A 57,671-nucleotide genomic window follows, 5' to 3' on the forward strand; every position below is an offset into this window, starting at 1 on the left:
AGTAGATTTAGCCCGTAGCTGGCAGCCCTTGGCCGCTGAGGCTCATTCCTCTATACGCGCTTTCTTAACTGAGCTGTGCGATCGCCTAGAGCAGAGTCAGATCAGTGCTGAACAGCTATGTGAGCGATTGAGTCTAGCAATCACCGAGATTGCTCAAGAGCAGAGCATCTCCTACGGGATGGCAGTCTATACCGACCAAGGCCCTACTCGAAAGCGCAACGAGGATGCCTGTTTTCCAGAAAGTGGTTCCTATCTAACGCTGACAAGCGAAAAGACAGAAGCCGCACCGCAACTGCTGATCGTCTGTGATGGTATCGGCGGTCACCAGGGCGGAGATGTCGCCTCTAAGCTAGCGATCGCAACTATTAGAACTCAGCTAGCGCCGCTGCTGTCACCCGATAGCAGCAGTCTTAGCTCAGTTGAGACTTCGCTGGCGATCGAACAGGCAATCTGCGCGGCGAATGACGAAATTTCGGTACAAAATGATCAGGCGCAGCGGCAAGCTCGCGATCGTATGGGCACGACTTTGGTGCTGGCGCTAGTAAGCGGCGCAGACGTCTATATCGCTCATCTAGGCGATAGCCGGGCCTATCGTATCAGCCAGAACAACTGTCAGCAGGTGACATTAGACGACGATGTGGCCTCTAGACAAGTGCGTTTGGGGGGCAGTCTGTACAGAGAAATGCTGACTCAGCCAGGGGCCGGATCGCTAGTGCAGGCGCTTGGGATGGGGCCATCACAGATGCTAAGGCCAACGGTACAGCGGTTTGTAATCGATCAGGACTGCGTCTTCTTGCTGTGTTCGGATGGATTGAGTGATAGCGATCGCGTAGAGCAATTTTGGATCAACGTGCTAAAGCCCCTAGTCAATGGAGAGCGTAAAGCAGACGTAGTGGGACAGCAGTTGATTGCACTGGCTAACAAGTACAACGGCCATGACAATGTAACCGTAGGGCTACTGGCCGCACGAACTCTAAACACCTCTGAGCGAATGATTCCGAGGACGTTAGCAGGTTCACTATCTATGGCGGTGACCGAACCGAGCGAGGCAACCATTCTGCCTCACGCTCAGACTAGTCAAGCTCAAACTAGTCAAGCTCAAACTAGCCTGGATCAATCTAGTCAGCCTAAAACCCGACAGCTAAAGACTCGGTCTGTCTCTGCTAAACCCACTGCGAAGGCTTCTACTGCAAAGGATGCTTCTACGCCCGCACGCACGGCTGATCAAAATAACTTACAAAAGATAGGACTGGTCGTTTTGCTGCTGGCTATTTTTGGCGTGCTGGCCTATACGATACTGCCTGGGCTAAGAGAAAACTCACAGCCTGCTAGCTCTAGTGAATCGAGTGTGGATACTGAGGGCGCTAATGCTGACCGCGCTACGCTGCCTGTACCAAATTCTCCGGTTGCTACCGTTAACTTTGCGGTAGGCGATTATCTCCGCATTCGTCAGCTAGACGGGGTAGGTATTCGCAGTACGCCAGTCGGCGAAGATGCTAATGAAGCTAGCCTACCTGATTCGTCACGGCTATTGTTATATCCATCGCCAGTGATTGCAGATGACGGAGCTGCCGAGAATACCATCCCTGGAACGATTCCAACCGGTGGGATTGCTCGGGTTTTGAACAAGCAAACGATTGAAAACCAGACGGCCTGGGTGCAGCTAGAGCTGTGTTCAATTCCATCCGGGGCCAATCTTTCTGAAGTCCCCGCTGAAACAGATGTGCCTAACCCGGCGAATAGTCCATCTGCTAACTCACTAAATGAGCCAGAATCAACCGATGTCGATCGGCCTCTATTCGTACCACCAGGAAGTAGGGGCTGGACGTTAGAATCGCGGCTACCTGGCTTCGCGGAGCCCATTACCGATTTGCAATCCACGCAGATAGGAAGTTGTGACTAATGGCAAGGCAGGAGGCTTTGGGCCTGTGGGTCGCGGTGGACAGTTTGAAATTGCAGGGCGATCGCTTTGCCATTTGGGTATTGCGATCGCCTCACCCTAGCGGCCATGTTCACTATGACTGTGACTGGAGTCCGCAGCTAGCCGATGCCTGGCAGAGCTGGCAGTCGGTCTTTTCGGTGCGGGGACTGCCGCAGGTGCCGCATATTCCTTCGGCCTATATACCTCGATTCTTAAGCGAGGGCGATCTGTCGAACGCGGCTTTGTCGAACGCGGATCTCGCTACCCCAGTGACAAACCAGCCTGCAAGCTACAGCAGCCGCTACATGCAGCATTTGGGCATGAATCTTTGGCAGTGGCTGTTTGCGGGTCCGGTTAAAAGTAGCTTGGAACGAGCGCAAGGAATTGCGATTGGTCAAGATCTACCTTTGCGACTACGGTTGGAAATTCGCGATCCTGAGCTGATCTCGCTGCCTTGGGAGATCATGCAGCGACAGGCAGGCAGCCGGGCCCTCTCACTAAAGCGCAAAATTCTCTTTAGCCGCACCTCTAGCGATGTTGATTCGCTAGAGGTAAGACCTCTAGATCGAGCGCTGAGGATTTTGCTGGTGTTAGGGAAAGACAGCCCTAACGAAACTGAAGACGCCTCGGCATCAGCACAGCTCAAGTTGGAGCAAGAGGCAGCGCTGCTAAAGAAAATCTTAGAGAAGAACAGCTATCTAAACCTGCGACCAGCAGCTAAGCGGCGGGTGGATATGTTAGTGCAGCCCAGCGCCGCCGAGCTGTCGAATGCGCTAGAAACAGGCGGCTACAATGTTTTCTTCTATTCAGGGCACGGCATGCCAGGGCCAGACGGTGGGTTGCTGTTTTTATCGGATACGACATTGAGCGGCACTGAGCTATCGCAGGTGTTGCTCAGGGCGAAGGTACGGCTAGCCGTGTTCAATACTTGCTGGGGGGCGCAGCCAGAAGAGAGCCGCTCAAGGTCGCTGCCTCGCAGTAGTTTGGCTGAAGTGCTGCTGCATCATGGCCTGCCGGCTGTAGTCGCCATGCGCGATTCGATTGCAGATGAAGAGGCCGTTAGCTTTATTCAGGCGTTTGCTCAGGCGTTAGCAGAGCGCAAGGCAGTCGATGAAGCCGTTGCGATCGCCCGTCAACACTTGCTTACCCTCTATCATTTCAACCAACCTGCCTGGACACTGCCCGTTCTTTATATGCATCCTGATTTTGACGGCGAGCTATTGCTCTCTGAAGAAACCACCCAAATCAATCAGCACACCGCCTTTCGTCCGCCCGTTCGACAGGCCCTACTCCGAGACACCGACGACCCTCAAAAAGTCTGGCCAATCTACAGCGACGTTATGCGGATCGGTCGAAAGCCGGATCTAAACGACCTAGTGATTTCTGATCCGTGGGTATCTAGCCGCCATGCTGAAATCTTTCACCGTCGGCAGCAGGCAGAGAACGGTTTAGCGATGGCTTATTTTCTTCGAGACAATTCTCGCTACGGCACGTTCTATCGGCACGACGGTAGCTGGCAAGAAGTTCACCGCCGAGAAGTTGCTCTGCGCCCCGGTACTCAAATTCGATTTGGCAGTCAGTCTGACGGTCAGCTTCTAGAATTTGTCATCGAGTCTTAGCATGATTGCAAAGTAACTACAAGGTCTTGGCGCTGACTAAACTAAATCTTCAAAGCGACGCCAGCGGATTTTGGCAAAAACTGAGGCAACTATGCGGAACGACCAAGCGCGTCGCTGTATCCTTCCTTTGTCACACACAACCATCTCAACCATCAGGTAAGCGCGAACTATGACCCACGCATCTTCATCTTCTGGCGATACGGACAAGCCAAAACTATCTGCTATTGAGGCCGAACTGTTACAAACTGTCTTAGACCCGGTACAGAGTTCGCCCTGGATAAATACAGAGACAGCCGCCGAGTATGAAGAAAGACTCTTGGCTGCTGGTGCGTTTTTGGAAATTTCTGAGGCCGAAGCGGCGCAAGGGTGGGAAACCCTATCAACTCAGCTCGACGGCGTGTGGATCAACTCAGAAGACGGTTTACTAGTTCAGCTACAGCAGAAATTTGCGGAACGGGTGCCTGCTGATATGCTGGCGGTCATTGCAGAAAAGGCGCAGCAGATGGCCAATAGCGGTAAGCCGATGATGAAGCAGATGATCGGCTGTGTGCAAGAGTGTCTGAATGATGTGGCCGAAGCAGATTTGCGAGTGATAGCTAGGCCGATGGCCTTGGCAATGCGCGGCAGTAGCGCTGATGAATTCGTAGAGGCAACTGTTCAGTCTGTCCGTCAGACCAAATGGAACGATCTATCGGCAATCGAACAGGCTAAGTTAGGCTTGGCAGCGGCTAGGTATGCGATCGCTCAAGTGAATACGCTCAAGTGAATGTGCCCAAGTGAATGCATAACAAATAAAACTCTTACAATGAGTCTATCCTTACGTCTGCCCTTACGTCTGCACCTAGAATGGCGACTTCACTGGCAGTCGAGCCAACTCTATCCAGCTTTCAGACATTGCATGAGCGCCTAGCACTTAGTCGAGCCAAAGATGCGTCCTTCTTCCTAGAATGGTAAACACTGATTGCACTCCCAGATGATGGCAGACGCGACGGTGACAAAGCTAATAAAAAACCAGATAGTGAAAAAGCCTTCCTTGACCATCTACAACAGCGATATCACAACTACTACAGCGCCGACTTGCTTACTGAGGGGACGGTACTTCTATCGATTGTGGCTCCGCTGTTAGAGTATCTAGGGTTTCACGAGCCTCCTTTCTTTGTTCGCTCCGAAGTTCCAATCAGTCTAGAAGTTGCAGAACGCGATGAGATCTATCGAGGACGGATGGATGTGTTGGTTGTGCGAGATTATCGTGGATACTTACTGTAGAAGCTAAACGCTCAAGGTTTGCAGCCGATATTGCGCTACCTCAGTGCCTAGCGTATATGAGCGCCGCACCGCAGCAGCCAAGCTTTGGCATGGTGACTAACGGCAGCGACTTCATATTCTACAAATTAGAAAACAAAATCTATGATTTTTCCGAGCCATTTTCCTTACTGGCTCGTTCGCTTGAGCGACTGGATCAAGAATGGAAAAGGAAGACCGAATAGAACCGCATCTCTAAATTCTATGAGTGGCTTTTGAGGGTCTGGGCTGATGATGCCTGTATAGGTGAGTGTGCCAAAGATGATAGCCAATCCCAAGGTATAGGCGCTGATAGTCCTGATTAAGCTTCGCCAGCTTTTCGGACTATCTTCGAACCACATTTGGATGGCGACGGTTTGAATTCCGATTATGGTGCCTGCGATCGCGCCAACGACTTCGCCAAGAACCAGCGTATTTTCGAGCACGATAGATAGATCCGTTAGAAGCCTTTGTTACTTCGAGTCAATATTATCTCCAAGGACATTGCTTCTTATCCGAACGGGTTAGTAACTGTATGACAGTTGCCTGTCATACAGTTACTACCACAACAATGGCCAAATGTGTAATGCCCCTTGTTGTGTCGTGGTGATAAGATAGCTGTCATCAGCAGCAAATCCTGGTTTGGGACGAAGATGAACGGTCTTTGAAATTGACCCTATGTGCTTCGATACTACCTCTCCTTCCTCGTCATAAAGGTAACTTATATCTTTTGTCGCATCGGTCGTAAGCAATAGCCGCCGCTTGCCCTTTGAAACAATTGAAAGCTTGCCACTTAGTGTCGCAAGTTTGTTCTTAGAATCAAGCTCATAGAGAAACGACTTTTTCTGCTGGTTTGAATACGTGACTAGTCGCCAGTTCGTTCCAACCAGCTTTGGAGAAGTGCCTTCAAATGTCGCTATCGCTCTACCTGTAGCATCGTGTACGATCGTTTGCTCATCGGTGTATGTGATGATTTGTCCGTCTTCAGTAAATTCCAAGAATTTGCCTTCTAGCTTGGCTATTTGCTGTGGTGACAACCTCTGTCTTTCGGTTTCAAGGCTATCAGGGTCAACCTTATTCCCTGAAAAGTTATAGAGATTAGTGATGGCGGATGGCTGCTCAGTAGTTGAGATATATTGTTTCCCTTCTATCTCAACTACGCTTGCAAAAGTTCCCTTGAGAGAGGCCACTTTCTCTCCTGATATCGTGTATAAGTGAATTTCATCATCGTTTACAACAGGAGACGTAGACACTCTAAAAGCCAGAAGCTGCGCTTCTCTCTTATTGTTCTTGAAGACGTTGATAAGCGTCCCCTCAGTTTGGAAAATTTCGTCGCCATACAGGTCGTACAGGTAGGAGCGATCGCTGGATTCAGTGACAATCGGCATATCATATGGTGGATTGAGCGTTGAAAAAACCGAAACGTCACTACCCTTTAGAAAAACAGTATTTTCTCCTGAGAAATCATACATCTGAATCTGTCGGTTAGAAGATAGATTCAGACTTTTGGTAAAAACTCTGCGAGTATAAACGTGGTTGTCAAATTTCTCGTAAGTGTCTGCAAAGCTACCGTCAAAAGTAACCACCTGATTGCCATCTATATCGTATGCGACTGATTCTGGCTCCGGCTGACTCAAGAGGAAAGACGTGAAAATCGTTTCGCCTTCTACATCAAATCCTCGAACAGATGCCTCGACAGGAAACTGAATTATCGTGTTTCCAGAGAAGTCGTAAAGAACCTCGACATCCTCACAATCACCTCCTAAAGAATCGCGAGTAATCAATCTGCCCGTCTGGGCACTAAATTCGTATCCTGTTCCTTTAATAAAGGCAATTTCCTCGCCAGATGAATCGTGGAATACAACAAGCGGCAGATCGGCTTGTAGCCTTGCTTCCCTACAAGTCTCTTCAAGCCTATTTTGAGCTGCTATTGCTAAGTGTCTTCTAGCGTATGTTCCCGTGCTGACGCTCACTAGTAGAGCGATCGCACCAATCAACCATCTCTTCTTAGCCCTTGATTTTTCGCTGCTCGCAGTCATCGTTTTACCGCTGTTGCCCTGACTATAGATGCTAAACAGATATTGAGTAGGTGCTGCCTAACGAACATTATGAAGTTGCTCAGTCAGTAGAGGGTGCGCTGACCTAATTCAAAGGTCGGCTTGGGAATTACCCAGTGTCGAGTGCGGTTAATCCACTGATAGTCGAGGGTTTCGACGGTGGTTTGCGGTGGGTTCCAAATGTCTGCGGGCGGACGACCGAAGTACTGCTTGTAAAGCGTCAGGGTTTGGTCACACTGCCGATAATATTTCATGCCTTCTTCTTCACCACCAAGTCCTGGGGTGTGATGAATTTGGCGCTTGAGCAGTTTCTCGCAAAAATCGATCCAGTAGGACTGGGTATAAAGAATATGCTGATGCCAAACGCGATCGATTACGGTGGCGGGTGACAGACGCTGCTCTGAGACCATCACTAGAAAGATGAATTTCTTGTACTCGCGAATGGCCCTAAGCGTGAAAACGCCTGACCACCCATATTGCCAGGCGAGCTTAGTCGAGAAAGGACAGAGCACACCGGGCTGGTCGAGTGTGAACTGGACAATCTGGTCGTACAGTATTTTTTGATCGGGAGTCATATTGTTGTAGTTGGCTGATGGCGCTTGCAGGCTAGATGAAGGCAAGCTGAATGAAGGCAGATGGTGTCTTGGGTTAAAAAGTTAGCTGAGCAGAAAGTCAGCAGCCGCAGCCACCGCAAGTATTGTCGGCAACGGTAACGATCGGCATGGGATAGATGGTTTGTAGCTCTAAGCCTATGAAATCGCTGAGTTCTTGGCCGAGCCACCAATATTCGGCTGTAGAGAGCTGGCTAAGGCCGATAGGATATGAGAGTTCACCAGCATGTACAGATAGTTCAGGCAGGACACCACCGCCGCTCTGTCTAATAGTCTGATCTCCTTGGGTATAGCTGTTGAACTTATAGCCAGGGTTGTAAGCGAGTAGGTCAATGTCTGTGAAGTGAGAAGCCCACTTTTGCCACTTCACTGCTGTCTGGTTTTGCCGACGGGTGCCTATACGGATACCTCGCTTTCGATCTATCTCGACTACAACCTGCCATTTCCAGCAGTCCGGTAGACCTTTGAACAGCTGAATGATAAACGATTCGATGCGTCTCTTCAATATCCTATCTAGTAGAATGATAATAAAGAGTAAGGCTGGCATCTGGAAGAATATTACGAATAGCCAGATGAGAATGATGATGATTCTTGCCAGATCGGATTGGTTGCATTCAGAGTCTTTTATAGAGATTTGGATGCGATCACGTCCCCTCTCAACAACTATTTCTGTGTCTTCCGGCTTCAGATGATGATAGCGACTCTGGCTATGTTCTTTTGCTTGAAGTGCAATCAGAGCCTGCTGAGCAGAATCAAATCGTCGATTGAGATCGGGATGAGTCATCTTTTCTAGCCATTGAGCCAACGCTGGCTGAAGAGAGCGCGGCAGCTGAATTTTGCCGTTGATATGAGCGATATCAGCAGGGTGAATGCCTGTGACTAGATGGATTAAAGTCATCCCTAGGCTGTATAGATCAGACGCAGACGTGGCCCGTCCGGCGAATTGTTCTAACGGAATATAGCCATAGCTGCCGACGATGGTAATAGTGCCGCTTTCTTTGGTGAGGTCTGTGTGAATCGAGCCAAAATCGATTAGATAGATACTACCAAAGCCGCTATCAGCTTCGCTTCTGGGTGAACCCACTAAAATATTGCTGGGCTTGATGTCGCGGTGGATGACTGGTGGCGTTTGCGTATGGAGATAGCTCAAAGTGGTGAGCAGTTGCTTAGCAATATCTAATACTTCGGCTTCTGAGAATCGTTTACTCGACTGAAGTAATGTCTCTAAAGAGTCGGCTTCGAGATAGGTTTGCACTAGCACGAAGCTACGAACGCCTTCAATATCTGTTTCAAAGGCATCTTTATATCTTGGTAGTGTCGGATGATCTAGCGTTTGTAGAATGTTACTTTCTCGCTCAAAGAGCTTGAGTTCTACCCACTGATCGGCGGTGTGAACAGCTTGATCTATCCGAATAATTTTGACAACAACAGGTTCTTGTGTGCTGGTATCTTTTGCTAGAAAAGTTTGCCTACCGGCCCTTCGTCTTTCTTCTGTACTTAGCTCTTTTTGTAGACTGTATCGTTCTATTTTTTGAATGGCAGCTTTCATAATTTCTCTATTCACTCTGAATCTCTATTAGAGTTTTGGCTCTGTTTTGTTCTTCCTCTTATTCATCTGGTCTTTCTCCGTTTAGTCTGACCACTATGTCCGGGTATACTTTACTCGGGCCGGTAGGGTTGATTCTTTGCAAAGACAGCCCCAGAAAACTGTTGAGTTCTCTGCCAATCCATAGCTGTTCTGCCTCAGAAAGAGATTTACCTTCAATGGAATATTCCTGCTTCTTTGCGTGAATTGATAGTTTAGGCGGTAGACGAATGCTACTAGACGAGACAGTAAGCTTTTTCTTGTCGTAGTAGTGAGTGAAAGTATAGCCAGGGTTATAGGTTAAAAGCTTGATGCTGTTAAATGGAGACGCTATGCGTGTTGGTTTAATATCAGACAGTTGACTGTGACGATGCCCTCTTGCCGTTCCTGCACAGACGCCTGATGTGCGGCTGATAAATATCACGTTATATTCATTTGCACCTTGCCAATATCTTTGAAAAGCGTCTAACAGGACACTTCCGTTCAAGACGGAGAGAATGATAATCGCTACAGGCGGTCCTGTGAAAGGCATTACCATTGCAAACAAGAAAGGTGTAAAGAGAAGACAACCTAGTAAGTCAAGGTATGGGTTTCGAGACGATGACTCAGAGACGATCTTGAGTTCGTCCTTTTGACGATAGATATGTAGTTGAGACGAGTCAGGTCGCAGATAGGGAAAATAGCAGCCGGACAGGTCGTCTTTGGAATTGAGAGCCAAAAGGGCGATCGCAGCCGATTCAAAGCGCTGATCCGCGTAGGGCGCACTCATCTGCGACAGCCAACGAGTAAACCAATCGCTCAATCCTGAAATTTCACATAGGCGCTCAATCTGGACGCGGCCATCGAATTGAGGTAATTCTGAGGGGTGCATGCCAGTCAATAGATAAAGCAGCGTCATCCCTAGACTATAGAGATCGGAAGCAGGCGTAGTTTGTCCTAAAAATTGTTCTAGCGGCATGTAGCCATAGCTGCCGACGATGGTGACTGTACCGCTGCCTTTACTCGCGGTAATCTGCACAGCGCCAAAATCAACTAGGTAGACGTTTCTTTCCATGACACCTGCGATCCTGACAGTTGCTCTAGGAGAAGGATCGCTAATTAGAATATTGCTGGGCTTAATATCGCGATGAATGACGGGCGGAAGCTGCTGGTGTAGATAGATCAGCGTTGTCAGCAGCTTTTGGGCGATCGCAATAACTTCTGCTTCAGAAAATAGTTTGCCAGCTTCGACTACTTTCTGAAGCGACGGGGCCGGAATGTAGGTCTGCACTAGCACAAAGCTATGCACACCGTCGACTTCAGCTTCAAAGCTGTCTTTGTATTGAGGAATAGAGGAATGTTCTAGCTGCTGAAGGATCTGAGCTTCTCTTTGGAATAGCTTGAGCCCATCCCAGTCGAAGGCATGGCTGAACTGAAGAATTTTGACGATGACAGGCGTATTGGTATAGAGATCTCTCGCTAGAAACGTCCGTCTGCCTGCTTTGTGGCTGAGCGCCTGCTGAAGGAGGTATTGACGGATCGTTCGGCTGGTCAGTTCCCTCATGTCAAACTTCCTTACTTGTAAATGTATTGTCTAATTAAAGACTGCGTAAATACTATGTGGTTGCCTAAGATTTGTCAATATGTTGTCGATTTACTGCGTATGTAAAGTGTGAGGAAGCGATCACGATAGGATGGGTAGGTTGATTTTGATAGCCCTATGGCAAAGCCTTCTTTACAAGCTTCAAAGGAAGGACAGCGGCTGGCGGCGCAGTCTTTAAAGCTGTCAGGAATTACTAAGACAGACCTAAGCCATGCAGCTGGCTGCAGTCGACAGCCGGTAATCAATTTTTTTAAGGGCGTTGCGATCGAACAGGGACTATTTTTGCGGCTGTGCGATCGCCTCGGTTTGGACTGGCAGATGATCGCAGGATTAACTCAAGCCTCAGATGTCATAGTAACGCCTAAGTCAGAGAAGTCAGAAGGAGAGAAGGTAGAAGGACTCAGTGGCTCAGAAGAGGCAGAAGATATTGATGAACTGGTGCGATCGCTTCGTCAAACCGCAACCGAGAGCCTCTATGAACGCTGCGGCACCATGCGCGTGCTCGATATGTCTCAACCCGTGGGGCTAGGCGATCTTTACACCAACGTCAACATTCTCGAACAAGTCAGCAGCCATCAGCGCCGACCGCTGCAAGATTTGCTTGCCCAAGCTGAAGCCGGAGACTTTGACCGCCTAGGATTCGGTCAGGTTTCGCAGCCGCGCGTCCCTGTGATGGAAGCAGTCGCTCAGCACAAAAAGCTAATTGTGCTAGGAAAGCCCGGTGCCGGTAAAACTACCTTTCTAAAGCATTTAGCCATTCAATGTATCGATGGCCAGTTTGAGCCGGATCGCCTGCCTCTATTTATCAATCTAAAACAGTTTGCTGAGAATCCAAATCGGCTAGGACTGCTCTCTTTTTTAAGCCATCGGCATTTAAAGAGTCGAATAACGGCTTTGAGTGAAACGGAAATTGAAAAACATCTGTTGCAGCTAAAACAGGTACTGATTGCGGGCCGAGCATTGTTGCTGTTGGATGGTTTAGATGAGGTGAGCCAAGAGGCGCACAATTGGGTACTGCGTGAAATTCGCGTTGTCTCTGAAGAGTTCCATGACAATCATTTTCTGATGACCTGCCGGGTCGCTGCCTGGGAGTATACCTTTGAGCAGTTTACAGAAGTGGAGATTGCCGACTTTGACGCCGATCAGGTAAAAGCGTTTGCCCATCGGTGGTTTGCGAACAAGCCAATGCTGCCGCAGACGTTTTTGCAAGGTTTGGCCAAGCGGCCCAGGCTAGCAGAGTTAGCAGTAACGCCTTTGTTGTTGACGCTGCTGTGTTTGGCATTTGAAGTATCGAGTTCGCTGCCTAGCAGCCGCAGCGAACTGTATCAAGAAGGGATTGAAACACTGCTCAAAAAATGGGACTCCTCGCGAGGAGTCCATCGCGACCAGGTGTATAAAAAACTATCGCTTAGGCGGAAGAAAGATCTGCTCAGTCAGATCGCCCTAACTACATTTCAGCAGGCACAGTACTTTTTCCGTCAGCGTGATTTGGAATATCTGATCACCCACTACATTCGCAACTTACCTGAGGCGAGCGACGATTTAGAGGTGCTACAGGTAGACAGTACAACAGTGCTGCATTCTATTGAGGCGCAGCACGGTTTGCTGGTGGAGCGAGCCAAACGCTGCTACTCATTTTCTCATCTAACGTTTCACGAATATTTTGTCGCCCGAGAGCTGACGCTCAATAGCGACAACCTTAAAGAGACAATGGCGCGGCTAGCCGATCAGCAGGCGCTACAGCCTCGCTGGAGAGAAGTCTTTTTACTGACTAGTGAGCTGCTAAGAAATGCGGATCTGCTGCTGTCGCCGCTAGCAGCAAAAGCGTCTTCTCTTTTGGTCGAATCGTCTAGGCTGCAAACGTTTTTAGCAGATGTCGCGCAGCAGGCTCAGCAGCCATATTTTGCAGGGTTTAAGCCAGCGGCGGTTCGCGCTTTTTTGTTTGATATTGATTTCGATATTGATGAAAACCGGGCGGTGGCGATTCGGCTAGATCGGCGAGCAAATTTGCTAGTCTGTGCAAGCTTTTTGACTCGAATGCTAGAAGGTGTTGGGTTAGAAGATGCGATCGCCCGCGTTAGGCAATACGACCAGCAGGTTAGCGATCCGCTCAAACAAATTGCCGGGTGCAAGTCTGCGAATGAGGCCATGATGATCGCCATTGAGATCGTGCTCGATTCTAAAAAGTTGAACCCTAAAGAAGATAAAAAACTAAAAGATATCATCGAGCGCTTTCACATTGAACGATTCCAACCAGAGACGGCTGACGCTGAAGCAATCAAAGATGTCGCTGACGCCGCTCGCCATGTGGCCAAAGATCGCCGTCATATTCGTCAAAAATGGTCCTTCAGCGATGGTGAGAAGCAGTTGCTCAAACAGTATTATCGGACCGCAAAACTGCTGGTCGATTGTCTCTACAGCGACGGCTGTATGTTAGAACCAGACCGCCGACAAGCGATCGAGAAAGGGTTGTTTAGTCCGACGGTGGCAAGCGATGTCAATTAATATCTATCCCCTCAACGCCACTTCAAAGGCGCTGATTAATCGAGCTACCGATCAAGCTACCAGTCAGACTACCGATCAGGGGAGGCAGCTCATTCAAACCAGATTCTGGAAAGATGAAACGTTGGCGCTACCCGCGAAGGGGACGCATTTCGGCTTTGTTTGGCAAGGTGAAGCTCAGCTAGAGCGCAACGGGCAAACAGCGCCTTTCCCACTATCAGCGGGAATGTATTTTTCTGCGGCAGAAGCCGTCACTGTTGGCGGTCAAAATGGTGCGGGAATCGTAGTTACCCAACTAGTACACACGGGGCGTTTTTTGATCGGTGGGCCGATAGAATCAAAAGGCTGCTTCCCCTACATTGATGGCGGCACAACGAGCCTTTTGATTGCACCGACAAGAGTCGGCGATCCTTGTTTGCACGCGCTGTATATGCCGCCGAACGTGAATCAGACAATGCATAGTCACCCGAGCGATCGCATTGGCATCATCATCAAAGGCGGCGGTCAATGCTGCGATCAAAAGACCTGCTACAACCTAATACCCGGCACTTTGTTTCACATTTCATCTGATCATCAGCACCGATTTGTGACCTATGCCCAGGGTTTAGATTTGGTGGTATTTCATCCAGATAGTGATTTGGGATTTCGCGATCGCAATCACCCCATGCTCAGCCGCACCTTAGTCAACAATATCAGGGCCACAGATCTGCCTAAGATTCAAACGCCTTCGAAATAGGTCGTCATAACGAAGATTTTGAGGGTGCTGTTGTGGTGACATGTTTAGAACGGCTTTAGTTAGAGTGCTTCAGGTGGATGCCAGCCCGCTTCGATCCAATACCGACGCACCTCAATTGCGTCTGAGTCGCTGTCTAAACAGAGCGCAGCAACAGTAGCTCTTCCTATAGGAGTGATACCGACTACTCTAGTTCCATCATCTGACCATCGAAAATGTTCACACCAAAGCTGAGTTCTTGGATTGAATAGTGGCGCGGTTTTTTCTGTTTCTGGATCCACTGCTTTGATTTTTCTGGATTTGTGTCCGTTGCACAAGGGGCAAGCTAGCCAAAGATTGGATTCGTCGTTAGTGCCGCCCTCCGCAAGTGGAACAATATGCTCAATCTCAAGGCGCGCCATAACAAGCCTTTGTGGACTTAAGCAGTAACCACAGCGATTTTGTGCTGATACTCGAATACGCTGAGAAAGGTCTACAGAAATATATCTGCTCATGCAGCATTTAGAGGAGGAATAAGACCACGCTCAACAGCTAATTTGAGAGCCTTAGCTTTACGAAGCAAACCGCGACGGTAGAGCTTCATTAGGAATTGCAGCTCTTTATTATCTGCTGGGGTGAGTTCATCTTCGCGCTGTTTATCGAGCAAGCTATTAAGGGTTGCCTGCTGCTGCTCATCGAGCTGCATGTTGCAGAGGGCAAGAACTTGGCTATCGGGCAGAGTTTCTACAGGGTGCTCTATGAAACTGTGAGTGAGCCACTCTAAAAGAATATCTTCGGGACGCTGCTGGCTTTGGCTAGCAAGCTGCTGAGCCTGTCGAACAATGCTATCTGGGATATCAAGACTGATAGATTGAACCATAAGAACACTAGTCAAACGCCTGTTGTTTGATTCTAGCGAAAGCTGCGGATTTACTGTAAGCCTGTCTAAGCAGTTATTTCTAGACTGCACCTGGTTGGCTAAGTTTCGAGTGCTCGTTATATAGGTGATCGCGTCTCAACAGTCACGGGCTTAGGCATTGTATCTATTGCTTAGCCAGTTCCAGACCCGGTTATATGCACGGTTGTAGAAGGGTTCGCCTAAGCCTAAGCAGAGTGTAATGAAAAAGAGGTATTGATTGATCTTCTGCAAAGGTGTTTTTGTGTCATAGAGTATGAGGATAAAGGCACCAGCACCGTAAACGATTGCCCAGATGAGGCTACGAAAAAGAGATCGAGCCACGAGTTCACGCTGGCTGACTAGTGTTTCTTTGTTCCACCATTTGAGCATGATTTCTACGGCGCTATTAAGCAATCCACCGAATAGACCGGCGGCTATTCCAAAAAGCACTGTCTTATCGGTTGCGGTGAAATATTCCATCGGTGAACCAGTAGAGTTTATTCTTGGCTGCTGTCTTCAGGGGTGGTTTGGCGCTGCGCTAGAGCGACTCTGATCTGGCTGCTGATGGGCGTGACGATACTGAGGAAGATGGCGGTTTTGAAGAAGAAGGGGACAATGCCTTCGGGGGCAATGTTGAGCGATCGCACCGGCTCCCAGTTGGTAATCAAAGCGCCGCCGATGCTAAATAGCACCGCTAAACTCAGCGTACTAAAGGCGAATTTGCGAAGAGTAATGCCCCAGCCTAACCATTCTTTGTTGACTAGATAGTCTAAACCGACCTCTTGAAGCGTGATCAAAAAGCCACTGACAAATCCGAGGGCGGTAACTATTAAAAGGGACTGGGTAATTGGCATTTTTAGCTGCTTAGAATGCTTGAGAGAACTCAAAAAGAAAGTGCTTGAAAGAAGGAAGCAATTTTTTTCAAAGGATCGTAACCTTTACCAACTGAATTTTATCAGCGTCTGAGCCCCAACCTAATCCATCTAATTGCTCACTTGATTGGCCCATTGGTTTCTCAATAACAGACATAGCCTAAAGATTCTTGTCGAAATCATTTTGGCAGTATAAACCAGCACAAACTTAAGTCAAGCCATCTTCTACGTTGTATACAAATCATCCGCTTGCAACGTCAGCAGAACTAGATAGGCTTATGGATTATTCGTTTGATTTCTCGGTCATCTGGGACAACTTCGGTGTCTTGTTAGCAGGCGCGTGGCTAACGCTAAGACTATCGCTACTGGCCGTGGCGTTTGGTTTAGTCATTGGTATTGTCGGCTCTCTATTTAGGACTTCTGGGAACCGCTTGCTCAATGGTATCGCCCTGGCCTATGTAGAGATTATTCGCAATACGCCTTACCTGATTCAGCTCTTTTTTATCTTCTTTGGCTTGCCAGCATTAGGGCTGAAGCTCTCAGCAGAACAAGCGGCGATTGTTTCTCTGGCAATTAACTTTGGTGCCTACTCGACTGAGATTGTCAGAGCAGGCGTAGAGAGCATTCCAAAAGGGCAGGTCGAAGCCGGTCTGGCCATCGGCTTCAACAAGCTAGACGTGTTTCGTCATATCGTGATTCCGCCAGCTCTAGCTAATATTTACTCCTCATTAGTGGGGCAGGTGATTCTGGCCGTTTTGTTTACCAGCGTGGTTTCACAAATTGCGGCTGAAGATCTCACCTATGCTGGCAACTATCTAGATGCTAGAACATTTCGCAGTTTTGAGATTTACTTCACCTTGGCGATTCTCTATCTCGCGATTGTTTGGATTGTCAAAGCACTGGCCTATGTCATAGAATCTCGCTTTTTTGAGTTTGCTAAGTACAGGCAATAGGCAGTGTAGGCAGGAAGCAGACTGGCTTGAAAATCTAGCTTTCTCGTAGAAACTAACTCTCTAACCAATCCGCTAAAAGTCAACTATCCCAAGCCAACTATTAGGAACGGTAGCCATGGACGAGTTTACGCTATCTCGTATTTTTATCAACCTTGTCATAGCCACCAGATGGACAATTATTTTATCTCTGATCGCCTTTGTGGGGGGTGGACTAGTCGGCGCTTTGATCGCACTGATGCGGATCTCTTCTAACAAGCTGCTAAGTCGGATTAGCTGGCTGTACATTGAATTTTTTCAAGGAACCCCTTTACTGCTACAGCTGTTTTTAGCATTCTTCGGTTTCTCGGTGGTTACTGGCATCAACCTGTCGCCTTTAGTCGCTGCGGCCATAGCGCTCACCGCTTATACCAGTGCCTTTCTAGGCGACATCTGGCGCGGCTCTATCCAGGCTGTACCCAGAGGTCAGTGGCAAGCAGCCTCGGCGATTGGCTTTGGCTATTTCGACCAGTTGAAACTAATCATTTTGCCGCAGGCGGTGCGGTTGGCGATCGCACCCACAGTCGGTTTTCTAGTACAGGTAATCAAAGGCACCTCGCTCGCCTCTATCATCGGCTTTACCGAACTCTCTCGGGCGGCCTCTTTGATCAATAATGTCACCTTGCAGTCGCTGCTGATCTTTGGCCTAGCCGGACTGATTTACTTTGCCCTTTGCTATCCGCTTTCGACCTGGAGCCAGCGGCTAGAGAAAAAGCTGGCCTACAAGTAAACGCCTAAGCATCTCAGCAATTCAGCAACGGAAGAAAAAGCAGTTAGAGAAAACCTCGGAGGTAGAACAGATGGTATTAGAGCTGCTAAGCGCAATGTTTTCAAAGTGGCAGAGGTTTGTTGCCTTCTGTCTTTTTAGCTTTTTGCTGGCTCTCGGCATTGCCGCCTGCGGTGGCGAACCCACTTCAGTCGGGTCACAAGCTCAGATTACGCCTGAGGATATTGCTCAGCTTCCGGTCGAAGCGACCCTAGAACAAATTCGAGAATCCGGCCAGGTTAAAGTGGCGGTGCCTTCGGATTTTCCGCCCTTCGGCTTTGTCAACACCTCTATGGAGCCAATCGGCTACGACATTGATATGGCCAAAGAGATTGCCAAGGGATTAAACGCCGAGCTAGAGATTATCCCTGTCGTGGGTGGCTATCGGATTCCATTTCTTCAAACCGATCGGGTGGACATGATTATCTCTAGCCTCGGAAAAAATGACGAGCGTGATTTGATCATTGATTTCTCTGAGCCCTACGCTCCATTCTTTTCAGCGATCTACGGTGGGCCTAGCGCAGAGATTGCAGTGATTGAAGATCTCTCGAACCGCTCTATCGGAGTAGCCCAAGGATCGTTAGAAGATTTGGAAATCTCTAGTCTGACCGAGAATATCAGCAACGTCGATATCAAGCGATATGCCAACAACAGCCTGACGGCGTCGGCGCTGGTGTCTGGTCAGGTGGATGCGATCGCCACTGGAAACATCGTAGCCGCCAAACTCATTCGCGATAATCCTGCCAGTGAGATTACTAGCAAGTTCATCCTAAAAGATTCTCCTTGCTACGTCGGCGTCAGAGAAGGCGATACCGAATTTGTTGACAAAATCAATGAGATCATTGCGCTAACAAAGCAATCTGGGCGACTCAACGAAATGTCACAAGCGTGGTTTGGCGAGCCGCTACCTGAGGCGATCGCCCAAACCACTTGAGCCCAGACGCCATACAAAACCATACAAGGCCGAAAGAGATATCGGTTTAACAAATAAATCAACAAACCAAACTGACAGCGTCGTTGCTATTCCCCACAGCCATCTATCCTCACAGGAGCCCTTCAAATGACAAGCTTACAACCCGATCTAAACGGTGCTAGCACCGCAACCTTAGAAAAGTCACCGATCATCGTTGCCAAAAACGTCGAAAAAACGTACGACAATGGATTCAATGTCTTAAAGGGCGTGAGCCTAACGGTAAACAAAGGAGAAGTGGTCGTGCTGATGGGGCCGTCTGGCTCTGGTAAATCCACCTTTATTCGAACATTCAATGGCCTAGAGCCCTATCAGAAAGGCAGCATTGAGATCGATGGCACTCCTATTTCTCATGGCAAGAAAGGAATCGAGCTAGTTCGCCGCGAAGTCGGTATGGTCTTTCAACAGTTCAACCTATTTCCGCATCTCACCATTCTTAAAAACATTACTATCGGCCCGATCAAGCTGCGCGGCCTGTCCAAGGCCGAGGCTGAACAGGTGGCGATGGAATTACTCGAAAGAGTCGGCATCGCTCACCAGGCCGAAAAATATCCAGGTCAGCTTTCTGGTGGTCAGCAGCAGCGAGTAGCGATCGCCAGAGCCCTAGCCATGAAACCCAAAGTCATGCTGTTTGACGAGCCCACCTCCGCCCTTGATCCAGAGATGGTGCGCGAGGTGCTAGATGTGATGCGATCGCTCGCAGAATCTGGCATGACCATGGTGTGCGTCACTCACGAAGTCGGATTTGCCCGCGAAGTTGCCGATCGCATTATCTTCTTGACAGAAGGCAGCCTAATTGCTGATACGACCCCCGATCAGTTCTTCAACAATCCCAAAGAAGAACGGCTAAAGACTTTTCTTTCTCAGATCCTGCACTAGGATCTTGCCCTATCAAATTGCTGATCTTCGAATTGTTATGCGCTAGCGTTGGATACACCTACAGGCTAGCTGGCAATTTGCTCTCATATGGCAGTTTCACTGATAGAGAAGATGTGGGACAAAGTGGTGAACGCTTCAGTCACTATTCTATCGAAAACAAGTTGCTACAAAGCTGATTCATCTAGGGAAAGACATAGTAGTCGGATATCGTTGCGCTGATATATCGTGATTGCCTCTATACGCGCCGATTTTACGAAAGAGGCACTGCGAACTTCCTGCTCAAACGCAATTTTGTATATGAATCTAGTCATATACGTTTCCTTGCTAGGGACAGATCGTGGTGTATCTCTTCGGACTAGATCCATACATGGCCTTTCTTTCTCGAACCTGATGCGTCCTAGCTTATTGCGGTAAAGCTCGAGTGAATTAATTGTTCGCTCGAAGCGTTCTGCGCTTTTCTTCAGCAGAGCAAGATAGTCACGGCTGCTACTATTTTCAAAGTCTTCGTAGTTACATTTAAGAGTCTGTAGTTCGGATTTGTCCCAATGTGTGAATATGCTGGGTAGGTGCTGCAAGCAAAACTCTTCCGACGCGCGCGCAAAAGATGTTTGAGAGAGATTCTGCTTAGTCGATTCTTGTGGTGGCTTCTTTTGCTCAACTGAGTTTTGCTGTGGATTTCTTTGCTCAACTGGATTCTGCTTGCTAAATCTACTGTATTGTTTGAAGAACTTCGGTGTGAATGACGCAAACACTGGAGAAGCTAAAATTACAGATAGGCTTTTCCAAAAGGAGGTAGCTAAACCGCTCCAAACAACCAGAGTAGTCAATCGGTTAGGCTCTAGTCCTTCTTGAAAGCCTGATATTATCCAATCTCTAACAATGAACCAGTAAAGACCTTGGCCTAGTATAGGCATGAAGCCTAACAACAGAGCACTCGCCGTGAGTGTAGCTGCAAAGAGATAGAAAAGCAGAAGGCTACTTGAGAAGCCGTACACAATAAAACCTGCTATCAACACGCTTGGGAACATGCCAAAGGATAGGACTGAGCCGATAAGAACAACAGCGACGAATACTAAAACTATAAAAACGCCCAAGACGTCTTCAGCAACCGTCCGTAGAGCAGACTTAGAACTGTTTGATCTTTGCCTTCTATTACTCATGTATCTTCTCTTTGCCTATCGTTGAGTATCTACATAAGATGGACTGATTGCAACTATGCGCCGGACTATGCCGGGTGTCGCTATTTGCCAACTATTTCAGGACTGTGTATCTGACGGTGGCAGTGACAAAACAGCAAGGTTAGTTCTGGCATTGCTGAACAGACAGTATGAGTTTAAGCCCTAAGTCCAAACATATCGAAATTTGTAGAAATCAGTTCATACCCTCATTCAGCAACGCCCTTAACTTTACTGAACGAAGGTTGTCGTCTCGCCAAATAGTGAGCGCCGAATGCAGGATTAATATTCAGCGCAGGTCACCGTAGTATCAAACCTTCTCATGTGAGCAGTGAATGCTAGTTTTGGTATCTAATTTGACAATTTTTTACACTATATTCAGTCGTCAAATAAAGGAACCGATCATATGAAAACCTATACTGCTCCCGCTTTTCAGCTCAACCAGGCTTACTGGCCTCTACGTCGTAGTGCGATCGCATCAAACCAGTCAAAAGGGCAATCAGATCTCAAGCGCTGGCTGAAAAATCTGTTCCGTACGCTCCTTTCGCAAATGGCAGGAACTGCTGAGCCCCAGGTGTGGTCAACCCAAGACACTGCTGGTCAGGTTTTATGGAATGCCTACGATGGTGCGTCTGGAAAAATTATTCGCAATGCGTCAGAGACAGAAATGAGAATTTGGCTAGAGAACCGCTACCAGTTCTAGTCTTTGAGCACGCAGCACTAGGATACCAGCGAAATACAGTCATACCGAAAGAAGCAAAGGTGCAGGTGACTTCAATCATCCGGTTAGTTGCCTGCAGCGTTGAATTACTATCCACCAGAAGGATATGCATAAATTGATAGGACTCAAGAGAGCACCAGATTACGCTAGATGTCTGAAGCAGGAAACCAACGATACCCCTAAACTCAGTTTCTAAAATTCCGGGGCTAAAAGATTAGGTAACCATAGAGAGAGTCCTGGGAAAAGGTTGACGATGATCAAGCAAAGCAGCATCACCCCCAAAAAGTAGCTTAGGGGCTTGAGAATTTGAGAAATTGAAATATTTGCCACCGCACAGGTTATTAGCACAACAGAAGCGACTGGTGGAGTCTGCTGACCAATACCCAAATTCAAGGTCACAATCAAGCCAAAATGCACTGGGTCAATGCCTAATTGTTCTACTAGAGGAATAAAGATAGGCACCAACATCAGAATTGCGGGAGTGCCGTGAATGACTGTGCCCGCGAATAGGAAAAAGAGATTAAGTAGGATTAAAACAATCCAGTAGTTGTCAGAAACGTTTAGAATACCCTCTGCAATATCTTGAGGGATACGCTGCCGCGTTAGATACCATCCAAGCAGCGAAGACGTAGACACGATGAAGATCAGCATGGCCGTCCGTTGGCCCGCTAATCGCAGCACTGAAACTAGCTGCCTAACCGACACATTCCGATAAACTCCAGCGGCAAGCACTAGGGCGACAACAGCAGCAATTCCACCGGCTTCGGTCGCTGTAAAAACGCCACCCAGCAATCCCCACAGCACTAGAACCGGAATTGTCAAAGGTAACAGAGCAGACTTCCCTGTATCTGCAACTCGACGCCAGCTGAACTTATGCTCAACTGGATAATCCTCTTTGACAGAAACGCCGTAGGCAGCGGCAATCAAACCACTTGCGACTAACAACCCTGGAACGATTCCGGCTGTGAATAGCCTAGCAACTGACGTGCCTGACACGTAGGCATAGAGAATGAGATTGAGGCTAGGAGGAACAATAATGGATAAAGTTGCTGACGTTGCCGTCACCGCCGCCGCAAAGTTAACTGCAAATCCTCGCTTTTCCATCTGAGGAATCATGACAGAGCCAATTGCCGCTGCATCTGCCGTTGCTGTCCCTGAGATTCCTGCAAAAAATAGCGAAGTAACAATGTTCACATGGGCTAGTCCGCCGCGAATGTGACCCACCAAGCTACTCGCAAAATTAATCAGGCGACTGGCGATATCTCCCTCATTCATCAATTCCCCAGTCACCATAAACAGCACGGCAGCAGCAAGTAGATAGTTATTTGCCCCGCCGAAGGGAATGACGCCGATGATAGCAGGATCTACCGCCGGGTCAAGCATGATTGCGATCGCCGCAGTTGTTCCTAATGCAAAGGCAATCGGCATCCCCATTAGGATAAACAGCACAATTAGGAAAACAATCAAATATCCGTAATTTAGACTCGCTAAGCCCAAAGCGAAAGCAGCCACAGCTAAACCTCTTCTCTAATGGTTGACTTTTCTTAGGCTGATGTACCTTCGTAATCGTCGTGATTAGGCGCAGAGCCAGGAGGGGTGGGAGAATGCCATACCATCACCAGCTCACGACTAAAGGCAAGGATCATAATCAACCCACACACAGGAATGACGGCCCTAAACAGCGCCTGAGGCAAATCTAGAGTGATTAGACTGGTCTGCCCAGTCGTTATAGTGATCACCCAGCCGTAGTAAGTTAAGGCGACTAAAAAAAACTGTACAAGGAGCAGGTTGATTGTTTGAACGATCTGTCTCAATCGTCGAGGTAATAACGAAAGTAAGCCATCAAAGGCGAGGTGACCGTTGTACCGGGCTAGCCATGCCGCCCCAAAAAAGGTGAGGCACATCAGCAATAAACCCGGTAGTTCTTCTCCCCAAGAAAATGAGTTGTTCAGCACATACCGGGCAAATACAGTTGCCACAACTGCTATCGAGATAGCTAAAGCGAGTGCTACAACAATCCAATCTACAAGGGTAAAAATGAATCGGTCAATTCTTGAAATCCACCATATAAAAGATTCTTTCCGAGACAATTTCGTCATGATTATTGCCCTAATCTGCTGTTAGCGTTAGTGCTGCTGGCATTGGCCTCAAGAGCGACCTGAGTATTGCCTAGGGACGCCAACGTGGCCTCAATCATGTCTGAACCAATTTCATCAATGAATACATCGCTGGTGTACAACGGCTGAGCCTTCTGTTGAAAAGCCTCGAAATCGACTTCATTAATCTCTATTCGCTCTTCTAGACTTGCCAAAGTTTCCACCGTATTGCTTGCGCCCCATTCGCGAGACCAATCACCCATATCAACAGCGATCTGAGTCAGCGTTTCTCGAACATCATCAGGCATAGACGTTAGAGTTTGTTCGCTAAACAGCAAGAAAGTAGGCAAATAAACATGGTTGGAAATTGACAGATAATCTTGCACTTCATACAAAAGGGCAGAGTTGACGACATTGACTGGGTTTTCTTGTCCATCAATCACGCCTTGGTCTAGAGCGGAATATACTTCACTAAACGATAGCGGCGTCGGGTTGGCTCCTAATGTCTGGAACATGGCAACTCGAAACGCACTATTTGGGGTACGCAGCTTTAACCCTCCCAAATCAGCCGGCGTTTCAATTGGACGAACGTTGTTGGTAATGACACGGTATCCGTTATCCCATAAAGCCAGTAGCTCCATACCCTGATCAGCAAAACCTTCCCGCAGTAAATCTCCGGCGGGGCCGTCCATCATCGCAGTCACGTCATCACGACTTTCAAACAGGTAGGGTAAATCAAAAATAGCTGTACGGGGATTAATCTCCGCCACGCCTGATGCCGAGAGTGTAGCCTGATGGGTACCGACCTTGAGCCCTTGAAGCACATCTTGTTCACTGCCTAGAACCCCGCCGAAAAAGAGTTCGATTTCAATTTCATCGGCTAGCTCACTTTCTACTCGCTCTTCAAATTCCCGCAAAAATACTCCGGCGAAAGAATCTTCTGGCAAGGAACTGCTAATTTCGATAGCAGTCGGTGACGGGGAGCCATCAGTCACTTGTTGACCTCCACAGGCCACCGTAGCTAGAGCCAACAAACCGACACCGATAATATTACGTGGGCTAGTCATATTTACATCTCCAAATTTTGTCCCAATAGGTTACTTGAAGTGATTCAAGAACCCCTACAAACATTTAATTGAAAAGAAGGTTCGCTGATTATCCAAGTCACAGTCGACTAATGGCTCTGCTGGGCTACAACTCGGTCTCGTAATCTGTTGCATCTCAGAAGATATTCAATATGCGCGTCGCAAAGCCGCAAAGTTTTGCATACGAATTGCATACAATAAATTCGACTTAATTTGACAACATTTAATTAAGAACTCTAAAGCAAATTTACTTAGCAATCTGTAAAAATGACTACATGCCAAAACCGTGCTCGACTTCGCTCCATTGGCTTTGGTTTAATCTCGACAACGAATCCTTGGCAGACGTAGCTCATGATGCCTTGCAGTACCCGCTCGCAAGGAAACCAGAATACTTTGAACTGTTCTGATTGTTGAGAACGCTAATAAAAGGCTTGGTCAAGTTGCAGAAATTCAATTACCTCACTACTAGGCTATACCTCGACTTCAGCTAGTTCCTCTTCATTTCGTCGGGGACGTCAAGTTCTGAGAGTTCTTGGCTGATCGCTTCTATTTGTTCAGTGAAATAATCTACCCGTAGATCTAGCCTGTCGGCGAAGACCAAACCCTGTTGAAAAGTTTTGAGGGCTTCTGCTAGCTCGCCTTGTTGCCTGTAGATCTGTCCAAGGTTGTCGTAGGCGTTCATCAGGCCATAGTCGTTGTAAGCCTGTTGCTCGACTAGGATGAGCAGATTGTACGAAATCAAGGCTTCGCTTAGATCGTCAACAGTTCTGTAGAGCTGGCCAAGTTCTTGCAGGACTTTGGCAGAGAAGCTGAATTGCTCTAGTTGCTGGGCGGCGGCGTAGGCAGAGCGATAGTATCGAATAGCGTTGTTGGGCTGGTCTACGGCCTGATAGTTTTGGGCGATCGCAACCAATAAACCGGGTAGCTTTTCCTCTTCGCCTGTTGCTATGTATCTATCTAATAGGTCAGTTTGCGATCGCAGCGCATTTGGCCAAGACTCTGCCTGCTGATAGCTATACACCAGCCTCTCTAGATACAAGATTTCTCTATCGGTTTCGCCGCTTTCTCTAGCCTGCGCCAGCAAATCCAAATAGACATTTGCCGCCGCCGCAAACTTGAACCAGTCCAGATTCAACTCGGCTAGCGCGATCTGCTGAGCGGTAGCCGCTTGGTTGTTGTCTTCAGCTAGCACAATTAGCTGCTGATAGACTTCTACCGCCGAATCAATATCTCTGAGCGTGATAAATATTTCTGCTAGCGTCGTCAGTGCCCGCTCATCTGCTGATGGCACGCCGCTAATCGGCGAATCTTCTGGTCTGCCCAAATCCACACCGCCTAAAACCGCTTTAGGCTCAACGCCCAAATCCGTCTGCGCCGCATTCCAGATCTCCCGCGTCCTCAGTGTCAAGAGCTGTATCGTCACCGGACGCTGCTGTTGCCAGGCCAAAGCTGCCACCCGCTCAATCGCCTCTAGCTCTGCGTCTAGGCCAAACAAACGCCTCAGCCGAACTTCTCGCAGCAGTAGATCGAACGCTTGCTGGAGCATTCCGGTTTGTAATAGTGCTTCGGCCTGCCGCTGAAGGCTCTCTAGATCAGCTGCTAACATACTGAGTTCTAGAGGACTGAGCGCTCTTTCGACCGCTAGGACGGGCAGCAGCGGATCGCGAGGGTCTTCCAAAGGATCGGCTAGAAAATCTTGTCTCTCTTGCGGGTCGAGCTGTTGCGCTTGGGCAGTTGGAGTCACCAGCGCTGTCAACGCTTTGGGTAGTGCTTTTGGCAGTGGGTCGAGCGGCATGCCTAACCAAACGGTACTCGATACCATGCTCGACAGGGTACAAAGCATGACAGCCTTCTGCATCAGCGCTGTTTGTAAGGGAGTGTTCACAGTTGTTTATAGAACTTTATGCTTTGACAATAGAGCACGCTCTAATTGGGATATTCTAGTGATCTTGCGTGAAAACGCCGCAGTCAAGTCACCATAGCAAACGCCCGCTTTAGTATGTCTTCTAATGTTGCCACTCGGACCATCCGGATCGGTTCTCGCAAAAGCCAGCTAGCCCTGGTGCAAACTCACTGGGTTCAAGCCGAACTTAGCAAAGCGTTTCCAGATATCACCTTTGAGGTGAGCACAATGGAAACCCAGGGCGACAAGATTCTAGACGTCGCGCTTTCTAAAATTGGCGATAAGGGTTTGTTCACCCAAGAGCTAGAAGACGACATGCTCAGCCGCAAGGTTGATTTTGCAGTGCATTCACTCAAGGATCTGCCGACGCAGCTACCAGAAGGATTGATGCTGGGCTGTGTGACCGAGCGCGAAGATCCGGCGGACGCTCTGGTCGTGCATGAAAAGCACCAGGACAAACAGCTCGATACGCTACCAGAAGGCGCGGTAATTGGCACGTCTTCCCTGCGCCGACTGGCTCAGCTCCGTCACCATTTTCCCCATTTCAAGTTCAAAGATATTCGTGGCAATGTCAACACGCGCCTGCGGAAGCTCGACGACGGTGAGTACGATGCAATTGTGCTGGCGGCGGCTGGGCTGAATCGATTGGATATGAGCGATCGCATTCATCAACTCCTCCCAGCCGAAATTTCCCTCCATGCAGTCGGTCAGGGCGCACTGGGAATAGAGTGCCGTAGCGGTGATGAGGACATTCTTTCGGTCATCAAAGTGCTAGAGCACTTGCCCACTGCTCAGCGCTGCTATGCGGAACGGGCCTTCCTTAGAGAGCTAGAAGGGGGCTGTCAGGTTCCCATCGGCGTGAACACTGGTATTGAAGGCGACACGCTTACCTTAGTCGGTATCGTAGCTAGCTTGGATGGACAGCAGCTGATCAAAGACACTGTGCAAGGGGCACCAGCGGATGCAGAAAGTATGGGCAAAGCGCTAGCCCAGCGTCTGCGTGAGCAGGGCGCGCAAGAGATCTTAGATGTGATCAATGCCCAGAATCGATCCTAAGTTTGGCTTTGACCCGCCTGAACTCGACCTATGGGGGATGTTTTGTTTGGTGCGATCGCCCAAATTATTAAGGCTGTAAGCCAACCATATTTATCCAAACTGTTTTATCTATGAGAGTTCCCCCCGAAATTTCTTACCGAGGCGTCAATAAAACTGAGGCTTTAGAAACCTTAGTTGCCGAGAAGATTGCCAAATTAGAGAAGTTCTACAGAGAAATCAGTAGCTGCCATCTGGCGATCGAAAAAGTCCATGACCATCCCGACAGCGGCTCTCCTTACCGGGTGCGGCTCGATATCACCGTGCCCGAAGATCGGGAGATTGTCGTTGACAAAAGCCCTGATAAAGGTGTGCAGTATAAGCCTTTAGAAGCGATCATTCGAGACACTTTTGATATTGCTAATCGTCAGCTCAAAGAGATGAACGAACAGCAGCACAACCATATGAAAACGCATGTTCCCGGTGAGCGCGAAATCAAGCTAGACGAGCTAGAAGAGGAAGTCGCTATTAAAGCGCCACCTGCTGATACGACTGCCGAATAAAGCCACCCGACAAAATCACTTCAGTCATTGCCTAACTAGCTGCTAGCCTCTCAACTCTTTTCATAGATTGGATCGCCTCACTATAAACTTGAAACAAGAGGCAGTGATCTTACCTAAGGCTTGATATGAAAATTTTGTTTGTGGCCGCTGAAGCCGCGCCGCTCGCCAAAGTGGGCGGCATGGGCGATGTCGTCGGGACGTTGCCCAAGATTTTGCGGGCGATGGGTCACGATGTTCGCGTTTTTATGCCCTACTATGGCGGCATATCTAGCCAAGTTGACGTGCCTGCTGAACCCATCTGGTGGGGCTATGCCATGTTCAATTCGTTCGCAGTCTACGAGACTAAGCTGCCTGATAGCGACGTACCGCTTTATTTGTTTGGTCACCCCTGCTTTGATCCAGAGAATGTCTACGGTGGCGACGATGAAGGCTGGCGATTCACTTTCTTTTCTAACGGCGCGGCTGAATTTGCCTGGAACCACTGGAAACCCAATATTATTCACTGTCACGACTGGCACACCGGCATGATTCCGGTCTGGATGCACGAGACCTCTGATATCGGTACCATTTTCACAATCCATAACCTGGCTTACCAAGGTCCGTGGCGCTGGTGGCTAGAGCGAAACGCCTGGTGCCCGTGGTATATGCAGGGGCACAACGTCATGGCCGCCGCCCTACAGTTTGCCGATCGCGTCAATACCGTCTCGCCGACCTACGCTCAGCAGATTCAGACGCTTGAGTATGGTGAAGAGCTAGAGGGGCTGCTTTCTTTCATCAGCGGACGGCTCAGCGGCATCGTCAACGGCATCGATTTAGAGTCTTTTGATCCCTCAACGGATAAAAAGATCGGATATGCCTACGGCGCAGATACGCTGGACGTTCGAGGCCAGAATAAAGCGGTTATACAAAAGGAGATGGGCTTAGAGGTCAATCCAGATAAGTTTTTGATTGGGATGGTGAGTCGCCTGGTCGAGCAGAAAGGGATTGATCTAATCTTGCAGACGATGGACCGGTTTTTGGCCTATTCGGACGCGCAGTTTGTGCTGCTAGGGACGGGCGATCGCACCTACGAAACCCAGCTATGGGAGCTAGCCGCCCGCTATCCAAACCGCGCCTCTGCCTACATCATGTACAGCGATGCTTTGGGCCGCAAGATATACGCTGGCTGCGACGCCTTTTTGATGCCGTCCAGGTTTGAGCCCTGCGGGATTAGCCAGATGATTGCCATGCGCTATGGCTGTGTGCCAATCGTTCGTCGAACCGGCGGCCTAGTCGATACGGTCAGCCACAACGATCCGATCAACGAGGCAGGCACTGGCTATTGCTTTGACCGCTATGAGGCGCTAGATCTGTTTACCTGTATGGTCAGAGCATCAGAAGCCTACCGCTTCAGGTCGCAGTGGAAAGCACTGCAGCAGCGGGGAATGAAGACTAGCTTCAGCTGGGAAAAGTCGGCGGTCGAGTACATCAAGCTGTACAGCGATGTGATGAACCTGCCTCACAAACCTCAACTGCCAGTGAAATACGGCGGCACGCTAAAAATCTAGATAATGAATAGGGGCTCTGCATGCAGCGCTCCTACAAAAAACGGGCCTGACGGGATTCGAACCCGCAACTTCCGCCGTGACAGGGCGGTGCTCTAACCAATTGAACTACAGGCCCTCAAGCAAGGAAAGGCTTCCCTCTCTCAGGCGATCTCCATTGTGCGGAGTTGAGGGCGCTTTGTCAAACGATTTTTCATCGACGCTTCGCATGACGGTCATACATCACAATCGAGGCACAAACGCCGAGATTGAGCGAACTGGGCACGTCAATACAAACCTCTGCCAAGTGGGCAGTTTTCTGGAACTTTTGCCGGTAAGGAGCAGGAATCTCAGCCTGCAGCGTCGCGAAATGAGAGCGGATCAGCTTAAGTTCAAGGTCTGTTATCCCTGTTGTTTCACGACCAAAGAGATAGGTAGCGTTGAGCGGATGCTCGAATCGCTCTAGCGGCCTAGCACCTTGAACCATCTCTACAAGCACAAGGGTCGTTTGAGCGGGAAGATGTTTGAGGAACCCTTCAAGAGACTCAAAGTACAAAAGAGCCACTTCGCAAAGTGCGTCTTGGGTATTCATCTGGTGGCTAAACTTGTGGATGTTTCCCTTGTACTGCTCTCGGATAAATCCGCCGATCACAAACACTGCCCTAACGCCGAAGTTCTGACCGCTCCTAAGGATGGTGGCAAGATTATCGCGATTCTTGGGTTCTAAAACGGCTACGTTCACGAGGGAGTCATACTAGCGAATGGACTGTAGGGCCTAAGCGATCTGGTTTTATAAAAGGTCTTAAAAGATTCAATCTAATGGCAAATCATTTGGCGACAGATCTGCGATCGCACTTTTATCTTGCAAAACACTGTAGATGTCTATTTCTAGCGAGATTTGATAGATTTCTCTTCTAGATAGGCTGCTGATTTGGGCAAGGGCGCGACTGGCTTCTGTGCGAGACTGACCTTGGGCTAGAAGATTTTTCAACTCTGTCGTAACTTCTGTTTCTGAGAGTAAGAAAGTAGTCGTCGCTGGTGCTAGTAGCAGCGTGAACTCTCCTTTTGGTGCGATCGCGTTGTAGTGGTCAATCGCCTCCTGTAGCGTTCCTCGCCAGAATTCCTCGTAGCGTTTGGTCAACTCGCGGGCCAGAACGATGCGATGCTCTGGGCCTAGCACCGCCGCTAGATCGCTTAGCGTTTTGATTAGGCGATGAGGGCTTTCGTAGAAAACGCTGGTGCGAGGTTCGGTTTTAAGGGCGTCGATCCGAGCGTGGCGCTGTTTTCCTTTGGCTGGCAAGAAGCCTTCAAAAACGAAGCGATCGCATGGCAGTCCAGCGGCTGCGATCGCCGTCACCACCGCTGACGGCCCTGGAATCGGCACCACCGTAATATCAGCTTCCACGCAGGCGCAGACTAGCTCATAGCCAGGATCAGAGATACCCGGCATCCCGGCATCAGTTACCAGTGCGATCGCACTGCCCGCCTGTAGCTTTCTCACTAGCTGCGGAATTCGCTGCTGCGTATTGTGGTCGTGATAACTCATCTGCGGCGTAGTTACCTGGAAGTAGTGCAGCAGCTTGCCCGTGTGTCGTGTGTCCTCAGCCGCGATCAGATCCGCCTGCTTTAGCACTCGCAAAGCCCGGAAGGTAATGTCTTCCAAATTACCGATGGGCGTGCCCACTAGATATAGTGTGCCAGACTCAAGCGAGCGCGTTTCTATACTGGAATCTATCGCTGATGCCGCTGCTGATACCGCTGAGTCTGCCACCAAATCTATCGTCGAATCGTTAATAGGACGAGCCAAAATAAGCTTTATAGTAAAAAGCCTAACAGCAACCATCCTAGATTAGCTATGAGTCAGCCAGCAGGTCAGCATGGACTCTTTGTCGGCGTCACTACGCTCGACTGTATTTATCAGGCCGATCATCCGCCTGCTGCTAACGAGAAGGTGCTCGCCACCAAAAGTCTGATGGTCGCGGGTGGGCCTGCGACCAACGCAGCCGTGACCTTTGCTCAGCTAGGCAGTAAAAATAAGGCGACCCTAGCTGCCGTCATCGGGTCGCATCCGCTGACCGGACTAATGAGCGAAGATTTGCTAGGGCAAGGCGTTACCATAGCCGATCTGGATAATCAAAGGCTCTCACCACCACCTGTTTCTTCAATCGTGGTGTCGGCAAACTCTGGTGAGCGAGCGGTAATATCGCGCAGCGCTGAAGATATCAAAGTCGCAGCAGATACCGTGTCCTCAGATATTTTAGTCGGCGTTGATATCGTCTTAATCGACGGGCATCAGATGGCGGTGAGTGCCCAGATTGCCCAGTGGGCAAAAGCAAAACAGATTCCGATAGTCGTGGATGCAGGGAGCTGGAAACCCGAGTTCGAAAGCGTTTTGACGCTAGCGGATGCGATCGTGGCTTCTGCGAACTTCTTTCCCCCTGGCTGCGAGAACACTAGCGAAGTCATTGATTGGTTGAAATCATACACAGCAGCCAAAATCGCAATTACTCAGGGCTCAGATCCGATTTTGTTTCAAGATGGCGAGACCTCCGGTGAGTTAGAGGTTCCTCAGATCCGCGCAGTAGATACCCTTGGCGCTGGTGATATCTTTCACGGCGCTTTTTGTCACTTTTATCTAGCCCATACGTTTGCAGAAACGCTGCTAAAAGCTAGTCGAACGGCCTCAATGGCCTGTCAGTATTGGGGCACTCGCGACTGGACGAAAATTTATCGTATGGCTGAGGATACCGACGATGAAGAAACCGCAAACTAAGTGCTACCTTTTTTTGAAGTTCGCTTGATGGCTTTTAGACTGATAAAGGTTTTTGGCTAAAGGTTTTGGCCTGGCGAAGGTTTTTGGTCAGAGTATCTGTTTTATAGAAGCGTCTGGGCTCAATAGCGTTTTGAGACGCCTCTCTAGACTTGACCTTCCCAGTTAACCTTCAAGTGACCTGCAAAGAAGAACTGTTTTTATTACTGTAATCAGGGAGAATTTCTATGGCTTTTGAACAGGAAAAAGAGGTTGCCGTTGCTGCTGCTACCGCTGCTGCCATCGTTTGTGAAAAAGTCCGCGCAACGATGGTGCCAGAAGCCATTGAAAAGAAAGATAAGAGCCCGGTAACCGTCGCTGATTTCGGGGCTCAAGCGGTGGTCTGTAAGGCGCTAATGGAATCTTTCCCTAGCGATCCTGTCGTTGGCGAAGAAGATGCCGCCGAGCTAAAAACACCCGAGATGGCAGAACGACTGAAGCAAGTGACTAGCTACGTTCAAGAAGTGATTCCTGATGCGTCTACAGATGAAGTAACTCGCTGGATCGATCACGGTAATGGCGCAGTGGCTAGCCGCTATTGGACCTTAGATCCGATTGACGGCACCAAAGGCTTCCTGCGAAAAGACCAGTACGCAGTCGCTCTAGCGATGGTAGCTGAGGGTGAAATCAAAGTAGGCGTCTTGGCCTGTCCAGCTTTGACGCTAGAGCTGAAGGGCGGCTCGGCGACTGGCATTTTGTTTGTCGCGGTGCGTGGCGAAGGGGCAACGATGCAGGCGATTGATGGTGGCACGCCCGAGACGATCAAGGTGACTAGCTCTGAAGATAAGGAGCATTTCCGTTTTGTAGAGAGCGTGGAGTCAGGGCACGGCGATCAGAGTTTGCAAAGTGCGATCGCCCAGGCTGCAGGCGTCACGACTGAATCTATGCGAATGGATTCTCAAGCTAAATATGGCGCAGTCGCCTCTGGCAACGCGGTGCTCTATCTGCGGTTGCCGTCCCCTAAATATCCTGGCTACCAAGAGAAAATCTGGGATCACGCGGCGGGTGTGATTGTTGTAGAAGAAGCCGGGGGCCGGGTTACCGACATGTACGGTGAGACCCTGGATTTTTCCAAAGCAGACAGATTGAGCACCACAGGCGTCGTAGTCAGCAATGGAGAAATTCACAACAAGGTGCTTGAAGCGCTAAAAGCAGCTAGCTAGATTCTTATGGCTAGATTCTTATAGCTAGATTCTTGGTGTAGCGGTGTGCGATCACCTTTGACACACCGCTACATACAACGGGTCACCATAAATACGGTACGCTAGCAGAGTAGTCTCTGGCATCTGTCAGTTTGTCAAGCAATCAGTTGCAGCTCAAAGACAGCGACCTCCAAAGAAAAAGGTCTGCTCCCCTGTGGTTCACAGATCATATGCTGTTTCAGTATCGCCGCTGTCACCGTCGCACCTATCTTGACACCTACGGCGACCCCGCTCTCAAAGATCCTCCTAGCGACTATTTCGTCAAACTCCGCCAAGACAGCGCCGACCATCGGCAGTCTATTCTTAATCAGTTCGCCCCCCTCAGCCGTCCCCGCTATGAACGCCACGACTGGGAAGCAGGCGCAGAGGCAACATACTGCATGATGAGCGAAGGCGTAGAATCGATCCATCGCGGTGTACTCGTAGCTGAGGGGCCAGACGGCATTCGCTATCGCACCGAACCCGACCTGCTGGTCAAACAGCACGGTGAGTCTTGGCTAGGTGATTGGTACTACGTACCCTATAGCATCAAGCTAGGTAAAAAGGCCAAACCCGAATATCAGCTTACCGCTGCTTTTAGCGCCTATCTTCTCGCTGAAGCTCAAGGCGTATGGCCCGAAACGGCTGGGCTTTTCCTAAGAGATAAACAATACAGCGTCAACTTAGAACGCTATGTGCCAAAGCTGCAGGCAGCCCTAGACGATTGCCATAAAATCATGGCGTCAAGCACGGCTCCAGAAGTGTTTATTTCTCGTAATCGCTGCGGCCTGTGCCCTTGGCTCAGCCATTGCTACACCGAGGCCAAGGCCACTAAGCATCTCTCTTTACTGCCAGGGGTTACACTTCCTCGCTATCCCACCCTAGTAGCGCTGGGCCTTACGACCGTAGAAGCGCTAGCAGAGGTCAATGCTACCCGGCTAACTACCGCGCTTGGCACCGAGCATCACATTAGCGAGAAGCTGATCTATCAGGCCCAGGCCACCGCTCACGATACCGCCGTTCCTAGGCTTCATACCGGATACTTTCCGTTAGAGTCACACCAAGTGCCCACGGCTGATATTGAGCTATATTTTGATATTGAAGCTGCGCCTGATAAAGATCTGATCTATCTTCACGGTGTGCTGGTTGTTGACAATGAAAAACAACAACAAATCTTCCACGCGCTGCTAGCTGAAAAACCAGAAGAAGAAGAAAAAGCCTGGTTTGAATTCCTCTCTCTTGTTGATCGCTATCCCGATGCGCCAATTTATCACTTTTGCCCTTACGAGGCGCAAACAGTTGCTCGTCTAGGTCAGCTCTACGGTACGAATGGAACAGATATTAACGGATTGCTGAACAGATTTGTTGATATTCACAAGCGCGTTGTTGATTCTGTTGCACTCCCTGTGGAAAGCTACGCGCTCAAGCATTTGGCCCGCTGGATGGGGTTTGAATGGAGAGATGAAGATGCCAACGGAGCACAGTCGATCTGCTGGTATGATGACTGGCTGACGACGGGCGATCGCACCTATCTAGACACTATCTTGCGCTACAACGAAGATGATTGTCAAGCCACCTATAGAGTAAAAAACTGGCTAGTAGAATTCGCTCAATCTTTTTGGCAATAACTAGCTTAGAGATACTGTTCATCCCAAGGAATCAATTGTGTGTAGGGATCGATATAGTCTGGTTCCCAGAAACCTGTTAGACTCTCAAAACTTGCTAAATTAGCTGGAACCTCCAGTCCTGTATTGAGCCGAAGATCTAGCATCTCCAAATTGGTAAGCTGTTCTAGTGGCGGTAGACTTGTAAGCTGGTTTGCTGCTAAGTCCAACCATCGTAGATTTGATAACTCACCTAGTGCCGTAGGCAAATTCTCTAATCGATTCTCGCTCAAGCGCAAGAACATTAAGCTATCTAACTGGCCTATTTCCGGCGGTATGTCTGATATTTGGTTGGAGCTAATATCCAAAAGCTCTAAATTCTCTAACTGACCTAGCCCAGCCGGGACGCCCGTTAGTTGCTCTGTTTCGAATAACGCTTGACCTCGAACAGTGAGCTGTTTGAGGTTCGTAAGTTGGCCAATCTCAGCAGGAAGCTCTGTAAGGTTGTTGAACCTGAGATCGAGGTATTCTAGCTTCTCAATCTGGCCTATAGTGGCTGGTAGGAAGGTAATAGGCGTTCCTGTAATTGCTAAATACCTTAGATTGGTAAGCTGATCTATATCTAGGGGCAGTTCGCGAAGTCCTTCTATTCTCCTAATTTCTAACCGTTCAAGCTGAGAAAGCTCGCTGATGCTAGCGGGTAGTGTTGATAGAGATAAATCTGAAAGGATAAGTTCGGTAGCCTGAGACTGTAGAGCAGCTTGAACTTTCTGTTCTGCGATGGCTAAGTCATCTACGGATTGGTCAATCAGACTCTCTTCAGCAGTCTCTGTCACGTCTTCTATAGAAGCAGCCTCGAAACAACTTTGGAGGCTAGTGACTACACCTATCACAAAGATCAGTACGCCTACACTTCTGATACTGAAATCAAACTCAACCTTGGACTGATTCTCGTTCATTGTGTTGTAGATAAACAATTCATGCCATTATAATCACATCGTAAAGGTAAAGACGTAAGTGCGCTCTGTCTATGCCGAGACGCCAACCCAACCCTGTGCTCTATCAGATAGAACTCCAGGTTCATAGAACTGTAGTTCAGTGAAATCATTGCTGGTAACCTACCAGTCGCGAGACTGATCTGGTGCGTTGTAGTTGGGCATTTCGGTGAGCGGCGTGAGAACCTGTGTCCATTGAGCGATGTCTTGCGGTGCGACCTCAATGAAGTAGAACGCCCGATAATCTGAGGGCCCAAAGTTCCCGTCTCCCAACTGCTGCTGCTGAAGGAAGTTCGCATCTAGAATGGTGGTTGGAGGAGCTGTATTCGCACCGATAATAGCTGATACGCCAGTGATTCTTTCGGTGCGATCGCATTCAATCTCATACACTGAAACCTTGGACGCTCTGCTTTAGGCCGTGCTTTGACCACAGGCCATGAGACCAGCAATAACCATTGAATCTAAAGATAGCATCTCCAACAGTTCATAAATAAACCGGATTTACTTTCACAGTATCTCTACCTAGACTAGTCAAAGCCCCCTGGCACAAGCTGACTGCTCGAAAAGCCAAGCCAAGCGCGAAAGAGAAGGAAGAAAAGTGATTGTCGAATCTGCAAAGCACCTACTGTTGACCCACTATTATCACAGAGCGGAGAAACCTTTTCAGACGCTCTCAACATTGCCCGATCATAAGGCACTTGAACTGATGACTCGCTTAGGAAAGCGGACGGGGGCAGTCTATCGTAGATTCAAGCATCCTCAAAAATATTTGCGTCATAGGCAATTAACAGAATCCTGGCTACGGCAAGAATTTATTCAAAAAGGAGGACAACCTGTCTCAGCTTATCCTCAATATTTTTCTGTTGGAGCTTCCCCCTGGATGGAAGAAGGCTACAACGAGCAAAGTAAGATAGTCCAGTTCCCGCTATCGTCTGTTTCTCCTGTGCAAGTTAGCTTTACCTATCCCGATAGCATGGTTAGCTACTGGCTGAGGACTCAGTCTGACAAAGCGTTTTACCAATCTGCTTATCACGGCCAGGTATTTATTCTAGATGAGATACTTCAAGTCATCGAACAGTTTGGAATGCCCGGTGATGCGTGGAGAACTAACCCCGCTAGGAAACACGATATTTTTATAGAGGCCCAACTTTGGAGTGATTTACCAAACCACTAAAGAGCAATTGCTGCCAACAGAGTCGCTATCACGCTGATAGACAAACCAAACGAGCCAATAGATATGCTCGAAGACTGCGTACCTATCCTAGATCTTGTAGTTCACGATGGCGTGGTTCGCTCTGGGCGATCGCGAAATAATTACCCGGTTTAGGTTCTTCAGAGACGACTGGCTAGCGCATATCGTCATTATTACATCGTAAAAGTGAAAATGTAGAGGCGGCCTGTCTGTGCCGAGACGCCAACCCATCCATGAGTTTCGCCAAACAAAGCGCTCGGTTCGTAAAACTGTAGCGTAGTAAAATCGTCGCGAGTAATCCACCAATCAATAGGCTGAGCTGGTGCTATGTAGTTGGGCGATGGAGTCAGCGGCGTGAGAAGCTGTATCCACTGAGCAATGTCTTGGGATGCTACCTCGACGAAGTAAAACGTCTGGTAATCTGACGGCCCGAATTCACCATCTCCCAACTGCTGCTGCAGGAAGTTTGCGTCTAGAATGGCGGTTGGCGGTGCTACATTCTCATTGAGAATAGCTGATACGCTAGCAGTTCTTTCAGTGCGATCGCCTTTGATCTGATAAACCGAAACCTGGGACGCCCTACTTCGGATCGTGCTGTTTTGGCCACAGGCCGTCAGGGTTACAAAACAAGTAATAATAAAACAAGCAATGATAGTGAGTCTGAACATATAGCCCCTGTCAGGCTGTTTAGGATGGTCATATCGGCTAAAACCGGTATAGGGCAGCAGCCACCTAACTAGCACAGTAAGAATACACCACTTTTCTATAGCTCTCGAAGAGTTGCTTAGTACATCTTTATCGGCTGAAATCTTTACAGAGCAACAGGCAACTCTTCCCGCAGCGGTAGGAACCCGCGTCGTCGCACGGCGCTAGGGAATGCCTACCAAGACAAAGTAAGAACGCATCCTTACTTTGCTATGGCACTTTGCGTTATAAAACAAGGGGTGCAGCCTTTCGTGGTGTAGTAAGCAAAGTGCGGAAAGCTATAGCATCCTCATGATCAATAGGAATATCTGGAGCAGCACGATGCTGAGCCTAAAAACTCAATAAAAAACAGGGCCGCAGCCCTGCTTTTGAGTTGAAGCGATTAAGAAGACTCAGCTTTTAGCCTAGTGCTTCAGCACCGCCAACGACCTCAAGAATCTCTTGGGTAATTGCCGCCTGACGCGCTTTGTTGTAAGAAAGCGTCAAAGACTTCATTAGCTCTTTGGCGTTATCACTAGCGCTGTTCATAGCGGTCATTCGTGAAGCCAGCTCACTTGCCGCCGATTCTTGCAAGGCTCTAAGAATCTGGTTATTCAGATAGAGCGGTAGCAAAGCATCTAGAATCTGGGCCGGATCTTGCTCGAAGATCATATCTTTGGGGAAATCGCTGATTTCTGTACCCGGTGCCTCGCTGCGTTCTACGGCTAGGCGACCGTCGCGGCTAGTCAACCGGAAGATTTCATCGTCTTGCGCTTCTAGACCTTGTGGATCTAGCGGTAGCAGCGTCTGGGTAACAGGGCGATTGCTGACCAAAGAGATGAACTTGGTATAGACCAGCTCTACTCGATCTACGCTTTCAGATAGGAACAATGACAGCAGTTCATCTGCGATTCTCGAAGCCTCATCAGCAGTCGGAATCTGCTCTAAGCCGATGTACTTTTCGTCAATGGACTGACTACGACGCTCAAAGTATTGAACGGCTTTGCGCCCCACTAGAACGTAAGTAAATTCTACGCCCTCAGCTTTTAGCTCTTTAGCACGGTTCTCAGCTCGGCGAATGACATTGGAGTTGTAGCCACCACACAAGCCTCTGTCTCCAGAGATCACCAACAGCGCTACTTTTTCAACATCGCGCGTCTGCATCAAGGGCAGATCAGTTGTGTCTTCAAACTTCAGACGGCTTTGCAAGCCATAGAGGACTTGAGCTAAGCGGTCAGCGAAAGGGCGGGTCGCATTCACCTGAGCTTGAGCGCGGCGCACTTTGGCTGCGGCCACTAGGCGCATTGCTTCGGTGATTTTCCGGGTATTTTTGACCGACTTAATGCGATCGCGAATCAATTTTAAATTAGCCATAATCGTTTCCTCACAAGGTCGCCAACTACTTTAAAGATAAGTCAGCGACCTATAGTTGCCTCCCCTCTATGCAGCCGTGAATGCTTGCTTGCTCTCATCGATCGCTTCTTCCAAAAGCTTGACGGCATCGTCAGTCAGCTTCTTGGTGCTGTTGATCTCGTCCACATAGCCTTTCTTGCTGGTGTTGACATAAGCGATCAGTTCACTCACATAGTCGGCAACTTTATCGACGGGAATGTCGTTGAGCTTGTCGTTAACACCCGCGTAGATAACCGCGACCTGCTCTGCCAAAGAACGAGGCGAGTATTGATTTTGCTTAAGAATCTCACGTAGGCGCTGACCCTTTGCTAGCTGAGCCTGCGTAGCCGGATCAAGATCAGAAGCGAACTGGGCAAAGGCTTGCAACTCGTCAAACTGAGCCAGCTCTAACTTCACCTTACCGGCTACTTTCTTGATGGCTTTGGTCTGAGCGGCAGAGCCAACCCGAGATACCGAGATACCCGCATTAATCGCTGGACGCAAGCCTGAGTTGAACAGATCAGAAGAAAGGAAGATTTGACCGTCAGTAATCGAGATTACATTGGTCGGAATATACGCCGAGACGTCGCCTGCTTGGGTCTCGATGATGGGTAGCGCAGTCATACTGCCCTCGCCGAGTTCAGGGCTAAGCTTGGCGGCGCGCTCTAGCAACCGTGAGTGTAGGAAGAACACATCGCCAGGATACGCTTCACGACCGGGTGGACGACGAAGCAAGAGTGACATCTGGCGGTAAGCCTGGGCTTGCTTAGTCAAGTCGTCGTAGATAATTAAGGTCGCTCTGCCTTTGTACATAAAGTACTCAGCGATCGCAGCGCCTGTGTAAGGAGCCAGGTACTGAAGCGCCGCTGGGTCGTTGGCATTTGCTGCGACTACAACCGTGTAGTCTAGTGCGCCCCGCTCTTCTAGCACGCCGATGACCTGAGCCACAGAAGAAGCCTTTTGGCCGATGGCAACATAGACACAGACTACGTCCTGGTCGGCCTGGTTGAGAATAGTGTCGATAGCGATCGCAGTCTTGCCCGTCTGACGGTCACCGATGATGAGCTCGCGCTGACCCCGGCCAATCGGAATCATCGCGTCAATCGCAGTAATCCCTGTCTGCAAAGGCTCGTATACCGACTTGCGCTCGATAATACCAGGAGCCATCGACTCAATTAGGCGACTTTCAGAGGTATTGACATCGCCCTTACCATCCACTGGACGACCCAAGGTATCGACCACGCGGCCTAGCATCGCTTCGCCTACTGGGACAGAGGCAATTTTCCCGGTGGACTTGACCGTACTACCTTCTAGCACCTGACGGCCCGTGCCCATCATCACCGCGCCAACGTTGTCTTCTTCCAGGTTTAGAGCAATGCCAATTGTGCCATCGTCAAACTCCAACAGCTCACCCGCCATGGTGTTATCGAGTCCGTAGATGCGGGCAATCCCGTCACCGACTTGTAGAACGGTGCCGACGCTATCGGCTTTAACGTCTTTGTCGTACTGTTCTATCTGCTGTTGAATAATGCTGCTGATTTCGTCCGGTCTGATACTTACCATTAGGAGTCGCTCTACTAACTTACGGATATGTACAAATGGAAAAAGATTGATTGAAGACAGGTTTGTGCCTAATTGTCGCTCAAACTGTCCTAGCTAAATATCTGCTCAATCAAAGTCAATTAGGTGTTTTTGATTGAACACCTCGCTGCAAGCTGATCAAACACCTAGCTGCAAACTAATGCGGCGAAGCTGACCGCGCAAGCTAGCATCCAAGACCTGAGAGCCAATCTGAATAATAACCCCGCCTATCAGGTCTGGATCGATGCTCGTTTCTAAATCAACGGCTTTAGCCTGGGTGATCTCCTGCACTTTTTGACGAACGCTTTCTTTCTGCTCATCGCTAAGTTCTACGGCTGAGGTGACTTCGGCTAGCACCGTTTGCTTCAGCTCACGTACCTGAGCCTGGAATTGCTTTAGGATCGGCTCTACCAAATAGATTCGACCTCTATCGACTAACAAGAGCAAGAAGTTTCGCATCTCAGTGTTAGCATCGTCCCCTAGCACCTGGTTGATGACGCCTTTTTTGGCATCAGTATTGGCAATAGGGTTTGTCAAGAAGTCTCTGAACCCTTCTGATTCTTTGATTAGGTCCAAAAAATCAGTCGCAATCTGACTAATGGCATCGACAGAGTCTTTCGACTTAGCAATAGAAAGCAGCGCTTGCGCGTAAGGAGCGGCAACCTCTGAAGTAGCAATACTCATCGTGTGTTTCTCCTTATTTTTCTAGCTGGGCAATACTTTGATCGACCAGCCGGGTCTGCACGTCCTGGTTGAGAATTTCAGGCAGACGCGATCGCACTTTGTCCATTGCCATGGCTGACACCCGCTGACGCAGCTCTTGCATCACCCGATCCTGCTGAGAAGAAATATCTTGCGCTGCCGATGCCTTTAGTCGCTCAATGTCCTTATCAGACTGGGCCAAAACAGCTTCGCGGGCTGCTTCAGCATTGGTTTGGGCCTCTGCCTTGATCCGTTCAGCTTCTTTCTTCGCCATCTGTAGCTTTTGCTGCTGCTCAGCTAAAGACGCCGCCGCTTTCTTTTGACGCGCTTCCGCATCTTTAATAGCCGTCTCGATTGCTTCGCGGCGCTCTTTTAGTTTGCTACCCAAAAAGCCCTTACCAAAGTAGACAAGGACGCCGATCACGATGGCCAGGTTGATAATGTTGGTTTCGAGAATGTCGAAATTCAACCCAAATCCTTTAGTTTCAGAGGCTAGCAGCCCCCACGCTTGCATTAACACTTTCGATACCTAATACTGCTTCGTCTCTTTTGGCCTATGTCTGCTGCTAGACGGTTCGTCCTTTAGCAATCAACCTTTTATCTCACCTTTTCTTAGCCCTTTTAACCCGACTTTTCTAGTCAGACCCTTTTAATCAGGTCCTATTGACTAAACCGCCGAATTAGGCCATCGAATTAGGCTGCCGAACCCAGCAGCTTGCCTAAAATCTGGTCGCTTAAGGAATCGACCTGCTGCTCTAGCTGACCTAGCGCCGCCGCTTTCTGCTCGTCTAATTCCTTTTGTACCGCTTCACGCTTACTAGCCGCTTCCTGTTGAGCCTCTGCCTGCTTTTGCGCGGCAGTTTGCTGCGCGTCCGCCTGAGCGGCTTCAATCACGTTGCGAGCCTCTTTGCGAGTATCCGCCAAAGATTTCTCATACTCAGCGGCGAGCTTTTCAGCCTTGGCTAAACGCTCCGATGCGCCAGATTTTGCACCGCGTATGTAGGCGTCTCGCTCATCAATGGCATTACCCAAAGGCTTGTACAAAATGGCATTGAGCACCGCCATCAAAATCAAAAACTGAATCGCCATCAAAGGCAGCGTCGCGTTTAGATCAAACAACCCACCCGCTTCTTCAGCCGCTTCGACACTTTCAACAGCTAATAGTGTCAGTCCCATCCACATATTCTTTACTTACCCTCGCTGAAATTCATTCAGCGAGCTACTCCCGATTGAATAAACAGACAATTTTTACTGTGCTCGGTTTAGCCGCTAGAGCCTCTTAGTCAAATTGAGTTAGTCAAACTAGCCTAGTCGAATCGATTGACCGACATTAACTAATAGGGCTAGGCAAAGCAGCCGTAGAGCGCACACATCTGTAGAGCACACATAACAAAGCTGGGTAGAAAAAGAAACGAATTTCTAGAAGAAACAGGTTCCTTTTCTCTGCCCAGCCCAATGAATGCTTATGCGAAGGGGTTAGCGAACAAAAGAACAAGTGCAACCACTAGACCGTAGATGGTTAACGCTTCCATAAATGCCAAGCTGAGTAGCAAGGTGCCACGGATTTTACCTTCAGCTTCAGGCTGACGAGCAATACCTTCTACGGCTTGACCTGCTGCATTACCCTGACCAATACCAGGGCCAATAGCCGCTAGACCGATAGCCAAAGCAGCCGCAATAACAGATGCACTAGCAATAGTAGGATTCATGATGTTTTTCCTTGTGATTTTAGAGTGTCTTGTCCAAGCCTTTTACTATCTCGAACACAAGTCTAGAGGGGTTATTTCTAGCGATGCTCTCAATAGATAGGACGGCTAGCCCAGAGTGAGATTAACGAGAGTCTCCATCTCTCAAGGTTTTGATGTCTCAAGCTTGCAGATGCTAGTGGCCTTCCATGGCCTCGCCAATGTAGGCAGCCGCCAGCGTAGCGAAAATCAGGGCCTGAATAGCACTAGTAAAAAGACCTAGCACCATCAAAGGCAGCGGAATAAACAAAGGAACTAGCAGAACCAATACACCCACAGCCAGTTCATCCGCCAAGATATTGCCAAACAGTCGGAAGCTGAGCGAGAGCGGCTTGGTAAAGTCTTCGAGGATGTTGATAGGCAGCAAGATCGGGGTTGGCTCAATGTAGCGTTTGAAGTAGCCCAGACCGCGCTTGCGAAAACCTGCGTAGAAGTAAGCTAGCGAAGTGAGCAGTGCCAAAGCGACGGTCGTATTGATGTCGTTGGTCGGCGCTGTCAATTCACCCGACGGAATGTGAAAGAGCTTCCAGGGCACCAGCGCACCTGCCCAGTTGGACACAAAGATAAAGAGGAATAGCGTGCCGACGAAGGGAACCCAAGGGCGGTATTCCTTCTCTCCAATCTGGTCTTTGGCCAAATCGCGAATAAAGTCTAGCGCGTATTCCATCAGGTTTTGTAGGCCAGAGGGAACGCGCTCTACCTTGCGAGTAGCTAAAAAGGCCACACCAATCAAAGCAGCAGCCACAAACCAAGAGGTAATAAAAACCTGTCCGTGAATGTTTAGACCGCCAATTTTCCAATAATAGTGCTCGCCTACTTCTAGTTTGGCTAGAAGTGAAGCGTTGAAGAAGTGAAGGGTGTTTAGCATCGCCGTTTAGATCTCTAGAGTGCGGTATGGCCATGTTGAAGTCAAACTTTGTTGTCTGCGCTACAACATCGGTGCATTGAATTTAGTTATTCAGCCAGGTATTCAACCAGGGGAAACTCGATAAAGCTACTTTGATAGTGACAGCCATTGGGTATTCGACAGCCATTACTCAACTATTAACCCAACTATTAACCCAGCTATTTGTATTAACCCAACTACTTGACAATTCCATTAGCTAACAAGATTCGTAGACTAGCAAGAGCTGGCAATGATGGGCTAGCGCTAAACCAGTTCTTCTGAAGCTACTGACTTGCCAGGCATCACGGCTGTCCACAGGACAAAACTAATCAACGCTGCTTTGTAGGTCAAAAAGCCTAGGAATACCGGAAGTACAGAGAGCTGCTGCCACTGGGTCGCCACCACCATAACGCCGATAAAAATAGCTAACCTACCGCTGCTCGGCCCGTTAGAGGCAGTTGGCTGCTGGCGACCGATGTTACCTACGCTCTTCGCTAGCATTCTGAAGTAAACGATGCCAGTGACTGAGCCCACTATATAGTTGAGCGCAGTATTGAGCGAGTAAGCGCCCCAAACAGCCAAGAAGATGACGACGGTAAAAACCAAGGTCAGCTTAAGCAAGTCTTGCTGTAGTCGGTAGTACTCCTGCATGGAGGTTTTAGAAGCGGGTGGTAGCGGCGGGCGTTCACCTGACGCTGCTTCTAGATCTCCTTGTTCGTTGGCTTGCTCGCTAGCTTCGGTGGTCTCTAGCTCAGCAATTGCTGAACCAATATTCTCTTCAGCGATCGCCGAGAGATTGAGAGAAACATCAGCTATTTTTTCTCCAGAAGTCACGTTAGAAATGATGCCAAGAAGTGGTGTCAGTTGCCTGCCGATTTACCTGCTCTTTTGCGATCGCCTAATAAAAATATCTATCAAACGAAACGCTCTAAAACAGTTAAGTAACTAGAGTTAAGTTCTGTGAAACCAAGGGCAATCATATCACGGCAATAATACTTATTACAGAAAGATTTAATAGCTAGCAGTGGTTTTTTTCTCAGTCGGCGCTAGCAGGATTAGCTGCCGATTCTGAAGCGATCGCACCATTTCGAGTGCTTCAGTTTGGGCCTGGACATCTATCTGCGTCAAAATTTCAGCGACCGATAGAGCCTGAGCCGGATTGCACTTTTCCATAAAGGCGAACTCTGCTTCGCTAATCGAGACCACCTGATAGTCGTAATTAAAGAAGCTGCGGCTAGGCCAGCCCTCTATACAAGGATGCCTTTCAGGAATAGCGGCTAATAAAGTCTCATCGTCCCCCCAGTCCGCTAGCGCTAACGGCGGGCGGCTCAAAAAGAATTCAAAGTGGGTCAGTTCTGGATCGAGCACCTCTGTCAGGCGATAGCGATCGCGCTCGTTCATCTGCGCGGCTCTGGCTATCAGATCGGGCGCTGTCCCAATCAGCCTCGATAGGTCCCAGTACTGTGGATTTGAAAAGCCCACAAAATCTAGCCTTGAAGCATCTATTAGATCAAACAGCGTTTTAACGTTGTAGTCGATCTCTTGAGGATGGACATACATATCCGCAAAGCATTCATCGCGCTGGTTTTCTAGCGACCAGCGCGTCTCTTCGCGTTTGCGTAGCCGATTTTCTGTCGGTAGCGAGGAAAACAGGGTGCGGCCCACCGCAACGCCATCTTTATAGTCGCCGCGCCGATCGCCTTGCAGCAGTGCGATCGCCTCTTGAGTCAGCTGAATTTCCCACCGGCCTAGCTCTGCGTAGACAAAGATATGAAAAATGCCGCCGGGCTTAAGCTTTTGAGCGAGCGCCTGAATGCCGCGAATAGGATCGGGCATATGGTGAAGTACGCCCACACAGTTGATCAGATCGAACTCACCTGGAATTTGATCGACATCATAGATGCTGGTGTTGTAGAAGGTGACTCTATCTGCGCCGGAGCGCTGGCAGCGTTCTTTAGCAACCGCGATCGCTCCCGCACTCAAGTCAATGCCCACCACCTCAGCCCCTGGGTTTAGATGCACTAGATACTCAGTGCTGACTCCGGTGCCGCAGCCCGCATCTAGAATTCGCACACTGTTCGTTTCTGGCTTGCGCCCCGTGCAAAAACTGTAGGCCGCCGGCCAAGTCCAGCGCCAGTTATAGCCAGGAGGCACTTCATCTAGCAGGGGCTCGGGGGGAAAAGGATAGGCATCGTACAGTTTGGCCACTGCCGAACTCACGGCAGCAGTATCAGTCGTGGACGCATCGGCGGAAAGTCCCGGCAGGTTAGTTTGAGGATTGGCAGGTGGCTGAGTAGGCTGCATATTTGAGCGTAAGACGTGAATTAACGTGGTTTTCTAAAGGGAAAGAGCTAAAGAAAAAGATACTGCGAAGACAGGGGTCAACGTGGTGCCCGCTAACCTCCCTAGCATCGCCTGTTTAAACACCTCTCAAAAGCTGCTTTTATTTAACCTGTTAGCTGCCCCAAGATAGGAGCTAAATCAGATAGACAAGAAATCTAAGCGACAAATAAAGTTACGCTAAGCGCGGTGAAACCTCACAAAAGTTCACACTATTCTCAGAAGAGCGCTTGTGATCTCTTATGATTCAGCTAGGCTGATTCGGTATCAGAAATAGCAAAACATGCTCGCTACTCATCAGCCTCCTGCCTTTTGACTTTATTAGTCCGGGAAACAATACGGTTCTTAACAATCCAGGATTTGCGATTCCAAATCGTTTTAACCTGAGAAGAACCGAAGGAAACATAACTTTTTTAACGAGTCCTAAGTACTTAAATATAGGGAGTCTTTGAGAACCCATGACAGTGACAGCTAGCGGCGGAAGCTCTGTAGCACGGCCCCAACTTTACCAAACCTTGCCTGCTTCCACGATTTCTCAGGCGGAGCAAAAAGACCGCTATATGGAGAACACCGAACTTGGTGAACTCAAGACTTTCTTTAATTCTGGAATGAAGCGAGTTGCGATCGCCCAAACGCTCACCCGCTATTCGGAGCTGATCGTCTCTCAAGCCGCTAACCGTATCTTTACCGGTGGCTCGGCGCTGGCCTATCTAGAAAAGCCAGAAGAAGACACCCCGATGGAAATGACCCGTGGAGGTGTCCCGCTCGATCAAAAAGAGGCTTCCAAACTAGGCACCGCGACCTTTGTCGCGGCCAACAGCGACGGCAACAATAACGGTAAAGGCGGTATCTTCAGCGGTCTTCGCAATCTGTTGGTAAACGACCCTGACGCAGGCGTGGCCCCCCCTAACTTCAGGCCGATTAACGTATCTCGCTACGGTCCTAGCAACATGCAAAAGTCTCTAAGAGACATGAGCTGGTTCCTGCGCTATCTCACTTACGCGGTAGTGGCAGGCGATCCGAACATTCTGAAAGTAAATGTTCGAGGTCTGCGAGAGATTATTGAAAATGCCTGCTCAACCCCAGCTACTATCGTGGCAATCCAAACCATGCGCGGGGCCTCCGTCGGCTACTTCAAGGGTGACCCAGAAGCGCAAGATATTCTGCGTCAGTACTTCGATATCATGCTGAGCGAGTTTAAAGGACCAACACCTTCAAAGAAACTCCGTCAGCGCTCCTCCAAAGACCAGCAGGGTTTGCAGCTACCGCAGATCTACTTCAACGCCTCAGAGCGTCGACCCAAGTACGCAATGAAGCCTGGGCTTTCCCGACTAGAGAAAAACGAAGCGGTCAAGGCCGCCTATCGCCAAGTATTCGAGCGGGACATTACTCGGGCCTATTCTCAGTCCATCTCTGATCTAGAATCCAAGGTCAGAAATAACGAGATCTCAATGAAGGAGTTTGTTCGCCGCTTAGCGAAGTCTCCTTTATATAGAAAGCAGTTCTTTGAGCCATTTATCAACAGCCGAGCGCTGGAACTGGCCTTTCGTCATATCCTTGGGCGCGGTCCTAGCTCCCGCGAAGAAGTTCAAAAATACTTTGCTATCGTCTCCGAAGGTGGCCTGTCTAAGCTAGTTGACGCACTAGTCGATTCGCAAGAATATGCGGACTACTTTGGCGAAGAGACCGTTCCCTACATTCGCGGCTTGGGCCAAGAGGCTCAAGAGTGCCGCAATTGGGGCGCTCAGCAAGAGCTGTTCAACTACAGCGCGCCGTATCGCAAGATTCCTCAGTTTGTTACTCTGTTCGCCTCTTACAATCAGCCGCTGCCAGATCAGCATGTCTACGGCTCTGGCAACGATCCGTTAGAGATTCAGTTTGGTGCGATCTTTCCGAAAGAAACACGCGATCCGAGCGCTAGCCCGGCACCGTTTAGTAAAGACACCCGCCGAATTCTGATTCATCAGGGCGCAGGTATCAACAATCAGCTCAGCAATCCTGCAGCTCGGCCTCAGGCTCCTGGTTCTTTGGGTGCGAAAGTATTCAAGTCTTCTGAAGCTAGCAAAAAGACCATTATCGGTGCGGTTTATCGGCAGGTATTTGGTCGTCCGGTCTACGCGGGCCAAGAGATCAGCCAGGCGGAAAGCCGCTTCAACAACGACGAAATTAACGTTCGTGAGTTCGTCAAGGCGGTTGCCAAGTCCGAATCGTTCAGAAAGACCTACTGGACTTCTCTGTATGTGATGAAGGCGGTGGAATACATTCATCGGCGTCTGTTGGGCCGTCCTACCTATGGCCGACAAGAGACTAATCAGTACTTTGATATCTGCGCCAAGAAAGGCTTCTATGCGCTGATCGATGCCATGATCGACTCGCAAGAGTACACCGAATGCTTTGGTGAAGACACGGTTCCCTATGAGCGGTATTTGACACCGGGTGGTCAGGCAATGCGATCGCTCAGAGTCGGCAGCATTCAAGAAAAAGGTGCTCGCCCAGAAGAAAAGACAACGCCTCGCTTTATTGAGCTAGGCACGGTTGATAAAGATCGTCCAATCCCTGAGGTTCAAAGGCGAGTAAATCAAGGGGTAAGCGTACAGCGTGAGCAAACCAAACGCTTCAAACTGACTAGTCAAGAGAAGACTGCCGTTCTGACTGTGGCCCAAGCCGCCTACCGCCAGGTATTTGAGCGCAATATCGAACCCTACGTAGTCAAAGGCAGCGAATTCTCCGAACTAGAAAGTAAGTTAGTTAATAGCGAAATCAATGTTAAGGAGTTCATGGAAGGCTTGGGCAACTCCAAGCTCTATATCAAAGAGTTCTACGCGCCCTATCCAAACACCAAAGTCATTGAGTTAGGCACTAAGCATTTCCTAGGCCGCGCCCCTCAAGATCAAGGAGAAATCCGTAAGTACAACAGAATACTGGCATCAGAGGGCATTCGCGGCTTCATTCGAGCCCTAGTCAACACCCCAGAGTATGCTCAGTACTTCGGCGAAGACACAGTACCCTATCGTCGTTTCCCCACCCTGCCAGCCGCCAACTTCCCGAATACGGAGATTCTGTACAATCGCCTGACCAAGCAGAGCGACGATGTGGTTGTGCCTAGTTTCGACGCTCTAAATCCATCCACATCGGTATCTGAAAAGCTGCCACTGATGGCTGGGGCACTAGAGGATTAGCGTTAGAAGCTTAGTTCGAGAGCTGTAACGACATAAGGATGCACACTTAACCCTTTGTGCGTCCTTTTTTGCCTGCTCAGAAGAATAGCCGCTCTTCAAACGACTGATTAGCGGCTAGCTATAAAGTTTAGCCTCTGGGAAACTGAGGGATTAGATTACGAAATGTTTCTAAACCTCTAAGAAGGTAAGCGAAATACTAGAAAATGTTTACAGAAAAGACTGCTGAGCCAGACGAGAACAAGCTTTCAAAAGGGATATCTCTGTTGCTTTCTCTCTAGGCTTGTTCACAGGCAAGAAAAGTAACAAAGTTTATACCTTTGGCTGCTCGTAAGACTTCATAATAGTGTGGTAGGCAGCTACACCATTAGTTTGTGCCCAAATTTTTGAGCGAGGCTGTGTGTAGTCGCCTTAAACAGTGCCGAAGTCTAGAACTAAAGCTTAGCTGTTTAATTTTTCATCTGTTTTTACACAGAACCAGTGAAACTCATCTGGTTTATTCTTTCGGAGGAATCCATTAATGAGTATAGTCACGAAGTCAATCGTGAATGCTGATGCTGAGGCCCGCTACCTCAGCCCTGGCGAGTTGGATCGCATTAAGGGGTTTGTCACCTCTGGCGAGCGTCGTGTTCGCATCGCTCAAGTCTTGACTGAGTCTCGTGAGCGCATCGTCAAGACTGCTGGCGACCAGCTTTTCCAAAAGCGCCCTGACGTTGTTTCTCCTGGCGGCAACGCTTATGGTGAAGAAATGACTGCAACCTGCTTGCGTGATATGGACTACTACTTGCGTCTGATCACCTACGGTGTGGTCGCAGGCGATGTAGCCCCTATTGAAGAGATCGGCCTAGTCGGTGCTCGTGAGATGTATAACTCGCTCGGCACGTCTATTCCAGCGATGGCAGATTCCATTCGCTGCATGAAGAGCGTTGCTAGCTCCATGATGTCTGGGGATGAGGCACTTGAGGCTGCTTCTTACTTTGACTACGTCATCGGCGGCTTGCAGTAAGCCATCCATGAGCCGGCCCTAAAGCTAGCCCCCAAAGCTAGCCCCCAAAGCTAGCTCCCAAAGCGATCACCTGAGAAATCAGCTGTTTCTCATTTGTTTACATCTGTTTTAGTCCACTTTTAGGAAGCACACCCAATGCAAGATGCAATTACTGCTGTAATTAATGCTTCAGATGTTCAGGGTAAATACCTTGATTCATCTTCTATGGATAAGCTGAAGGCTTATTTCCAAACTGGTGAGTTGCGCGTTCGCGCGGCTACCTCTATCAGCGCTAACGCCGCTGAAATCGTCAAGGAAGCGGTAGCGAAGTCTCTGCTTTACTCTGATATCACTCGTCCTGGTGGCAACATGTACACCACCCGTCGCTATGCTGCCTGCATTCGCGACTTGGACTACTACCTGCGCTATTCCACCTACGCCATGCTCGCTGGCGATCCTTCCATTCTCGATGAGCGTGTGCTCAACGGTTTGAAAGAAACTTACAACTCCTTGGGCGTTCCTGTCGGTGCTACCGTTCAGGCCATCCAAGCGATCAAAGAAGTCACTGCTAGCCTGGTTGGTGCTGACGCTGGTAAAGAAATGGGCGTTTACCTTGACTACATCTGCTCTGGCCTCAGCTAGGTGATGAGCTAGGTGAATAGATAGTCCTGTTTCACTTTTGGATTCGCACAAAACTAACTTGTTAGTCTTTTGACGAGTCCTCAATTCACTCTAGAAGTCTGGAGTGAGTGTTAAAGGATTGAAGGCTTAGCAGATGTTTAGCGCGATCGCGAAAAGTGATCTTTAAATATCTGAGAGGCTTCGAAACATTAGCATTGATTTATCAGACTTCTAGATTGTCCTTTCCATATAGGTAACAGCTTTCGAGAGAAGCCCCGTTCAAAAAGTCCCGTTCAAAAAGTCTGGTCAAAGAAACTGAAAAAGCGATTTTGACCAAAGGATAGTTCCAAAGAGATTTCTAGCAAAGTGTAGCTGTGTCTTCAGTTCGTTTTGACGAGTGCTTAGTCGGCATGAAATATCCAATCAGAGAGAACGCTGCTGCCAGCGCCAAAAAGTAAAGGCTTATAGGATTCTGACTTGATATCTGCTGCGCTTGTATATTTCAAGAATTCGTTTCAGATAGCAGTTTTAGATAGCAAAAGTGCGTCAGTTCTTGAGCTATGAGCGCCGCCGCCGCAACAGAATTTTAGATTTAAACCCTTCAGATTAAACACCCAAGAGGCCATTATCATGCGAATGTTTCGAGTCACTGCCTGCGTCCCTAGTCAAACCAGGATTCGAACTCAACGCGAACTCCAGAATACTTACTTTACTAAGTTAGTTCCTTATGACAACTGGTTTAAAGAGCAGCAGCGCATCCAGAAAATGGGAGGCACTATTGTAAAAGTAGAGCTTGCTACCGGTCGCCGTGGTGCTAATACTGGTCTGGCATAGGCACTCTATGATGGGCACTTACAAGGATAAGGACGCCGTGGCATTAAAGTCTGCCTCATAAAATCTGTACTGTAAGATTCGCACACTGCAAAGCATGCATTCTGTAGAAGCCTGATTAGGCGCATCCCCCTTTCATAAGTTATCGCTCGCCCTCACCCTAAATCCCTCTCCCGATGGGAGAGGGATTTTGAATCTGGTTACCCTTCTCCCTACTCTACGAGAAGAGCAGGCTCTACGGGAGTAAGGGGTTAGGGGATGAGGGCTCGATAGCTCTGCATAAGTGGGATGCACCCAGGCTGATTTAGCTCTGAATAGATCAAGCGAAAAATTAATAAGCAAAAAAGGACTATGCAAAGAGTGTGTAGTCTTTTTTGTTTATGAGAGTAGCTCCGAGACCAACAACCCTCGATTCAACACGAGCAAGCGTAAGGGCATATTGCCACGCCCTTGATGATTCAAAAGGTAGGCGTTGGGATTTGGTATGACCAACATTTTATGGCGTTGTCCAGCTATAGCTAGCATATAGTTTGTCCGTACGCTAGCTATGTTGCGCTACAGGTCTAGGTGTCAGCATTTTGCAAAATGCATTCGTAAGCTGATTTCGCTGCAGTAGGTCGATCTGTCGACTGATTCCAATAGGTCTAGCGGAGACCTATCCAAGTAAAAAAATTCTGCCCTGTGAACAGCTCTAACAAGAGTAGTGCGACAAATCCAATCATCGCGAAACGGCCATTGATCTGTTCGGCGTATCGAGTCCAGCCGAAGCTAGGCTGTGGCTGTTCGGCTAATTCTGCAGAGTCTTGGGTACTAGATTGGGTACTAGGAGAAGGTGTTGCCATTAAAGATAACCAGTTAGCGTTTTTCTGTATATTAGGCGGTTAGCGGATATATCAGAGAGATTTTTTACGACAGACTAACTACAAACTACTGGTATAAAAACGTTGGTATAGGAGCGCTAGTCAAGGAAAGCTGCAAATAACGTTAGTAAGAATTGTTTAGTCGTGTATGTAGCGCTATTCAATCTTGTACCTCTAGTGCGAAAGCGCTGTTTCAAAGAGGTTGGCAGATCTCGGCTGAGGATTTTCTATTTTTTCAGGACTATTTTGCTGTTGGCCATAGAGGCTATAACCGTATAGCAAACTAATAGAATGGTCGTCAAAAAATGCAGTATTGATGAAGTCGCAACGGTTGGCTAGACTTTAGTATAGTCATTGATACTCTCGATGCTGATATTCTTGATGTATCAGCATAAAAAATAGCTATTAAAATTGATCTCTGGTTAAGAGTATTGTTTGTGACTTTTACTTACTACTATTTACCTTTGCGTTTGGTTGTTCAATGAGACCGTATGCAAGCAGGGATATTAGCTACAGCACCTTATGGTTAGCCTAGAAAATCTAAGCTAAATAAAAGAGCGTTATGGCGAACAAAAACCAACTGCTGAAGGGGAAAGCCCTCCTCCAGAAAATAAATGAGCTAGCCCATTTATCCAAGCGTGAAAGCGCACAGGCGTGTGGGTATTACACAGAAAAGGATGGTCAGATCAGAGTAAACCTAGCGGACTTTTACGATGCGCTATTAGAGGCTAGGGGAATCTTACTAAATCCTGAAGGGACTAAAGATGGTAGAGGACGAGAGCCGACCTATCGAGTAAGCGTTCATAAAAATGGTCAGATTGTGATTGGTTCTACCTATACGCAGGCTATGGGGCTAAAGCCTGGCGATGAATTTATCATTAAGCTGGGCTATAAACACATTCGACTCGAACAAATGGGCGATCGCGATGATGATGATGATAGTGAAGCAGATGTATAAATCCGCTCAGTCTTCTTCAGAGTTGTTCATCGATAGTGTTATCAGCGTGATGGGATTGAGCGGCGAAAATCTGGTCAGTGGCCCCACAGGAATTGACCGCGAGATGTTGACTTGTGTTAGCTGATATTGCCAAGTGTGTTTGATCTTCGAGTCTACCTTTCGGCTGCTCTTCGGCTTATCTTTCAGTTTATCTAGAGATGCTAGCCGGCCAGCTATGTAGGTCTGGCTATCTGCGTCTTCTCGATCGAGCCAACCGATTACCTCCGCTACGCTTTCTACGGTGGCTAGCGCTAAAACAATTCGCCCTGAAGTTAGCGCTAGATCGCGGGCTGAATGAGGGAGATCGTCTTGAAAATTGGTGGCGCGCTTATGCTGAAAGCGCCAGTGGAGATAGCTGAGAATATCGGTAAGCCGACCGCTGCTACCGCCAATAAAAACTCGATCGGGGATGGGCAACTGTGAGAGAGCCTCGGGCGCTTTGTCTTGAATAATCTGTATCGGCGCGATCGCCAACCGCTGGGCGTTTTGTTCAATCAAAGCTGCCCCCATTGCGGTTTTCTCAATGGCGTAGATCTGCGCTGATGGACACAGCCGACTGAGTTCTATGCTGATAGAGCCTGTACCAGCGCCAATATCCCAGATGACCTGACCAGGTAAAGGGGCGATCGCCCCTAAGATCAGCAGCCGAATTTCGCGTTTGGTCATCAGTGTGGGCCGATCGGGAAAGCCTTTGAATGCTGAATCAGGTAAGCCAATCAGCGGCAGACTATCTAGAACTGAACTTGATTTTGGGATAGATTCGGGCGATCGCAAAAGCACGACGACGTTTAGAGATGCATAGGTTGGCGCTTGCTCGCTATACAAACCAAGTCGTTCTGCCTCGCCGCCTAGATTTTCGCAGACCCAGATTTGGTATTGGATAGGCAGCTCTAGCGCCTCAACGAGCTGTGCGATCGCACTTGGCGTCAAGACAGAATCTGTCAGCACCGCAATTTTTTCATCGCCGCGCTTCAGCGCTTTGGTCAGCAGCGCTTCGCCCCGACCGTGAACGCTGACCAAAGTGGCCGACTGCCAAGGAATTTTTAGGCGACTAAAGGCTAGCTGAATAGCGCTAACTTGAGGGTGAAACGTCAACTGCTCTGCTGGGAAACTTTCGAGCAGCAGTCGCCCGATGCCAAAAAAAAGCGGATCGCCAGAAGCGAGCACAACGATACGTGCCTCTATATGGGTGGCGAGATGCGATCGCAGATGATCAAACACTTCAGAAAAATTGCCCAGCGGCCATCGCTGTATTTTCCGGCCAGCATCCTGGCCAGTACCCCGATCATTTTCAAGCTGATCGAGCGCTTGAAAACTGTCTAAATGCCGCTGACTCCCTATCAAAACCGTCGCCGCTCTGACAATCTCTAAGGTCTCTAAATTCAGACTCTCAGCACCGCTAAGGCCGACGCCAACCACCTGAATTTTCGGCTGCCCCAAAGTGCTATTCACTGCTCCCAAGCCCAAATCATTACCGCGTTCAAGATCGCTGCGGCCACGGCTGAGCCACCTTTGCGGCCTTCGACTAAGATATGAGGAATTTTCAGAGCTGCGAGCGCCTGCTTGGATTCCACGACGTTGATAAACCCAACTGGCGCACCGATGACTAGAGCTGGCTGCCAGCGTCCGGATTCTACCGCCTGGCAGAGCGTCAACAGAGCGGTAGGCGCGTTGCCTATGGCCACGATTGCACCGGGATGACTTTGGATACAGTTGGCCATGCCGATGGCGCTACGGGTTCGATTGTGACTGAGAATAGGAGACTCGATCTGAGAGGGCTGAGCGGGCTCAGATCTTCTAGCGCTGAGTGGATTAGTTGCCTGCTGAACAGCGACGGTGACTTGAGACTGCCAGGTACGAGCAACCACTGTACTAATACCAGCGGCAACCATCGAAACATCGGTGACAATCGGTGCGCCCGATTTAAGCGCTCTAATCGCGGCCTCTATCGGCTGGTAGCAAAATTTCACTAGCTGCTTAAATTCAAAATCAGCAGTGGTATGGATAATTCGGCGGGCGATCGCATATTCTGCTGCCGTAAAATGATGTTCGCCAATCTCTCGGTCAATCTGCTCGAAGCTGGCTAGGGTGATGGCATGCTCGCCGTACGCTGGCATCGACTCGCTCTCCTCCGATTAGCTTCCCGCGATTAGTTGTCCTCCGACTGGCTTTCCTCCGATGAAGAAGGCCGCTCAGCGAGGCGATAAGACTGCTCTTCTAGATAAATTTCGCTGGCATCAATGGCGTCAATCACAATCGCCTCGTATTTTACAATCCCTGACACCGTTGCGGCATCACCGACGCTAGGTTCAGATTGACGAGTCAAAACCCAAAGACTGCCTGTATCGTCTTGGATCTGATAGAGCCAGCCGTCTAGAATCGCAACTCGCTGCATCACCCTACCAGAAATAGCCACTTTGTCCTCAGCCCGCTCAGCGCTGAGCGCATTAATCGCCATCGGCGATCCTGGCATTCGTAAACCACCAGGCAGACTCACAGGGGGCAAGGGCACTTCCGAACCAGACGGCACGCCAGGCCCCGTTTCTGCCACTGTGCAGCCAGCTAGCAGCACTAATAGCACCAACGCGCTCTTCGATCTAGAAGCCAATCTCAATATTTTCGTGAGCTGATAGCCGATTGTGGATACTTTCATAAAAGGTTCTTTAGCAGAAACTGAGATTCAATAGACGGATGACAAGCGGCTTTCGTTACTTTTGCTACAGTACTTTGGTAATCTGAGCTTTGGCAGTTCAGGCTTTGGCAGTTCAGGCTTTGGCAGTTCAAGTTCTGGCAACTGAAGTTTTGATGATCTGGGCTTTGATAGTCTGGTTCTAGCACCTTAATTGTCAGCAGTTCGATTCGGCTTTTGGGGTCGGTAGCGTACTTTAACATTATGGCTCAGCTCCTCGACGGGAAAGCACTCGCGAAACAGATTCAAACAGATCGCATCTCAGCGATTCAGGCTTGGACCCAGCAGGTCGGTCGGCCACCAGGACTGGCTGTGCTGATGGTCGGAGATAATCCCGCTAGCGCTGCCTATGTGCGTAATAAAGAGCGAGCCTGCGAACGCATAGGCGTTGCCTCTTTGGGAAAGCACCTGCCTCAAGAAATTGATCAAAATGAGGTTGCCCGAGAAATCCTGGCGCTCAACGAAAATCCAAATGTGGACGGCATTTTGGTGCAGCTACCGCTGCCTAGTCATCTAGAGCCATCTAGCCTGCTGAGCCTGATCGATTCGCGCAAAGACGTGGACGGTCTACATCCTCTTAATTTGGGGCGGCTAGTTAGAGGTGAACCGGGGCTGCGTAGCTGCACGCCAGCCGGTATCATGCGGCTGCTGACAGAGTATGATTTGCCTTTGGCTGGCAAGCGGGCCGTGGTCTTAGGTCGTAGCATTCTAGTGGGTAAGCCGATCGGATTGATGCTATTGGCAGCGAATGCAACGCCGACCTTTGCTCATTCTAAAACAGAAAATTTGTCTGAACTGATCCGCTCAGCCGATATTCTTATAGCAGCGGTCGGTATTCCTCAGCTCGTTACTCAAGAGATGGTAAAGCCTGGATCGATAGTGATTGATGTGGGTATCAATCGTGTAGAAGATGCGGCCACGGGCAAGTCTAGGTTAGTTGGCGATGTGGACTTTGACAGCGTTGAGCCGATTGCCGGTGCAATTACTCCGGTGCCTGGGGGAATTGGCCCTATGACAGTGACCATGTTGTTAGAAAATACAATCATGAGTTATTGCGAT

The 57,671-nt window shown here is 49.0% G+C and carries 56 protein-coding genes and 1 tRNA gene (1 of these 57 running past the window's edge); 24 read left to right on the forward strand and 33 right to left on the reverse strand.

Features of this window, described 5'->3' with window-relative positions; genetic code table 11:
* The 4 genes from IQ256_RS08595 to IQ256_RS08610 all read left to right on the forward strand — a co-directional run.
* Positions 1–1,903 (forward strand): PP2C family serine/threonine-protein phosphatase (locus tag IQ256_RS08595; protein ID WP_193855128.1); only part of this gene is annotated, 1,903 nt, incomplete at its 5' end.
* Positions 1,903–3,540, forward strand: a complete 1,638-nt coding sequence (locus IQ256_RS08600; RefSeq protein WP_193855129.1) for a CHAT domain-containing protein — start codon at positions 1,903–1,905, stop codon at positions 3,538–3,540. The genes IQ256_RS08595 and IQ256_RS08600, both read left to right, overlap by 1 nt.
* Before the next feature lie 169 nt (positions 3,541–3,709).
* A complete protein-coding gene (locus tag IQ256_RS08605) occupies positions 3,710–4,306 on the forward strand; it encodes a hypothetical protein (RefSeq protein ID WP_193855130.1) in 597 nt (198 codons plus the stop codon).
* Between the two features lie 344 nt (positions 4,307–4,650).
* Positions 4,651–4,806 (forward strand): hypothetical protein, encoded by a 156-nt coding sequence (locus tag IQ256_RS08610; RefSeq protein WP_193855131.1) that lies wholly within the window; start codon positions 4,651–4,653, stop codon positions 4,804–4,806.
* Positions 4,807–4,970: 164 nt separating this feature from the next.
* Here IQ256_RS08610 and IQ256_RS08615 read toward each other — a convergent pair whose 3' ends face one another.
* From IQ256_RS08615 to IQ256_RS08635, 5 genes are all read right to left on the reverse strand, one after another.
* The gene (locus IQ256_RS08615) at positions 4,971–5,267 is read right to left on the reverse strand and encodes a hypothetical protein (protein WP_193855132.1); all 297 of its coding nucleotides are present in this window, start codon (positions 5,265–5,267) and stop codon (positions 4,971–4,973) included.
* Between the two features lie 114 nt (positions 5,268–5,381).
* Positions 5,382–6,605, reverse strand: coding sequence for a hypothetical protein (locus IQ256_RS08620; RefSeq protein WP_193855133.1), 1,224 nt, complete (start codon positions 6,603–6,605; stop codon positions 5,382–5,384).
* A gap of 338 nt (positions 6,606–6,943) precedes the next feature.
* Positions 6,944–7,453, reverse strand: a complete 510-nt coding sequence (locus tag IQ256_RS08625) for a hypothetical protein (protein WP_193855134.1) — start codon at positions 7,451–7,453, stop codon at positions 6,944–6,946.
* 97 nt (positions 7,454–7,550) lie between these two features.
* The gene (locus IQ256_RS08630) at positions 7,551–9,038 is read right to left on the reverse strand and encodes a serine/threonine-protein kinase (protein ID WP_193855135.1); all 1,488 of its coding nucleotides are present in this window, start codon (positions 9,036–9,038) and stop codon (positions 7,551–7,553) included.
* Positions 9,039–9,096: 58 nt separating this feature from the next.
* On the reverse strand, positions 9,097–10,617 hold the full coding sequence (locus IQ256_RS08635; RefSeq protein ID WP_193855136.1) for a serine/threonine-protein kinase: 1,521 nt from the start codon (positions 10,615–10,617) through the stop codon (positions 9,097–9,099).
* A gap of 156 nt (positions 10,618–10,773) precedes the next feature.
* On the opposite strand from IQ256_RS08635, the gene IQ256_RS08640 reads away from it, so the two are divergent.
* Positions 10,774–13,161, forward strand: a complete 2,388-nt coding sequence (locus IQ256_RS08640) for an NACHT domain-containing NTPase (RefSeq protein ID WP_193855137.1) — start codon at positions 10,774–10,776, stop codon at positions 13,159–13,161.
* The gene (locus IQ256_RS08645) at positions 13,151–13,894 is read left to right on the forward strand and encodes a hypothetical protein (protein ID WP_228024698.1); all 744 of its coding nucleotides are present in this window, start codon (positions 13,151–13,153) and stop codon (positions 13,892–13,894) included. The genes IQ256_RS08640 and IQ256_RS08645 overlap by 11 nt, the downstream gene beginning before the upstream one ends.
* Positions 13,895–13,953: 59 nt before the next feature.
* On the opposite strand, the gene IQ256_RS08650 is transcribed toward IQ256_RS08645, so the two are convergent.
* From IQ256_RS08650 to IQ256_RS08665, 4 genes are all read right to left on the reverse strand, one after another.
* Positions 13,954–14,385 (reverse strand): HNH endonuclease, encoded by a 432-nt coding sequence (locus tag IQ256_RS08650; RefSeq protein WP_193855138.1) that lies wholly within the window; start codon positions 14,383–14,385, stop codon positions 13,954–13,956.
* On the reverse strand, positions 14,382–14,750 hold the full coding sequence (locus IQ256_RS08655; protein WP_193855139.1) for a hypothetical protein: 369 nt from the start codon (positions 14,748–14,750) through the stop codon (positions 14,382–14,384). Before IQ256_RS08655 ends, IQ256_RS08650 begins: the two co-directional genes overlap by 4 nt.
* Before the next feature lie 150 nt (positions 14,751–14,900).
* Positions 14,901–15,248, reverse strand: coding sequence for a hypothetical protein (locus IQ256_RS08660; protein WP_193855140.1), 348 nt, complete (start codon positions 15,246–15,248; stop codon positions 14,901–14,903).
* Positions 15,249–15,265: 17 nt separating this feature from the next.
* Positions 15,266–15,622, reverse strand: a complete 357-nt coding sequence (locus tag IQ256_RS08665; RefSeq protein WP_193855141.1) for a hypothetical protein — start codon at positions 15,620–15,622, stop codon at positions 15,266–15,268.
* 296 nt (positions 15,623–15,918) lie between these two features.
* Between IQ256_RS08665 and IQ256_RS08670 the strand changes: the two genes are divergently transcribed.
* The 4 genes from IQ256_RS08670 (at position 15,919) to IQ256_RS08685 (ending at position 19,244) form a co-directional block, all read left to right on the forward strand.
* Positions 15,919–16,593 (forward strand): amino acid ABC transporter permease, encoded by a 675-nt coding sequence (locus IQ256_RS08670; protein ID WP_193855142.1) that lies wholly within the window; start codon positions 15,919–15,921, stop codon positions 16,591–16,593.
* A 115-nt stretch (positions 16,594–16,708) separates the two neighbouring features.
* On the forward strand, positions 16,709–17,359 hold the full coding sequence (locus IQ256_RS08675) for an amino acid ABC transporter permease (protein ID WP_193855143.1): 651 nt from the start codon (positions 16,709–16,711) through the stop codon (positions 17,357–17,359).
* Between the two features lie 70 nt (positions 17,360–17,429).
* Positions 17,430–18,329 (forward strand): transporter substrate-binding domain-containing protein, encoded by a 900-nt coding sequence (locus IQ256_RS08680; RefSeq protein ID WP_193855144.1) that lies wholly within the window; start codon positions 17,430–17,432, stop codon positions 18,327–18,329.
* A 186-nt stretch (positions 18,330–18,515) separates the two neighbouring features.
* Positions 18,516–19,244: an amino acid ABC transporter ATP-binding protein gene (locus IQ256_RS08685; RefSeq protein ID WP_193855180.1), complete on the forward strand. Its 729-nt coding sequence runs from the start codon at positions 18,516–18,518 to the stop codon at positions 19,242–19,244.
* Positions 19,245–19,408: 164 nt separating this feature from the next.
* Here IQ256_RS08685 and IQ256_RS29525 read toward each other — a convergent pair whose 3' ends face one another.
* A complete protein-coding gene (locus tag IQ256_RS29525) occupies positions 19,409–19,555 on the reverse strand; it encodes a hypothetical protein (RefSeq protein ID WP_228024700.1) in 147 nt (48 codons plus the stop codon).
* A gap of 1,270 nt (positions 19,556–20,825) precedes the next feature.
* On the opposite strand from IQ256_RS29525, the gene IQ256_RS08690 reads away from it, so the two are divergent.
* Complete coding sequence (locus IQ256_RS08690; protein WP_193855145.1) at positions 20,826–21,122, forward strand: hypothetical protein; 297 nt, start codon at positions 20,826–20,828, stop codon at positions 21,120–21,122.
* 210 nt (positions 21,123–21,332) lie between these two features.
* On the opposite strand, the gene IQ256_RS08695 is transcribed toward IQ256_RS08690, so the two are convergent.
* From IQ256_RS08695 to IQ256_RS08710, 4 genes are all read right to left on the reverse strand, one after another.
* Complete coding sequence (locus IQ256_RS08695; protein WP_370623384.1) at positions 21,333–22,652, reverse strand: TRAP transporter large permease; 1,320 nt, start codon at positions 22,650–22,652, stop codon at positions 21,333–21,335.
* Between the two features lie 32 nt (positions 22,653–22,684).
* Positions 22,685–23,239: a TRAP transporter small permease gene (locus tag IQ256_RS08700; protein ID WP_193855146.1), complete on the reverse strand. Its 555-nt coding sequence runs from the start codon at positions 23,237–23,239 to the stop codon at positions 22,685–22,687.
* A gap of 2 nt (positions 23,240–23,241) precedes the next feature.
* Entirely contained in the window at positions 23,242–24,303 is a 1,062-nt protein-coding gene (locus IQ256_RS08705; RefSeq protein WP_193855147.1) for a TRAP transporter substrate-binding protein, read from the reverse strand.
* Between the two features lie 505 nt (positions 24,304–24,808).
* Entirely contained in the window at positions 24,809–26,206 is a 1,398-nt protein-coding gene (locus tag IQ256_RS08710) for a tetratricopeptide repeat protein (RefSeq protein WP_193855148.1), read from the reverse strand.
* 114 nt (positions 26,207–26,320) lie between these two features.
* Here IQ256_RS08710 and hemC point away from each other — a divergent pair, with 114 nt between their 5' ends.
* The 3 genes from hemC to glgA all read left to right on the forward strand — a co-directional run bounded on the left by hemC (position 26,321) and on the right by glgA (position 29,366).
* Positions 26,321–27,280 carry a hydroxymethylbilane synthase gene (hemC, locus tag IQ256_RS08715; RefSeq protein ID WP_193855149.1) on the forward strand — a complete coding sequence of 320 codons (960 nt, stop codon included), beginning with the start codon at positions 26,321–26,323 and terminating at the stop codon, positions 27,278–27,280.
* Between the two features lie 110 nt (positions 27,281–27,390).
* Entirely contained in the window at positions 27,391–27,819 is a 429-nt protein-coding gene (locus IQ256_RS08720) for an HPF/RaiA family ribosome-associated protein (RefSeq protein ID WP_193855150.1), read from the forward strand.
* A 125-nt stretch (positions 27,820–27,944) separates the two neighbouring features.
* On the forward strand, positions 27,945–29,366 hold the full coding sequence (gene glgA, locus IQ256_RS08725; RefSeq protein ID WP_193855151.1) for a glycogen synthase GlgA: 1,422 nt from the start codon (positions 27,945–27,947) through the stop codon (positions 29,364–29,366).
* A 41-nt stretch (positions 29,367–29,407) separates the two neighbouring features.
* Here glgA and IQ256_RS08730 read toward each other — a convergent pair.
* The 3 genes from IQ256_RS08730 to rsmI form a co-directional block, all read right to left on the reverse strand.
* Positions 29,408–29,481, reverse strand: a tRNA-Asp gene (locus IQ256_RS08730).
* 75 nt (positions 29,482–29,556) lie between these two features.
* The gene (locus IQ256_RS08735) at positions 29,557–30,084 is read right to left on the reverse strand and encodes a TrmH family RNA methyltransferase (protein ID WP_193855152.1); all 528 of its coding nucleotides are present in this window, start codon (positions 30,082–30,084) and stop codon (positions 29,557–29,559) included.
* A gap of 69 nt (positions 30,085–30,153) precedes the next feature.
* Positions 30,154–31,149 (reverse strand): 16S rRNA (cytidine(1402)-2'-O)-methyltransferase, encoded by a 996-nt coding sequence (gene rsmI / locus IQ256_RS08740; protein WP_228024701.1) that lies wholly within the window; start codon positions 31,147–31,149, stop codon positions 30,154–30,156.
* Positions 31,150–31,197: 48 nt separating this feature from the next.
* Here rsmI and IQ256_RS08745 point away from each other — a divergent pair, with 48 nt between their 5' ends.
* From IQ256_RS08745 to IQ256_RS08755, 3 genes are all read left to right on the forward strand, one after another.
* Positions 31,198–32,115 (forward strand): PfkB family carbohydrate kinase, encoded by a 918-nt coding sequence (locus IQ256_RS08745; protein WP_193855154.1) that lies wholly within the window; start codon positions 31,198–31,200, stop codon positions 32,113–32,115.
* Between the two features lie 224 nt (positions 32,116–32,339).
* Positions 32,340–33,314, forward strand: coding sequence for a 3'(2'),5'-bisphosphate nucleotidase (locus IQ256_RS08750; protein ID WP_193855155.1), 975 nt, complete (start codon positions 32,340–32,342; stop codon positions 33,312–33,314).
* 209 nt (positions 33,315–33,523) lie between these two features.
* A complete protein-coding gene (locus tag IQ256_RS08755) occupies positions 33,524–34,960 on the forward strand; it encodes a TM0106 family RecB-like putative nuclease (protein ID WP_193855156.1) in 1,437 nt (478 codons plus the stop codon).
* 5 nt (positions 34,961–34,965) lie between these two features.
* Here IQ256_RS08755 and IQ256_RS08760 read toward each other — a convergent pair whose 3' ends face one another.
* A complete protein-coding gene (locus tag IQ256_RS08760) occupies positions 34,966–35,895 on the reverse strand; it encodes a leucine-rich repeat domain-containing protein (RefSeq protein ID WP_193855157.1) in 930 nt (309 codons plus the stop codon).
* Positions 35,896–36,054: 159 nt separating this feature from the next.
* Complete coding sequence (locus IQ256_RS08765) at positions 36,055–36,321, reverse strand: hypothetical protein (protein WP_193855158.1); 267 nt, start codon at positions 36,319–36,321, stop codon at positions 36,055–36,057.
* Between the two features lie 208 nt (positions 36,322–36,529).
* Between IQ256_RS08765 and IQ256_RS08770 the strand changes: the two genes are divergently transcribed.
* Positions 36,530–37,105, forward strand: coding sequence for a hypothetical protein (locus IQ256_RS08770; protein ID WP_193855159.1), 576 nt, complete (start codon positions 36,530–36,532; stop codon positions 37,103–37,105).
* Positions 37,106–37,296: 191 nt separating this feature from the next.
* Here the strand turns inward: IQ256_RS08770 and IQ256_RS08775 are convergent, their stop codons facing one another.
* The 10 genes from IQ256_RS08775 to IQ256_RS08820 all read right to left on the reverse strand — a co-directional run bounded on the left by IQ256_RS08775 (position 37,297) and on the right by IQ256_RS08820 (position 46,417).
* Entirely contained in the window at positions 37,297–37,791 is a 495-nt protein-coding gene (locus IQ256_RS08775; protein ID WP_193855160.1) for a hypothetical protein, read from the reverse strand.
* Between the two features lie 436 nt (positions 37,792–38,227).
* Positions 38,228–39,181 carry a F0F1 ATP synthase subunit gamma gene (locus IQ256_RS08780; RefSeq protein WP_193855161.1) on the reverse strand — a complete coding sequence of 318 codons (954 nt, stop codon included), beginning with the start codon at positions 39,179–39,181 and terminating at the stop codon, positions 38,228–38,230.
* A 66-nt stretch (positions 39,182–39,247) separates the two neighbouring features.
* Positions 39,248–40,762 carry a F0F1 ATP synthase subunit alpha gene (gene atpA, locus IQ256_RS08785; protein WP_193855162.1) on the reverse strand — a complete coding sequence of 505 codons (1,515 nt, stop codon included), beginning with the start codon at positions 40,760–40,762 and terminating at the stop codon, positions 39,248–39,250.
* Positions 40,763–40,918: 156 nt separating this feature from the next.
* A complete protein-coding gene (gene atpH, locus IQ256_RS08790; protein WP_193855163.1) occupies positions 40,919–41,464 on the reverse strand; it encodes an ATP synthase F1 subunit delta in 546 nt (181 codons plus the stop codon).
* Between the two features lie 13 nt (positions 41,465–41,477).
* Positions 41,478–41,996: a F0F1 ATP synthase subunit B gene (locus IQ256_RS08795; RefSeq protein WP_193855182.1), complete on the reverse strand. Its 519-nt coding sequence runs from the start codon at positions 41,994–41,996 to the stop codon at positions 41,478–41,480.
* A gap of 179 nt (positions 41,997–42,175) precedes the next feature.
* Positions 42,176–42,658 (reverse strand): F0F1 ATP synthase subunit B', encoded by a 483-nt coding sequence (locus IQ256_RS08800; protein WP_228024702.1) that lies wholly within the window; start codon positions 42,656–42,658, stop codon positions 42,176–42,178.
* A gap of 287 nt (positions 42,659–42,945) precedes the next feature.
* A complete protein-coding gene (gene atpE, locus IQ256_RS08805; RefSeq protein ID WP_006454566.1) occupies positions 42,946–43,191 on the reverse strand; it encodes an ATP synthase F0 subunit C in 246 nt (81 codons plus the stop codon).
* 172 nt (positions 43,192–43,363) lie between these two features.
* Positions 43,364–44,095: a F0F1 ATP synthase subunit A gene (gene atpB, locus IQ256_RS08810; protein ID WP_193855165.1), complete on the reverse strand. Its 732-nt coding sequence runs from the start codon at positions 44,093–44,095 to the stop codon at positions 43,364–43,366.
* A gap of 282 nt (positions 44,096–44,377) precedes the next feature.
* A complete protein-coding gene (locus IQ256_RS08815) occupies positions 44,378–44,947 on the reverse strand; it encodes an ATP synthase subunit I (RefSeq protein ID WP_370623386.1) in 570 nt (189 codons plus the stop codon).
* A gap of 177 nt (positions 44,948–45,124) precedes the next feature.
* Positions 45,125–46,417, reverse strand: coding sequence for a bifunctional 2-polyprenyl-6-hydroxyphenol methylase/3-demethylubiquinol 3-O-methyltransferase UbiG (locus tag IQ256_RS08820; protein ID WP_193855166.1), 1,293 nt, complete (start codon positions 46,415–46,417; stop codon positions 45,125–45,127).
* Between the two features lie 494 nt (positions 46,418–46,911).
* Here IQ256_RS08820 and IQ256_RS08825 point away from each other — a divergent pair, with 494 nt between their 5' ends.
* The 4 genes from IQ256_RS08825 (at position 46,912) to IQ256_RS08840 (ending at position 52,069) form a co-directional block, all read left to right on the forward strand.
* Positions 46,912–49,632 carry a phycobilisome rod-core linker polypeptide gene (locus tag IQ256_RS08825; RefSeq protein ID WP_193855167.1) on the forward strand — a complete coding sequence of 907 codons (2,721 nt, stop codon included), beginning with the start codon at positions 46,912–46,914 and terminating at the stop codon, positions 49,630–49,632.
* 517 nt (positions 49,633–50,149) lie between these two features.
* Positions 50,150–50,635 carry an allophycocyanin gene (locus IQ256_RS08830; protein ID WP_193855168.1) on the forward strand — a complete coding sequence of 162 codons (486 nt, stop codon included), beginning with the start codon at positions 50,150–50,152 and terminating at the stop codon, positions 50,633–50,635.
* 135 nt (positions 50,636–50,770) lie between these two features.
* Positions 50,771–51,256 (forward strand): allophycocyanin subunit beta, encoded by a 486-nt coding sequence (gene apcB / locus IQ256_RS08835; RefSeq protein WP_006456852.1) that lies wholly within the window; start codon positions 50,771–50,773, stop codon positions 51,254–51,256.
* Between the two features lie 609 nt (positions 51,257–51,865).
* The gene (locus tag IQ256_RS08840; RefSeq protein ID WP_006455322.1) at positions 51,866–52,069 is read left to right on the forward strand and encodes a phycobilisome linker polypeptide; all 204 of its coding nucleotides are present in this window, start codon (positions 51,866–51,868) and stop codon (positions 52,067–52,069) included.
* 641 nt (positions 52,070–52,710) lie between these two features.
* Here IQ256_RS08840 and IQ256_RS08845 read toward each other — a convergent pair.
* Positions 52,711–52,908, reverse strand: coding sequence for a chlorophyll a/b-binding protein (locus tag IQ256_RS08845; protein ID WP_193855169.1), 198 nt, complete (start codon positions 52,906–52,908; stop codon positions 52,711–52,713).
* 580 nt (positions 52,909–53,488) lie between these two features.
* Here IQ256_RS08845 and IQ256_RS08850 point away from each other — a divergent pair.
* Positions 53,489–53,884: an AbrB family transcriptional regulator gene (locus IQ256_RS08850; RefSeq protein WP_193855170.1), complete on the forward strand. Its 396-nt coding sequence runs from the start codon at positions 53,489–53,491 to the stop codon at positions 53,882–53,884.
* Positions 53,885–53,890: 6 nt separating this feature from the next.
* Here the strand turns inward: IQ256_RS08850 and cbiE are convergent, their stop codons facing one another.
* Genes cbiE through IQ256_RS08865 form a run of 3 tightly spaced genes read right to left on the reverse strand, consistent with a single transcriptional unit; the run spans position 53,891 to position 56,576 of the window.
* Entirely contained in the window at positions 53,891–55,375 is a 1,485-nt protein-coding gene (cbiE, locus tag IQ256_RS08855; protein ID WP_193855171.1) for a precorrin-6y C5,15-methyltransferase (decarboxylating) subunit CbiE, read from the reverse strand.
* Positions 55,372–56,040, reverse strand: coding sequence for a precorrin-8X methylmutase (locus tag IQ256_RS08860; RefSeq protein WP_193855172.1), 669 nt, complete (start codon positions 56,038–56,040; stop codon positions 55,372–55,374). The genes cbiE and IQ256_RS08860 overlap by 4 nt, the downstream gene beginning before the upstream one ends.
* Positions 56,041–56,072: 32 nt before the next feature.
* Positions 56,073–56,576, reverse strand: coding sequence for a hypothetical protein (locus tag IQ256_RS08865; protein WP_193855173.1), 504 nt, complete (start codon positions 56,574–56,576; stop codon positions 56,073–56,075).
* Positions 56,577–56,816: 240 nt separating this feature from the next.
* Here IQ256_RS08865 and folD point away from each other — a divergent pair, with 240 nt between their 5' ends.
* Positions 56,817–57,671, forward strand: the 5' portion of a protein-coding gene (folD, locus tag IQ256_RS08870) for a bifunctional methylenetetrahydrofolate dehydrogenase/methenyltetrahydrofolate cyclohydrolase FolD (RefSeq protein ID WP_193855174.1). The gene runs 30 nt beyond the window's last position; only the first 855 of its 885 coding nucleotides appear in the window; the start codon lies at positions 56,817–56,819; its stop codon lies off the right edge, out of view.

This window comes from cf. Phormidesmis sp. LEGE 11477, assembly GCF_015207105.1.
In the GTDB taxonomy this organism is placed as follows: Bacteria; Cyanobacteriota; Cyanobacteriia; order Phormidesmidales; family Phormidesmidaceae; genus Phormidesmis.

Coding starts and splice junctions, on each gene's coding strand:
- IQ256_RS08600 (WP_193855129.1), top strand. CDS start 1,903: ATGGCAAGGCAGGAGGCTTTGGGCCTGTGGGTCGCGGTGGACAGTTTG.
- IQ256_RS08605 (WP_193855130.1), top strand. CDS start 3,710: ATGACCCACGCATCTTCATCTTCTGGCGATACGGACAAGCCAAAACTA.
- IQ256_RS08625 (WP_193855134.1), bottom strand. CDS start 7,453: ATGACTCCCGATCAAAAAATACTGTACGACCAGATTGTCCAGTTCACA.
- IQ256_RS08630 (WP_193855135.1), bottom strand. CDS start 9,038: ATGAAAGCTGCCATTCAAAAAATAGAACGATACAGTCTACAAAAAGAG.
- IQ256_RS08635 (WP_193855136.1), bottom strand. CDS start 10,617: ATGAGGGAACTGACCAGCCGAACGATCCGTCAATACCTCCTTCAGCAG.
- IQ256_RS08640 (WP_193855137.1), top strand. CDS start 10,774: ATGGCAAAGCCTTCTTTACAAGCTTCAAAGGAAGGACAGCGGCTGGCG.
- IQ256_RS08645 (WP_228024698.1), top strand. CDS start 13,151: ATGTCAATTAATATCTATCCCCTCAACGCCACTTCAAAGGCGCTGATT.
- IQ256_RS08650 (WP_193855138.1), bottom strand. CDS start 14,385: ATGAGCAGATATATTTCTGTAGACCTTTCTCAGCGTATTCGAGTATCA.
- IQ256_RS08655 (WP_193855139.1), bottom strand. CDS start 14,750: ATGGTTCAATCTATCAGTCTTGATATCCCAGATAGCATTGTTCGACAG.
- IQ256_RS08660 (WP_193855140.1), bottom strand. CDS start 15,248: ATGGAATATTTCACCGCAACCGATAAGACAGTGCTTTTTGGAATAGCC.
- IQ256_RS08665 (WP_193855141.1), bottom strand. CDS start 15,622: ATGCCAATTACCCAGTCCCTTTTAATAGTTACCGCCCTCGGATTTGTC.
- IQ256_RS08670 (WP_193855142.1), top strand. CDS start 15,919: ATGGATTATTCGTTTGATTTCTCGGTCATCTGGGACAACTTCGGTGTC.
- IQ256_RS08675 (WP_193855143.1), top strand. CDS start 16,709: ATGGACGAGTTTACGCTATCTCGTATTTTTATCAACCTTGTCATAGCC.
- IQ256_RS08680 (WP_193855144.1), top strand. CDS start 17,430: ATGGTATTAGAGCTGCTAAGCGCAATGTTTTCAAAGTGGCAGAGGTTT.
- IQ256_RS29525 (WP_228024700.1), bottom strand. CDS start 19,555: ATGACTAGATTCATATACAAAATTGCGTTTGAGCAGGAAGTTCGCAGT.
- IQ256_RS08690 (WP_193855145.1), top strand. CDS start 20,826: ATGAAAACCTATACTGCTCCCGCTTTTCAGCTCAACCAGGCTTACTGG.
- IQ256_RS08700 (WP_193855146.1), bottom strand. CDS start 23,239: ATGACGAAATTGTCTCGGAAAGAATCTTTTATATGGTGGATTTCAAGA.
- IQ256_RS08705 (WP_193855147.1), bottom strand. CDS start 24,303: ATGACTAGCCCACGTAATATTATCGGTGTCGGTTTGTTGGCTCTAGCT.
- hemC (WP_193855149.1), top strand. CDS start 26,321: ATGTCTTCTAATGTTGCCACTCGGACCATCCGGATCGGTTCTCGCAAA.
- IQ256_RS08720 (WP_193855150.1), top strand. CDS start 27,391: ATGAGAGTTCCCCCCGAAATTTCTTACCGAGGCGTCAATAAAACTGAG.
- glgA (WP_193855151.1), top strand. CDS start 27,945: ATGAAAATTTTGTTTGTGGCCGCTGAAGCCGCGCCGCTCGCCAAAGTG.
- IQ256_RS08745 (WP_193855154.1), top strand. CDS start 31,198: ATGAGTCAGCCAGCAGGTCAGCATGGACTCTTTGTCGGCGTCACTACG.
- IQ256_RS08750 (WP_193855155.1), top strand. CDS start 32,340: ATGGCTTTTGAACAGGAAAAAGAGGTTGCCGTTGCTGCTGCTACCGCT.
- IQ256_RS08755 (WP_193855156.1), top strand. CDS start 33,524: ATGCTGTTTCAGTATCGCCGCTGTCACCGTCGCACCTATCTTGACACC.
- IQ256_RS08760 (WP_193855157.1), bottom strand. CDS start 35,895: ATGAACGAGAATCAGTCCAAGGTTGAGTTTGATTTCAGTATCAGAAGT.
- IQ256_RS08775 (WP_193855160.1), bottom strand. CDS start 37,791: ATGTTCAGACTCACTATCATTGCTTGTTTTATTATTACTTGTTTTGTA.
- IQ256_RS08780 (WP_193855161.1), bottom strand. CDS start 39,181: ATGGCTAATTTAAAATTGATTCGCGATCGCATTAAGTCGGTCAAAAAT.
- atpA (WP_193855162.1), bottom strand. CDS start 40,762: ATGGTAAGTATCAGACCGGACGAAATCAGCAGCATTATTCAACAGCAG.
- atpH (WP_193855163.1), bottom strand. CDS start 41,464: ATGAGTATTGCTACTTCAGAGGTTGCCGCTCCTTACGCGCAAGCGCTG.
- IQ256_RS08795 (WP_193855182.1), bottom strand. CDS start 41,996: ATGCAAGCGTGGGGGCTGCTAGCCTCTGAAACTAAAGGATTTGGGTTG.
- IQ256_RS08800 (WP_228024702.1), bottom strand. CDS start 42,658: ATGGGACTGACACTATTAGCTGTTGAAAGTGTCGAAGCGGCTGAAGAA.
- atpE (WP_006454566.1), bottom strand. CDS start 43,191: ATGAATCCTACTATTGCTAGTGCATCTGTTATTGCGGCTGCTTTGGCT.
- atpB (WP_193855165.1), bottom strand. CDS start 44,095: ATGCTAAACACCCTTCACTTCTTCAACGCTTCACTTCTAGCCAAACTA.
- IQ256_RS08820 (WP_193855166.1), bottom strand. CDS start 46,417: ATGCAGCCTACTCAGCCACCTGCCAATCCTCAAACTAACCTGCCGGGA.
- IQ256_RS08825 (WP_193855167.1), top strand. CDS start 46,912: ATGACAGTGACAGCTAGCGGCGGAAGCTCTGTAGCACGGCCCCAACTT.
- IQ256_RS08830 (WP_193855168.1), top strand. CDS start 50,150: ATGAGTATAGTCACGAAGTCAATCGTGAATGCTGATGCTGAGGCCCGC.
- apcB (WP_006456852.1), top strand. CDS start 50,771: ATGCAAGATGCAATTACTGCTGTAATTAATGCTTCAGATGTTCAGGGT.
- IQ256_RS08840 (WP_006455322.1), top strand. CDS start 51,866: ATGCGAATGTTTCGAGTCACTGCCTGCGTCCCTAGTCAAACCAGGATT.
- IQ256_RS08845 (WP_193855169.1), bottom strand. CDS start 52,908: ATGGCAACACCTTCTCCTAGTACCCAATCTAGTACCCAAGACTCTGCA.
- IQ256_RS08850 (WP_193855170.1), top strand. CDS start 53,489: ATGGCGAACAAAAACCAACTGCTGAAGGGGAAAGCCCTCCTCCAGAAA.
- IQ256_RS08860 (WP_193855172.1), bottom strand. CDS start 56,040: ATGCCAGCGTACGGCGAGCATGCCATCACCCTAGCCAGCTTCGAGCAG.
- IQ256_RS08865 (WP_193855173.1), bottom strand. CDS start 56,576: ATGAAAGTATCCACAATCGGCTATCAGCTCACGAAAATATTGAGATTG.